56 protein-coding genes (1 of these 56 cut by a window edge) are annotated in these 53,794 nt (G+C 68.8%); 19 read left to right on the top strand and 37 right to left on the bottom strand.

The window, feature by feature from the left end; translation table 11 throughout:
* Nucleotides 1–231, top strand: the 3' portion of a protein-coding gene (locus AC1DF3_RS24100; protein ID WP_478141075.1) for a MarR family winged helix-turn-helix transcriptional regulator. 279 nt of this gene lie to the left of the window's left edge; only the last 231 of its 510 coding nucleotides appear in the window; the start codon falls outside the window, past its left edge; its stop codon occupies nt 229–231.
* Here AC1DF3_RS24100 and AC1DF3_RS24095 read toward each other — a convergent pair.
* Genes AC1DF3_RS24095 through AC1DF3_RS24050 form a run of 10 tightly spaced genes read right to left on the bottom strand, consistent with a single transcriptional unit; the run spans nt 228 to nt 12,830 of the window.
* Nucleotides 228–2,600, bottom strand: a complete 2,373-nt coding sequence (locus AC1DF3_RS24095) for a DNA polymerase II (RefSeq protein WP_478141074.1) — start codon at nt 2,598–2,600, stop codon at nt 228–230. The genes AC1DF3_RS24100 and AC1DF3_RS24095 overlap by 4 nt on opposite strands.
* Before the next feature lie 56 nt (nt 2,601–2,656).
* The gene (locus AC1DF3_RS24090; protein WP_478141073.1) at nt 2,657–3,436 is read right to left on the bottom strand and encodes an enoyl-CoA hydratase-related protein; all 780 of its coding nucleotides are present in this window, start codon (nt 3,434–3,436) and stop codon (nt 2,657–2,659) included.
* On the bottom strand, nt 3,433–4,533 hold the full coding sequence (locus AC1DF3_RS24085; RefSeq protein WP_478141072.1) for an ABC transporter ATP-binding protein: 1,101 nt from the start codon (nt 4,531–4,533) through the stop codon (nt 3,433–3,435). Before AC1DF3_RS24085 ends, AC1DF3_RS24090 begins: the two co-directional genes overlap by 4 nt.
* Nucleotides 4,530–5,552 carry an ABC transporter ATP-binding protein gene (locus tag AC1DF3_RS24080; RefSeq protein WP_478141071.1) on the bottom strand — a complete coding sequence of 341 codons (1,023 nt, stop codon included), beginning with the start codon at nt 5,550–5,552 and terminating at the stop codon, nt 4,530–4,532. Before AC1DF3_RS24080 ends, AC1DF3_RS24085 begins: the two co-directional genes overlap by 4 nt.
* Nucleotides 5,549–6,451, bottom strand: a complete 903-nt coding sequence (locus AC1DF3_RS24075) for an ABC transporter permease (RefSeq protein WP_478141070.1) — start codon at nt 6,449–6,451, stop codon at nt 5,549–5,551. Before AC1DF3_RS24075 ends, AC1DF3_RS24080 begins: the two co-directional genes overlap by 4 nt.
* Nucleotides 6,448–7,368 (bottom strand): ABC transporter permease, encoded by a 921-nt coding sequence (locus tag AC1DF3_RS24070; protein WP_478141069.1) that lies wholly within the window; start codon nt 7,366–7,368, stop codon nt 6,448–6,450. The genes AC1DF3_RS24075 and AC1DF3_RS24070 overlap by 4 nt, the downstream gene beginning before the upstream one ends.
* 12 nt (nt 7,369–7,380) lie before the next feature.
* Entirely contained in the window at nt 7,381–8,910 is a 1,530-nt protein-coding gene (locus AC1DF3_RS24065; RefSeq protein ID WP_478141068.1) for an ABC transporter substrate-binding protein, read from the bottom strand.
* A 43-nt stretch (nt 8,911–8,953) separates the two neighbouring features.
* A complete protein-coding gene (locus AC1DF3_RS24060) occupies nt 8,954–10,078 on the bottom strand; it encodes a serine hydrolase domain-containing protein (RefSeq protein WP_478141067.1) in 1,125 nt (374 codons plus the stop codon).
* The gene (locus AC1DF3_RS24055; RefSeq protein ID WP_478141066.1) at nt 10,075–11,592 is read right to left on the bottom strand and encodes a serine hydrolase domain-containing protein; all 1,518 of its coding nucleotides are present in this window, start codon (nt 11,590–11,592) and stop codon (nt 10,075–10,077) included. The genes AC1DF3_RS24060 and AC1DF3_RS24055 overlap by 4 nt, the downstream gene beginning before the upstream one ends.
* Complete coding sequence (locus AC1DF3_RS24050; RefSeq protein WP_286536061.1) at nt 11,589–12,830, bottom strand: CaiB/BaiF CoA transferase family protein; 1,242 nt, start codon at nt 12,828–12,830, stop codon at nt 11,589–11,591. The genes AC1DF3_RS24055 and AC1DF3_RS24050 overlap by 4 nt, the downstream gene beginning before the upstream one ends.
* Nucleotides 12,831–12,912: 82 nt before the next feature.
* On the opposite strand from AC1DF3_RS24050, the gene AC1DF3_RS24045 reads away from it, so the two are divergent.
* A complete protein-coding gene (locus tag AC1DF3_RS24045) occupies nt 12,913–13,854 on the top strand; it encodes a LysR substrate-binding domain-containing protein (RefSeq protein ID WP_286536062.1) in 942 nt (313 codons plus the stop codon).
* 6 nt (nt 13,855–13,860) lie between these two features.
* Here AC1DF3_RS24045 and AC1DF3_RS24040 read toward each other — a convergent pair whose 3' ends face one another.
* Nucleotides 13,861–14,331, bottom strand: a complete 471-nt coding sequence (locus AC1DF3_RS24040) for a hypothetical protein (protein WP_478141065.1) — start codon at nt 14,329–14,331, stop codon at nt 13,861–13,863.
* 127 nt (nt 14,332–14,458) lie between these two features.
* Here AC1DF3_RS24040 and AC1DF3_RS24035 point away from each other — a divergent pair, with 127 nt between their 5' ends.
* Nucleotides 14,459–15,013, top strand: a complete 555-nt coding sequence (locus tag AC1DF3_RS24035) for a DUF2878 domain-containing protein (RefSeq protein ID WP_286536064.1) — start codon at nt 14,459–14,461, stop codon at nt 15,011–15,013.
* Nucleotides 15,006–15,650: a DUF6134 family protein gene (locus AC1DF3_RS24030; protein WP_478141064.1), complete on the top strand. Its 645-nt coding sequence runs from the start codon at nt 15,006–15,008 to the stop codon at nt 15,648–15,650. The genes AC1DF3_RS24035 and AC1DF3_RS24030 overlap by 8 nt, the downstream gene beginning before the upstream one ends.
* On the opposite strand, the gene AC1DF3_RS24025 is transcribed toward AC1DF3_RS24030, so the two are convergent.
* From AC1DF3_RS24025 to AC1DF3_RS24000, 6 genes are read right to left on the bottom strand one after another with little or no spacing between them, the layout of a single operon-like run.
* The gene (locus tag AC1DF3_RS24025; protein ID WP_478141063.1) at nt 15,615–16,379 is read right to left on the bottom strand and encodes an ABC transporter ATP-binding protein; all 765 of its coding nucleotides are present in this window, start codon (nt 16,377–16,379) and stop codon (nt 15,615–15,617) included. The genes AC1DF3_RS24030 and AC1DF3_RS24025 overlap by 36 nt on opposite strands.
* A complete protein-coding gene (locus AC1DF3_RS24020) occupies nt 16,372–18,198 on the bottom strand; it encodes a branched-chain amino acid ABC transporter ATP-binding protein/permease (RefSeq protein WP_286536067.1) in 1,827 nt (608 codons plus the stop codon). The genes AC1DF3_RS24025 and AC1DF3_RS24020 overlap by 8 nt, the downstream gene beginning before the upstream one ends.
* The gene (locus AC1DF3_RS24015) at nt 18,198–19,058 is read right to left on the bottom strand and encodes a branched-chain amino acid ABC transporter permease (RefSeq protein ID WP_286519452.1); all 861 of its coding nucleotides are present in this window, start codon (nt 19,056–19,058) and stop codon (nt 18,198–18,200) included. Before AC1DF3_RS24015 ends, AC1DF3_RS24020 begins: the two co-directional genes overlap by 1 nt.
* A 4-nt stretch (nt 19,059–19,062) precedes the next feature.
* Nucleotides 19,063–20,277: an amino acid ABC transporter substrate-binding protein gene (locus AC1DF3_RS24010; RefSeq protein WP_286519453.1), complete on the bottom strand. Its 1,215-nt coding sequence runs from the start codon at nt 20,275–20,277 to the stop codon at nt 19,063–19,065.
* 46 nt (nt 20,278–20,323) lie between these two features.
* Nucleotides 20,324–21,178: a fumarylacetoacetate hydrolase family protein gene (locus AC1DF3_RS24005; protein ID WP_478141062.1), complete on the bottom strand. Its 855-nt coding sequence runs from the start codon at nt 21,176–21,178 to the stop codon at nt 20,324–20,326.
* Between the two features lie 7 nt (nt 21,179–21,185).
* A complete protein-coding gene (locus AC1DF3_RS24000) occupies nt 21,186–22,154 on the bottom strand; it encodes a VOC family protein (RefSeq protein WP_286536071.1) in 969 nt (322 codons plus the stop codon).
* Between the two features lie 121 nt (nt 22,155–22,275).
* On the opposite strand from AC1DF3_RS24000, the gene AC1DF3_RS23995 reads away from it, so the two are divergent.
* Nucleotides 22,276–22,992 (top strand): GntR family transcriptional regulator, encoded by a 717-nt coding sequence (locus tag AC1DF3_RS23995; protein WP_286536072.1) that lies wholly within the window; start codon nt 22,276–22,278, stop codon nt 22,990–22,992.
* 2 nt (nt 22,993–22,994) lie between these two features.
* On the opposite strand, the gene AC1DF3_RS23990 is transcribed toward AC1DF3_RS23995, so the two are convergent.
* The 3 genes from AC1DF3_RS23990 to AC1DF3_RS23980 form a co-directional block, all read right to left on the bottom strand.
* Nucleotides 22,995–23,429 (bottom strand): TA system VapC family ribonuclease toxin, encoded by a 435-nt coding sequence (locus AC1DF3_RS23990; protein ID WP_286536075.1) that lies wholly within the window; start codon nt 23,427–23,429, stop codon nt 22,995–22,997.
* Nucleotides 23,419–23,658: a DUF6364 family protein gene (locus tag AC1DF3_RS23985; protein ID WP_286536076.1), complete on the bottom strand. Its 240-nt coding sequence runs from the start codon at nt 23,656–23,658 to the stop codon at nt 23,419–23,421. The genes AC1DF3_RS23990 and AC1DF3_RS23985 overlap by 11 nt, the downstream gene beginning before the upstream one ends.
* A 108-nt stretch (nt 23,659–23,766) precedes the next feature.
* Nucleotides 23,767–24,339: a hypothetical protein gene (locus AC1DF3_RS23980; RefSeq protein WP_478141061.1), complete on the bottom strand. Its 573-nt coding sequence runs from the start codon at nt 24,337–24,339 to the stop codon at nt 23,767–23,769.
* 160 nt (nt 24,340–24,499) lie between these two features.
* Here AC1DF3_RS23980 and AC1DF3_RS23975 point away from each other — a divergent pair, with 160 nt between their 5' ends.
* The gene (locus tag AC1DF3_RS23975) at nt 24,500–24,991 is read left to right on the top strand and encodes a GNAT family N-acetyltransferase (protein ID WP_478141060.1); all 492 of its coding nucleotides are present in this window, start codon (nt 24,500–24,502) and stop codon (nt 24,989–24,991) included.
* Here the strand turns inward: AC1DF3_RS23975 and AC1DF3_RS23970 are convergent.
* Entirely contained in the window at nt 24,979–25,902 is a 924-nt protein-coding gene (locus AC1DF3_RS23970) for a helix-turn-helix domain-containing protein (protein ID WP_286536080.1), read from the bottom strand. The genes AC1DF3_RS23975 and AC1DF3_RS23970 overlap by 13 nt on opposite strands.
* 116 nt (nt 25,903–26,018) lie before the next feature.
* On the opposite strand from AC1DF3_RS23970, the gene AC1DF3_RS23965 reads away from it, so the two are divergent.
* The 3 genes from AC1DF3_RS23965 to AC1DF3_RS23955 are packed head-to-tail and all read left to right on the top strand — an operon-like array spanning nt 26,019 to nt 29,196.
* On the top strand, nt 26,019–27,008 hold the full coding sequence (locus AC1DF3_RS23965; protein ID WP_478141059.1) for a Bug family tripartite tricarboxylate transporter substrate binding protein: 990 nt from the start codon (nt 26,019–26,021) through the stop codon (nt 27,006–27,008).
* Nucleotides 27,009–27,013: 5 nt separating this feature from the next.
* Complete coding sequence (locus AC1DF3_RS23960; RefSeq protein WP_286536082.1) at nt 27,014–28,747, top strand: thiamine pyrophosphate-binding protein; 1,734 nt, start codon at nt 27,014–27,016, stop codon at nt 28,745–28,747.
* Between the two features lie 26 nt (nt 28,748–28,773).
* Nucleotides 28,774–29,196: a GlcG/HbpS family heme-binding protein gene (locus tag AC1DF3_RS23955; protein ID WP_478141058.1), complete on the top strand. Its 423-nt coding sequence runs from the start codon at nt 28,774–28,776 to the stop codon at nt 29,194–29,196.
* Here the strand turns inward: AC1DF3_RS23955 and AC1DF3_RS23950 are convergent, their stop codons facing one another.
* From AC1DF3_RS23950 to AC1DF3_RS23935, 4 genes are read right to left on the bottom strand one after another with little or no spacing between them, the layout of a single operon-like run.
* Nucleotides 29,197–29,622: a DUF1801 domain-containing protein gene (locus AC1DF3_RS23950; protein WP_478141057.1), complete on the bottom strand. Its 426-nt coding sequence runs from the start codon at nt 29,620–29,622 to the stop codon at nt 29,197–29,199. It lies immediately after the preceding gene.
* Entirely contained in the window at nt 29,619–29,966 is a 348-nt protein-coding gene (locus tag AC1DF3_RS23945; protein ID WP_478141056.1) for an NIPSNAP family protein, read from the bottom strand. Before AC1DF3_RS23945 ends, AC1DF3_RS23950 begins: the two co-directional genes overlap by 4 nt.
* 49 nt (nt 29,967–30,015) lie before the next feature.
* Entirely contained in the window at nt 30,016–30,459 is a 444-nt protein-coding gene (locus AC1DF3_RS23940; protein ID WP_478141055.1) for a GFA family protein, read from the bottom strand.
* A gap of 12 nt (nt 30,460–30,471) precedes the next feature.
* On the bottom strand, nt 30,472–31,680 hold the full coding sequence (locus AC1DF3_RS23935) for a hypothetical protein (protein WP_286536089.1): 1,209 nt from the start codon (nt 31,678–31,680) through the stop codon (nt 30,472–30,474).
* Nucleotides 31,681–31,859: 179 nt separating this feature from the next.
* On the opposite strand from AC1DF3_RS23935, the gene AC1DF3_RS23930 reads away from it, so the two are divergent.
* Complete coding sequence (locus AC1DF3_RS23930) at nt 31,860–33,095, top strand: O-antigen ligase family protein (RefSeq protein ID WP_286536091.1); 1,236 nt, start codon at nt 31,860–31,862, stop codon at nt 33,093–33,095.
* Here the strand turns inward: AC1DF3_RS23930 and AC1DF3_RS23925 are convergent.
* Entirely contained in the window at nt 32,995–33,840 is an 846-nt protein-coding gene (locus AC1DF3_RS23925; RefSeq protein WP_478141054.1) for an ABC transporter permease, read from the bottom strand. The two genes, AC1DF3_RS23930 and AC1DF3_RS23925, sit on opposite strands and share 101 nt — an antisense overlap.
* Nucleotides 33,837–34,433 (bottom strand): ABC transporter ATP-binding protein, encoded by a 597-nt coding sequence (locus AC1DF3_RS23920; protein WP_478141053.1) that lies wholly within the window; start codon nt 34,431–34,433, stop codon nt 33,837–33,839. The genes AC1DF3_RS23925 and AC1DF3_RS23920 overlap by 4 nt, the downstream gene beginning before the upstream one ends.
* Nucleotides 34,434–34,678: 245 nt before the next feature.
* Here AC1DF3_RS23920 and AC1DF3_RS23915 point away from each other — a divergent pair, with 245 nt between their 5' ends.
* The 7 genes from AC1DF3_RS23915 to AC1DF3_RS23885 are packed head-to-tail and all read left to right on the top strand — an operon-like array spanning nt 34,679 to nt 41,856.
* On the top strand, nt 34,679–36,373 hold the full coding sequence (locus AC1DF3_RS23915; RefSeq protein WP_478141052.1) for a phospholipid carrier-dependent glycosyltransferase: 1,695 nt from the start codon (nt 34,679–34,681) through the stop codon (nt 36,371–36,373).
* On the top strand, nt 36,370–36,759 hold the full coding sequence (locus tag AC1DF3_RS23910) for a DMT family transporter (RefSeq protein WP_286519476.1): 390 nt from the start codon (nt 36,370–36,372) through the stop codon (nt 36,757–36,759). Before AC1DF3_RS23915 ends, AC1DF3_RS23910 begins: the two co-directional genes overlap by 4 nt.
* Nucleotides 36,756–37,898, top strand: a complete 1,143-nt coding sequence (locus AC1DF3_RS23905; protein WP_286536096.1) for a DegT/DnrJ/EryC1/StrS family aminotransferase — start codon at nt 36,756–36,758, stop codon at nt 37,896–37,898. The genes AC1DF3_RS23910 and AC1DF3_RS23905 overlap by 4 nt, the downstream gene beginning before the upstream one ends.
* Complete coding sequence (locus AC1DF3_RS23900) at nt 37,895–38,929, top strand: glycosyltransferase (protein ID WP_478141051.1); 1,035 nt, start codon at nt 37,895–37,897, stop codon at nt 38,927–38,929. Before AC1DF3_RS23905 ends, AC1DF3_RS23900 begins: the two co-directional genes overlap by 4 nt.
* Nucleotides 38,926–39,855 carry a formyltransferase gene (locus AC1DF3_RS23895; RefSeq protein ID WP_478141050.1) on the top strand — a complete coding sequence of 310 codons (930 nt, stop codon included), beginning with the start codon at nt 38,926–38,928 and terminating at the stop codon, nt 39,853–39,855. The genes AC1DF3_RS23900 and AC1DF3_RS23895 overlap by 4 nt, the downstream gene beginning before the upstream one ends.
* Before the next feature lie 26 nt (nt 39,856–39,881).
* Nucleotides 39,882–40,925: a bifunctional UDP-4-keto-pentose/UDP-xylose synthase gene (locus AC1DF3_RS23890; protein WP_286536100.1), complete on the top strand. Its 1,044-nt coding sequence runs from the start codon at nt 39,882–39,884 to the stop codon at nt 40,923–40,925.
* 4 nt (nt 40,926–40,929) lie between these two features.
* Nucleotides 40,930–41,856, top strand: coding sequence for a polysaccharide deacetylase family protein (locus AC1DF3_RS23885; RefSeq protein WP_478141049.1), 927 nt, complete (start codon nt 40,930–40,932; stop codon nt 41,854–41,856).
* Here AC1DF3_RS23885 and AC1DF3_RS23880 read toward each other — a convergent pair whose 3' ends face one another.
* From AC1DF3_RS23880 to AC1DF3_RS23855, 6 genes are all read right to left on the bottom strand, one after another.
* Nucleotides 41,857–42,906: an alpha/beta fold hydrolase gene (locus AC1DF3_RS23880; protein WP_478141048.1), complete on the bottom strand. Its 1,050-nt coding sequence runs from the start codon at nt 42,904–42,906 to the stop codon at nt 41,857–41,859. It lies immediately after the preceding gene.
* The gene (locus tag AC1DF3_RS23875; protein ID WP_478141047.1) at nt 42,890–43,945 is read right to left on the bottom strand and encodes a hypothetical protein; all 1,056 of its coding nucleotides are present in this window, start codon (nt 43,943–43,945) and stop codon (nt 42,890–42,892) included. Before AC1DF3_RS23875 ends, AC1DF3_RS23880 begins: the two co-directional genes overlap by 17 nt.
* Nucleotides 43,942–46,251: an FAD-binding protein gene (locus AC1DF3_RS23870; protein WP_478141046.1), complete on the bottom strand. Its 2,310-nt coding sequence runs from the start codon at nt 46,249–46,251 to the stop codon at nt 43,942–43,944. The genes AC1DF3_RS23875 and AC1DF3_RS23870 overlap by 4 nt, the downstream gene beginning before the upstream one ends.
* Nucleotides 46,248–46,628 carry a DUF805 domain-containing protein gene (locus AC1DF3_RS23865; protein ID WP_286536106.1) on the bottom strand — a complete coding sequence of 127 codons (381 nt, stop codon included), beginning with the start codon at nt 46,626–46,628 and terminating at the stop codon, nt 46,248–46,250. Before AC1DF3_RS23865 ends, AC1DF3_RS23870 begins: the two co-directional genes overlap by 4 nt.
* A gap of 131 nt (nt 46,629–46,759) precedes the next feature.
* Entirely contained in the window at nt 46,760–47,545 is a 786-nt protein-coding gene (locus AC1DF3_RS23860; RefSeq protein ID WP_286536107.1) for a YoaK family protein, read from the bottom strand.
* A gap of 48 nt (nt 47,546–47,593) precedes the next feature.
* Nucleotides 47,594–48,496: a LysR family transcriptional regulator gene (locus AC1DF3_RS23855; protein WP_478141045.1), complete on the bottom strand. Its 903-nt coding sequence runs from the start codon at nt 48,494–48,496 to the stop codon at nt 47,594–47,596.
* A gap of 233 nt (nt 48,497–48,729) precedes the next feature.
* Between AC1DF3_RS23855 and AC1DF3_RS23850 the strand changes: the two genes are divergently transcribed.
* Entirely contained in the window at nt 48,730–49,314 is a 585-nt protein-coding gene (locus tag AC1DF3_RS23850) for a HipA domain-containing protein (RefSeq protein ID WP_478141044.1), read from the top strand.
* A 3-nt stretch (nt 49,315–49,317) separates the two neighbouring features.
* Here AC1DF3_RS23850 and AC1DF3_RS23845 read toward each other — a convergent pair whose 3' ends face one another.
* From AC1DF3_RS23845 to AC1DF3_RS23835, 3 genes are read right to left on the bottom strand one after another with little or no spacing between them, the layout of a single operon-like run.
* Nucleotides 49,318–49,686, bottom strand: a complete 369-nt coding sequence (locus tag AC1DF3_RS23845) for a hypothetical protein (RefSeq protein ID WP_478141043.1) — start codon at nt 49,684–49,686, stop codon at nt 49,318–49,320.
* Nucleotides 49,598–49,990, bottom strand: a complete 393-nt coding sequence (locus AC1DF3_RS23840) for a PIN domain-containing protein (RefSeq protein WP_478141115.1) — start codon at nt 49,988–49,990, stop codon at nt 49,598–49,600. Before AC1DF3_RS23840 ends, AC1DF3_RS23845 begins: the two co-directional genes overlap by 89 nt.
* Nucleotides 49,991–50,020: 30 nt before the next feature.
* Entirely contained in the window at nt 50,021–50,884 is an 864-nt protein-coding gene (locus AC1DF3_RS23835; protein WP_478141042.1) for a restriction endonuclease, read from the bottom strand.
* 489 nt (nt 50,885–51,373) lie between these two features.
* Here AC1DF3_RS23835 and AC1DF3_RS23830 point away from each other — a divergent pair, with 489 nt between their 5' ends.
* A complete protein-coding gene (locus AC1DF3_RS23830) occupies nt 51,374–52,042 on the top strand; it encodes a M48 family metalloprotease (RefSeq protein ID WP_478141041.1) in 669 nt (222 codons plus the stop codon).
* 340 nt (nt 52,043–52,382) lie between these two features.
* Here AC1DF3_RS23830 and tnpC read toward each other — a convergent pair.
* On the bottom strand, nt 52,383–53,794 hold a 1,412-nt coding region (gene tnpC, locus AC1DF3_RS23825), incomplete at its 5' end, for an IS66 family transposase (RefSeq protein WP_478141040.1).

Genomic DNA, 53,794 nt, shown 5'->3' with positions numbered 1-53,794 from the left:
ATGGCGCCCGACGGCCGAGACCGCCGGTCGCGGCTGGTCTCCATGACGCCTTCAGGCCTGCAGGTGTGGCAGCAGGAGGCGCTGCCGAAGATCCACGATTACTACGAGCAGGTGATCGGCGACTTCTCGGTCAACGACATCACGCACACGCTGCACTACCTGCTGCGGATCCTCGAGAACATGCAGCGGGTGGATGACCTGCAGGGCGGCGTCGAGCCGGAGGAGGCCTAGAACAGACCTCGCTGCAATGTCGTCAACCCCACGAAGCTCTCCCCCATAGGCTGCAGGATGGCATCGCCGATCGGCTGCAGCTGCTTGCTCAGGTAGTGCTCGTAGTCGATGCGCGAGCGGCGCGCTTCCATGGGCTCCGGCCCGTTCAGGGTCATGACGTATTCGATCCAGCCGCCGTCCTGGTATTGCCTGGGGCGGTCGACCCGATCGTTGTGCTCGTCGGCCATCCGGGCAGCGCGGACCTGCGGCGGCACGTTGACCTGGTAGGCATCGAGGCGATGCCGCAGGCGCTTGCGGTAGACGAGCAGGTCGTCCATCCTGCCCGCCAGCATCGACTGTGCATAGCCGGCCACGAACGCCTGATGGGGCTCGCCGTGGAAGATGCGCGAGAGCAGGCCCTCCTGGAACTGGCGCGCCAGCGGGGTCCAGTCGCTGCGGGCCATCTCGAGGCCGCGGTAGACCATCTCCTCCTTGCCCCCGGCGTCCGCGCTGAGGCCGGCATAGCGCTTCTTGCTGCCCACGTCCGAGCCGCGAATGGTGGGCATGAAGAACTTCTTGTAGTGCGTGTCGAACTCGATCTCGAGGAAGTTCTCCAGACCCTGCTCCTCGCGGAGGGTGCGCGTCCACCAGGCGTTGATGTCTCTCGCCAGGTCGGCCGCGATGGCGTGCGCCTCTTCGTTGGTGCGGGTGCGCCGCAGCCAGATGAAGATGGAGTCGGTGTCGCCGTAGATGGCCTCGTAGCCCCGGCCTTCCACGAATTGGCGCGTGAGCTTCATCATCTCGTGCCCGCGCAAGGTCACGGCGGATACGAGCTTGGGATTGAAGAAGCGGCACTCGGCCGCACCCAGCACCCCGGCGAAGGAATTCATGAGCAGCTTCAGGGCCTGCGACAAGGGCTCGTTCCTGGCCCGCTTGGCCTCGTCCCTGGCGCGCCACAGCGTGGTCACGATCTCCGGCAGGCAATGCTGCTCGCGCGAGAAGACGGTCCCTCCCGGTCCCTGGACGACCCGCGTCGGGTCCGAGGCGTTCGACCCCTCGATGAAGCCCACCGGGTCGACGAGAAAGGTCCGGATGATCGAGGGGTAGAGGCTCTTGTAGTCCAGCACCACGACGGAGTCGTAGAACCCCGGCTTCGAGTCCATCACGTAGCCGCCAGGGAAGGCCTTGCTCGGAATCTCGCCCACGCCCGGCGCCACGTAGCCCAGGCGATGCATGCGCGGCAGATAGTGATGGCTGAACGCGGCGATGGAGCCCCCGAACTTGTCGGCCTGCAGGCCGGTCGTGTGGGCCCGTTCCAGCACAAACTGCAGCAGCTTCGCCTTCTCGAAGATGCGCAGCACCAGTTCGCAGTCGCGGATGTTGTAGGTGGCCAGCGCGGGCTTGTCCTCCTGGTAGCGGCGCTCGATCTCGGCCATCTTGTCGTACGCGTCCCCGATGGCCTTGCCCTCGCCCAGCATCGCTTGCGAGACGGTCTCGAGGCTGAAGGACGGAAAGCTCCACACCGCGGCCTTGAGCGCGTCGATGCCGTCGATGACGATGCGACCGGGTGTCGGCGCGAACAGATAGCCCTGTCGGCCCGGATGGGTGCGCCACTCGAAGGGCCGGCGCTCGCGCCCCAGTAGCAGCTGCGCCCCGCAGTCGTCGGCTGTCTTCTGAAGCACGCGGAGATCGAACTGGATGACGTTCCAGCCGATGATGACGTCGGGGTCGTTCCTCTCGAACCAGTCGTTCAAGCGCTCGATCATGTCCTTGCGGGTCGGGCAATAGACGAGCGAGAAGCCATCGGGCTGCGCCGGCTCGGGCGGCGGCTCGCCCAGCATGAAGACGACCCGGTCTGCGGTTGCGTCCAGCGCGATGGAGTAGAGCGCCTCGTGCCGGCTGGTCTCGATGTCCAGCGACACCACCTTCAGCACCGGCCGGAAGTCGGGCGCCGGCCCGAGTCTGCAGTCGACGATGGTGGCTCCGTCCCTGCGCCCTCCTTCCACCCGCACGCCCGCGGTGATGAATCGCTCCATCAGGTAGCGGTCGTGCGGACGCACATCGGCTTCGAGCAGTGGAATGTTCTGCGCCTGGAGCGCCCGTGCCAGCTGGCCGAGCTGGCGGAAGTGCTTGGCATAGACACCGACGACGGGTCCCTGCCCGAAGGTCTTCAACCCGAGTTCGCGCACCTGCAGGCCCGGCATGGCTGCGAGCTGCGCGTCCAGCGCGGGCCGGTGCCGGCTTTCGACGAATGCGACCGAGGTGCGGGCGGTCAGGACCACTTTCATCGGCCCGGCGTCGGTCGCCAGCCAATACTCGATTTCGGTGCCGGCCGGGGCGTCTCGCCAGCGGCGAGTGAGGATGAAGCCCTTGAGTTCGTTGGATGCCACGAGAGCTTGGAAAATCGGAAAGGCGCCGATTTTCGCCCGGCTGCGGCGGATCTTCTCTAGCGCCCCATGAACCGCGGCTTTCGTTTGGCCAGGAACGCGGCCCAGCCGATGCGGAAGTCCTCGGTGTCGAAGCATGCGTAGCACTCGGCTTCCTCGGCTTCGTCGATCGGCCGCGGGTCCTGCAGGCGACGCGCGAACTTCTTGTGCCAGCGCGCCACCAGCGGCGCGCCCTCTGCAATGCGGCTGGCCGAGGCGCGCGCTGCCATGGCCACGTCCGAGTCCGGCACCACCCGGGTGACCAGCCGCTTCTCGCGCGCCTCGGCCGCGCCGAAGATGCGGCCTTCCAGCAGGATCTCGAGCGCGGCGTCGGCGCCGGCCAGGCGCACCAGCGGCGCCATCTCGGCGTAGGCCTCCACCAGCCCGAGATTGCGCACGGGCACGCCGAAGCGGCTGGCCTCGCCGCAGATGCGGATGTCGCACAGGCTCGCGATCAGCAAGCCGCCGCCGACGCACACGCCGTCGATCTGCGCCACCAGCGGCTGCGGGCAGTTCGACATCGCATCGATCGCCGAGCGAATCACGCGGCCGTAGTCGGCGGCCTGCACGGCATTGCTGCGCTCGTGCTCGAACTCGGCGATGTCGGCACCGGGACAGAAGGCCTTCCCGCCGGCGCCGCGCACGACGATGCAGCGCACGGCGTCGTCGCCCGACAGCGTATGCATCGCCTCCGCCAGGCCGGCCCACATCGCCTTGTTCATCGCGTTGAGCTTGTCGGGCTGGTTCAGGACGACGGTGGCGATGGCGCCGTCGCGCTCGACGAGGATGGCAGGGCTCATGCCATCGACTCCGCCTTGCGCGCCGCATACAGCGCCAGCCGCATCGCGGCGAGGCTGCCCTGCGCCTCGCCAGCCAGCGGCTCCCAGTCGGGCAACTCGTCCTTGCGATGGCAGGCCGCTACCCGTCCGGGCCCGGCCGCCTCCAGGGCGGGCTCCTCCACGAGACAGCGTTCGAGGGCGAACGGGCAGCGCGGATGGAAACGGCATCCCGCCGAGACGCCGGCAGCGCCGGCCGACTCGCCCTCCGGCAGGCGCTGGTGGCGCACGGGCTGGCCGGGCTGTGGGCGCGGGATGGCGTCCAGCAGCATGCGCGTGTAGGGATGCCGCGGATTGGCGAACAACGCGTTCTTGGGCGCGAGTTCGACCAGTTGGCCCAGGTACATGACGGCCACGCGATCCGCCATGTGCTTCACCACGGCCAGGTCGTGCGCAATGAAGAGATAGGTCAGGCGCAGCCGCGCCTGCAGGTCCTTGAGCAGGTTGATGACCTGCGCCTGGATCGACACGTCCAGCGCCGACACCGGCTCGTCGCAGACCACCAGGTCCGGGTGCACCATCAGCGCGCGGGCGATGCCGATGCGCTGCCGCTGGCCGCCCGAGAATGCGTGGGTGTGGCGTTCGGCGTAGTGGGCGCCCAGGCCCACCAGCGCCAGCATCTCGTCGACCCGGACCCGGCGTTCGGCGGCGTTGCCAATGCCATGCACGATCAACGGCTCTTCCAGCGTCTGCCGCACGGTCAGTCGCGGGTCGAGCGACGCGAACGGATCCTGGAACACCATCTGCATGCGCTGGCGCAGGGGCCGCAGCGATCGCTGCGACGCGGCGGTGATGTCCTTGCCTTCGAACAGCACCCTCCCCGCGGACGGCTCGATCAGGCGCAGCACCAGGCGCGCGGTCGTGGATTTGCCCGATCCGCTCTCGCCCACCAGCGCCAGCGTCTCGCCAGCCATCACCGTGAAGCTGACACCGTCCACCGCCCGCACCGGCGCGCGCGCCGCGCCGAACTGGCCACGGGCCGCAAACTGCTTGCTCAGGCCCTCGACGGCGAGCAGCGGCGTGCCGCCCTCGCCCGGCGCCGGCACCGACCCGGCGCTCATGCCGCCTCCTCGGTCGTGCGCTGCATGCTGAATCGCTCCACCGGCGCATGGATGCAGGCTGCGCCATGCCGCGGCCCGAAGGCGAGCAGCGGCGGGTCCTGGAGCGTGCAGGCGTGCGTGGCGAAAACGCAGCGCGGGTGGAAGCGGCAGCCTGTCGGCGCCCGTCCCGGCGGCGGCAGGCTGCCTTCGATGACCAGCAGCCGGTCGCGCTCCTCCTCGATGCGAGGCATGCTGCCCAGCAGTCCCAGCGTGTAGGGATGCTGCGGGTCGTTGAAGATATCGGCAACCGGCGCCCGCTCCACCACCCGGCCGGCATACATCACCGCCACCTCGTCGGCCATCCCCGCCACGACCCCGAGGTCGTGCGTGATCAGGACGATGGCCATGCCGGTGTCGCGCTGGATATCCCGCAGCAAGTCCAGCACCTGCGCCTGCACGGTCACGTCCAGCGCCGTGGTCGGCTCGTCGGCGATCAGGAGGTCGGGCGAGCAGGCGAGCGCCATCGCGATCATCACGCGCTGGCGCATGCCGCCCGAGAGCTGATGCGGATAGGCGTCGAAGCGCTGCGCCGGCGCCGCGATGCGCACGCGCTCGAGCGCGGCGATCGCGCGCGATCGCAGTTCCCTGTAGGGCGTGCGGGGATCGTGCACCCGCATCGCCTCGACGATCTGGAAGCCCACCGTGTAGACCGGGTTCAGACTGGTCATCGGTTCCTGGAACACCATGGCGATGCGTTTGCCGCGCAGCGTCCGCAGGCGCTCGGCCGGAAGCCCCGCCAGGTCCTCGCCGTCGAACACGATGCGGCCCGAGGCAATGCGGCCCGGCGCCGGCACGAGGCCCATGACCGACAGCGACAGCATCGACTTGCCGCAGCCGCTCTCGCCCACGATGCCCAGGGTCCGGCCCCGCTGCACCGCGATGTCGACGCCGTCGACCGCGGCCACTTCGCCGTCGTCGGTCGCAAACACCGTGCGCAGGCCTCCGATGGCCAGCAGCGGCGCGGCAAGTGGTGAATTCATGAGCGCCCTCGCGATTTCGGGTCCAGCACGACCTGCAGGCCGTCCTGGAACAGGTTGAGGCCGAACACCAGCAACAGGATCGCCACCCCCGGGAACAGCGCCAGGTGCGGCGCGATCAGCAGCGTGGTCCGGCTGCTGGCCAGCATCGCCCCCCACTCGGGCAGCGGCGCCTGGGCGCCGAGGCCGAGGAAGCTGAGGCTCGCGCAGGTGAGGATGTTGATGCCCACCCGCAGCGTCGCCAGCGCCATCAGGGTGGCGGCGATGTTGGGGAACACGTGGCGCGCCAGCAGACGGAAGTTGCTCATGCCCATGGCGCGGCAGGCCTCGATGTAGGGTTCTTCCTTCACGGCCAGCGTCTGGCCGCGGGCGAAGCGGGCGAAGATCGGCACCGTGTAGATCGCCACCGCCAGGATCGCGTTGGTCAGGCTGGGGCCGAGGATGCTGATGATCACGATGGCCAGCAGCACGCCCGGAAACGCCATCAGGATGTCGACCAGCCGCATGATCGTGGCGTCCACCCGCTTGCCCGCATAGCCGGACAGCAGGCCGACCGGAACACCGATGGCCGCGGCGATCACCACCGACAGCACGCCTTCCACCAGCGAAATGCGGGCGCCGTAGAGGATGCGCGTGAAGATGTCGCGGCCCAGTTCGTCGGTGCCGAACCAATGTGCGGCCGAGGGGGTCGCCATGACGTTGGCAAGGTCGTTGTCGTACGGGCTCCAGGGCGCGAGCACCGGTGCCAGCAACCCGGCCAGCACGAACACCGAGAACAGCAGCAGTCCGGGCAGCGCCATGCGGGAGCGCCGGAACAGCCGCCAATGCGCGCGCCAGCCGTCACGGCGGGACGACGGGCTTTCGGCAGCCACGGAGGCCGAAGGTGCGGGCAGGCTGCTCATTGCGCCGAGATCCTCGGGTCGAGCACGGCGTACAGCAGGTCGGTGGCGATGTTCACCGCGATGAAGGTGACCGCCACCACCAGCACCGAGGCCTGGACCACCGGAAAGTCGCGCGCCAGGATCGACTGCACCAGCAGCCGGCCCAACCCCGGCCAGGCGAACACCGTCTCGGTGACCACCGCCGAGCCGAGCAGGTAGCCCAGTTGCAGGCCGGCGATGGTGACCACCGGGATCAGGGCGTTCCGCACGCCGTGGCGCCAGATCACCAGGTGCTCGCGCAGGCCCTTGGCGCGCGCGGTCCGCACGTACTGCTTGTCCAGCACTTCGACCAGGCTGCTGCGCATGATGCGGCAGATGACGGCGACGCTGGCGGCGGACAGCGTGATGGCCGGCAGGATGATGGCCTGCCAGGAGTCGAAGCCGCTCATCGGCAGCATCCCGTTCCAGACGGCGAAGACCAGGATCAGCAGCAGGCCGAGCGAGAAGGCCGGCGTGGAGATCGCCAGGATGGAGAACACCAGCGCCAGGTTGTCGATCCACGAGAAGCGCTTCACCGCTGCCAGGATGCCCGCCAGGCCGCCGACGACGGCGGCGATGAGCAGCGCCACCGTCCCCAGCAGCAGCGTGTTGCCGTAGCGCGCCAGGATCTCCTCGCTCACCGGGCGGCCGGTCCGGAAGGAGTTGCCGAAGTCGCCGGTGAGCGCCCGGCCCGCGAAGTGCAGGTACTGCTCCAGCAGGGGCCGATCGAGGCCGAGCGCGTGGCGCACGTTCTCCACGTCCTCGCGGGTGGCCATCTGGCCGGCCACCAGTTCGGCCGGGTCGCCCGGGATCAGGTGGACCATCAGGAAGACGGCGACCGACACGCCGACCAGCACCGGCACGGCCTGCAGCAGGCGGTGGATCAGGAAGCGCAGCACCTCAGCCGGCCCTCACGCCTTCCAGGCCTTGCTGAAGTCGACGAACTCGTTGACGTACACCTTGACGTCCTGGACGTTGGAGCGCGTCGCCCACACCTGGTCCTCGTAGTAGAGGGCGATGATCGGCTCCTCGTCGTACACCTTCTTCTGCAGCTCGGCGAGCACGCGCTGGCGCTCCTTCGGTTCGATCGCGACGCGCTGCTGCTGGATCAGCTTGTCCACTTCCGGATTCTTGAAGCCGAAGTAGTTCATCTTTCCCGTGCTGTGCATCAGCAGCTCCTGGGTGAAGTCCATGTCGCCCGTCGGGCTGCCCTTGCCGCTCATGAACATCGGCACCTTGCCCTTGTTCAGCGCCGCCAGATAGGCACCGAACTCCGGCGACTGGATGTTCGCCTTGATGCCGACCGCGGCCAACTGGCCCTGGATCGCCTCGCCCACCTGCCGGTCCATGTTGTAACGGCCCGTGGTGACCATGAAGTCGGTGCTGAAGCCATTCGCGAAACCGGCGTCGGCCAGCAGCTTCTTGGCCTTGGCGGGGTCGTACGGATACGGCTGCAGTTCCTTGGCGGTGCCGTCGATCACCGACGACTCCAGCGACCCGCCCAGCGTGCCGATGCCGCTCAGCACGCCCTGCACCAGCGCCTGCTTGTTGATGGCATGGCCGACCGCCTGCCGCACGCGCAGATCGTTGAACGGCGCGACCGCCAGGTTCATGCCCAGATAGATCGTCCGGTAGCCGGGCTTGCGGATCACGCGCACCGCTTCCAGCGAGGACAGCTTCTTGACCATCACGTAGGGCAGCTCGGAGATGGCGTCGGCCTGGCCGCTCAGCAGCATCAGCGTGCGCGCCGAGTCTTCGGGCACCACGGTGAACACCACCGAATCGAGCAAGGGCTTGTCGCCCCAGTACTTGTCGTTGCGCACCACCACCAGCTTCTCGCCGGGCTGCCAGCTTTGCAGCTTGAAGGGACCGGTTCCGGAGGCGGTCTTGCTGAAGTTGGCGCCCTGCTTCTGCACGTGGGTGGGGCTCAGGATGTAGACGTTGTAGGCGCTCAGCTGCGCCAGCAGCGGCGCGAACGGCTCCTTGGTGGTAAGCCGGAACGTGAGGTCGTCGACCACTTCGGTGGACTCGACCATGGCCAGCGTGCTGCGGCGCGGCGAGCCCGTGGCGGGGTTCAGGATGCGGTCGTAGGTGAACTTCACGGCCTGGGCATTGCAGGGCGAACCGTCGTGGAAGCTCACGCCGGGCCGGAGCTTGAAGGTCCAGCTGCGCTTGTCCGGCGACACCGTCCATGACAGCGCCAGGCCGGGGCCGACCTTGCCGTTCTCGTCCTGTCTCAACAGCGCCTCGTACATCGTGCCGACGGCACGGAAGGTGGTCACGTCGGTGATGAATTGCGGATCGAGCGTCTGGGTGGCGGACCCTGCCGCATAGGTGAGCGTGCCGCCGCTGCGCGGCTTGGGCTGGGCGAGCACCGGGCCTCCCAGCGCCGCTGCCGCGCCTGCCAGCGCCATCCGATGGAAATCTCTTCTGCGGGTCATGGTGGGTCTCCGTTCGTATTGCGTGTTGCGGGCTCCGGCGCGCTCAGCCGCAGGCCGCGGCGATGCGCCCGAGCAGCGCGTCGCAATGGGGTTTGTCGACCCAGCGCATCACGGCGACGAGGTCGAGCGAGGGGGCGCTCCATACGATGTGCTGGCCGCCGCCCAGGGCGAACACGCCGTCCGCGGGCGCCGACGGAAAGAGCTGGCCGCCGGTGTTGAGCCACCACATGAAGCCGTACTGCGGGTTGGCCGCTGATGGCCGCGCGAGCTCGTCCAGATAGCGGCGCGAGATCAGCTGGCGCCCTTCCCACTGGCCGCCGCGCTGCAGCAGCAGGCCGACGCGCGCATGGTCCAGGGCCGAGATGAACAGGCCGCCGCCCCAGTGCCCGCCGCCGGAGACCGATTCCACCGAGCGGCCGTCGAGACACAGCCGCGCATTGTCGTAGCCTCGCCATTCCCAGCCGGACGAGGCGCCGATCGGGTCCATCACCCGTTCGCGCAGCACGTCGTGCAGCGAGCGGCGGAACAGCTGCGTCAGGCACAGTGCAAGCCGGTTCACACGCACGTCGTTGTATTCCCAGCGCGTGCCGGGCGGCTCGAGTTCGCGCAGCGTGCCCTTGTCGCTGTTGTCGGCGGCGTGCGAGCCCGCCTGGCGGTTGTGGTCCACGCTGTCGGGCTTGCCCCAGACGCTGCCCTGCCATTCGCTGGTCTGCTGCAGCAGGTGGCGCCAGCTGACCGCCCGGTTGTGCGCGCTCGCGAAGCCGTCGTCCAGCGCGTAGTCGGCCACGCGATCGTCGAGCGAGCGGATCAGCCCGTCGTCGCAGGCGATGCCCGCCATCAGGCCGATGTAGCTCTTGGCCGCCGAGTACGTGGTATCGGCGCGCGCGATATCGCCCCATCTGGCCACGATGCGGCCGCCGCGGACCACCACCCCGGCCGGGCCTCCACGTGGGCGCACGATACCGATCGGCTGGTCGTGCGGCGGCTTGTCGCCGACGTAGGCGGTGCCGATGTAGCGGCCGTCCTCCAGGAACAGGCTGTAGGGCCAGGTGGAGTCGTGCGCCTGCGCGAAGTCGACCGCTGCGTCGAGCGCCGCGGCCGACATGCCGGTCGCCTCGGGCTGTACGGCATTCCAGTCCCCGCGTGGCGGGAAATGCGCGTTCGTCAAGACGCCCTCCGGCTGTCGTGCGCGAGTGCCTTGGTCACCCCCTGCAGCATCTCGTTGACCTTGTCTTTTGCCTGCTCCCAGCCGCGGGTGTGGCCCATGCGGACTATCACGAGGTCCAGCGACGGCACGACGAACACGTACTGGCCGCCGCCGCCGGCGAAGTAGTAGGTGTCTGCGGGCAGCGCGATCTCCTTCATGCTGTTCAGCCAGATCTGCGCGCCGTACTCGCGGTTCTGCCAGCCGGGGGCCGGCGCGGTCGCGAACTCGACCCAGCCTTCAGGCAGCACACGCTGGCCGTCCCACAAGCCGTCGCGCAGGTACAGCAGCCCCAGCCGCGCCCAGTCGCGGGCCGTGCCGTAGTCGAAGCCGCTGATGATGAAGTGGCCCCAGCGGTCGGTCTCCAGCACGAAGCCCTGCATGCCGATGCGGTCGAACAGTTCGGTCTGCGGCCAGCTGAGCGGATCGGCCCCGAGCCGCAGCACCGTGTCGCGGAAGATCTTCGCCAGGCTGAGCGGATCGCAGTTGCGGTAGCGGCCGACGGTGGCGGGCGCGAACTCCGGTGGCCGCTCGGTGGCCCATTCGGCGACATCGAGCGACTCGGCGTAGGGCAGGAAATGTTCCGGCAAGCCGTAGCGCCAGGTGTCGCGCGTGTCGTCCTGCCCCGTGCAGCGCAGGCCGCTGGCCATGTTCAGCAGGTGGCGCAGCGTGATCTCCCGGCGGGGGTCGCCCGCTGTGTCCCAGGCGGCGATCGGCGCCCGCGCGTCGAGCTGCAGGTGGCCCTGTCCGATCAGCATGCCGATCAGGGTGCCCATGGTGCTCTTGCCCATCGACCAGCTTTCAAGCGGACTGTCCGGGCCGACGCCGGCGCGGTAGCGCTCACCGACGATCTGGCCGCGATGCACGACGAGCACCGCGGCATGGTACGCATCGGGGTCGGCGAAGGCAGCGTCGAGCGTCTTCGCGATCGCGCTGCGGGTGGCTTGCACGGCCGGGTCGGTGGCAGCGGCCTCGCCGCCCGGCCAGCCGGCACTCGAGGCCGGCCCGCGCCGGACCTCGCGCGGCTCGAAGTGAAGCCGCAGTTCGCCGTCGCGCGGCAGGATGATGCTGCCCTGTCCGCCCGTGAAGACGGCCGAGCGCGTGACGCTGCGCAGGGCGGCGAGGCGCCTGCCTTCGGCCGCCCAGTCGGCCTCGAAGCCCGGATGCGCCGCGCGGTGCCCCGCGATCAGGTCGTCCACCGTGGCGGGGTCGAGTTCGATGGACACATCGACCCGGGTGCGCTCGCGATCGACCTGCCAGCGGGCGTGCTTCTGCAGCACTTCGGGCAGCAGCTGCGCCTTCAGCGACCACAGGCAGCTGTGGCCGATGGCCTCCTCCGGCGTGCGCCCGGACACGAACACCGCCGAACAGAGGGTCTTGGCGACCGTCGCCAGCATCATCTCGATGGGGACAACCGCATCGTGCAGCAAGGGAAGGGTTTTTTCTTCGGGCTGGGTCATCGTCTTGCCTGGTGTCATGGGCCGGCCGCGCCGGATTGCAATATGCATCGTTGTTCTAACAGTGCCCGGATCTCCGCGGCAGAGAAGCCGAACTCCTCCAGCACGCGACCGGAGTGCTCACCGAGCCGCGGCGCGGCAGTCGTGGCCGGCGCGTTGCGGCCGCTGAAGTGAAGCGGAAGGCCGATCATCGGTCGTTGTCCGCCGTCGGCTGTCTGCGCGTCCACCACCATGTCCATGGCGCGCGCCTGCGGGTGGGACAGCGCTTCGCCGACCGTCTGGACCGGGCCGACGGGCACCCCGGCGGCGCTGAGCAGCGCTTCCCAGTGCGCCCGGCTGTGGCCGGCCAGCGCCGCGTTCAGGCACTCGGTAAGCGCCTCGCGGTTCTGGAGGCGGGCGCGCGCGGTGCTGAAGCGCGGGTCGTCGCACCACTCCGGGTGGCCCACCACGTCGGTGATGCGAGCCCAGTTGGTGTCGTTGGCGCCGCCGATCGCGATCTCGCCGTCGGCGCAGCCGAAGGTCTGGTAGGGCGCCGCCACCGGATGGGCCGTGCCCAGTCGCTGCGGCAGCGGCTCGCCCGAGAAGAACAGGGCGGCATACCAGTACAGCTGCTGCATGGAGGCTTGCAGCAGCGAGGTTTCCACGTGCTGGCCGATCCCGGTGCGCAGCACGTGCACGTAGGCGCCCAGCACGCCCATCGCGCCCAGGATGCCGGCATTGACGTCGGCGATGGACACACCGGGCTTCACGCCGGGGCGCCCGGGCTCGCCGGTCACGCTGATGAGGCCGCAGAAGGCCTGCAGGATCAGGTCGAAGCCGCCTCGCTCGGCCAGCGGTCCCCGGCTGCCGTAGCCGGTGATGCTGCAGTAGATCAGCCGGGGATTGATGGCGTGCAGTTCGGCGACGCCCAGCCCCAGCGATTCCATGGTGCCGGGGCGGAAGTTCTCCGTGAGCACGTCGGCCTGCGCGACCATGCGTCGCAGCGATTCGCGCCCCTGGGGCGTCTTCAGGTTGATCGCGATCGAGCGCTTGCCGCGGTTCAGGACCTCGAACGAGGCCGGCATGTCGGCCGCGCCCTTGCTGTTGAAGCTGCGCGCGTCGTCGCCGCCAGGGAACTTCTCCACCTTGATCACGTCGGCGCCCAGGTCCGCAAGCATCAGGCCCGCCACCGGACCCGCCATGATCTGCGCGAGTTCGAGTACCCGCATGCCTTTCAGGGGCTGCCAGCCCGGGCTCGTCTCCGCATCCGTGTCTTTCATCGCACTGCATGCTAGTGAGCGAGCCGGCCAGGGGGAAATACGGGTTCAAGCTAGGGCTATCGCGAATTACGATAGCGCTCCCATGGATGCGCGCCGCCTGAAGAATTTCCTCTCTGTCATCGAGGTCGGCAGCATCGCGCGTGCAGCCGAGATCCTGCACGTCGCGCAGCCTGCGCTCAGCGTGCAGATGCGGCAGCTGGAAGACCTGGCGGGCTGCCAGTTGCTGGCCCGCAGTTCGCGCGGCGTGGTGCCGACCGCGATCGGCCTGGAGTTCGGCCGCCGCGCCCGCGAAACGCTCAAGATGCTCGAGGGCCTGCGCGGCATCGGCCAGGAGCAGGCCGCGATGCCGTCCGGCCGCGTCGTGATCGGCACTGCCGCCAGTGCCGCGACCATGATCGCCGTGCCGCTCCTGAACCAGATCCGTGAGCGCTACCCGGCCATCACCCTCGAACTGCTGGAGCCGCCGGGGGCAGACATCGGCGCCATGCTCCTGCGCGGGCGCATCGACGTCGCGGTGCTGCTCGGCGACTACTCGGCGGCCGGCATGCAGCTGGTGCAGGTGCTGCAGGAAGACCTGTTCGTGGTGGGCCTGCCGGGCGCTTCCGGCGACGTCGACCTCGAACGGATGGACGGTGCGCGGCTGATCATGCCGGCCCGGCCCAACAGCCTGCGCACCTTGTTCGACCGCGCCTGTGCCAACCGCGGCGTGGTACCGCAGGTGGTCACGGAGGTGTCCTCGCCCTACACCATGGTGCATCTGATGCGCGCCGGGCTGGGCGCCACGATCCTGCCGCTGTCCATGCTGGGGGGCTCGCGACCTCAGGAACTGCCGGTGGGGCGGCTGGTCAACCCGACGCTGACCCGTCCGATCACGGTGGCCACCGCCGTCGACGCGCCTCAATCTCCGCAGTTGCTGGCGACCAAGAACCTGCTGCTGGCCACGCTGGTCCAGCAGGCGGACAGCGGACACTGGGAGGGCGTTCGGCCCTGGCCGGCCAGCGGGCTGGGCGCGCTCGCCGCCTGATCGACTTCAGCCGACGCAGGCCCGCCGTGCGGCCTGGCACACATAGTGCGCGAACTCCGGCCCGTCCATCGCCTTCACGAGCACGCCCAGTTCACGCTGCTCGGCGTCATGCGAGAGTGATTCCTGCAGCTGCGAGCGCCGCAACGGCTGCCATTCGGACGCACATTTCCAAGCGGCCAGCCGCACGCCAGCGCTGGCAAGGAGCAGGCGCAGGAACAGCGCCCGCTCCAGGCGGAGGCAGGCCAGGTCTTCGGCGGTGGCCCCGACGGTCAGGCGGCGGAGTTCTCGCTTGCAGGCCTCGATGCGCGATTCGAACGGGCCGCCGGTTTCCATCACCTGGCCCGCCGGAGCAAAGACGAGCTCGACGTCGCGCAACACGTGGAGATGCGAGATCTCCTGAAGGACACGCAACACGGGGGACAACTTCGAAGTCATCGCCCAATAGACGCCCGCCCGCCCGCTCGCGGGGTAGGACATTGGGCCGATCCAGCGCACTCTTCGCCTACGCCGGCCTGCGAAGGAGATCCAATCGCGGGTCCCATGCGTAAAGACGAGGCGGCAATGCTCCCCAGCACCCTTGTCTGCGGCCGCCAAGGAAAGCCCCATGAAGCCGCGTCCAACACCCGCCATTCGATTCGCGAACATCGCCGTGTCCCAGCTGGCCTGGTTCGCCGCGGTGCTGGGCGCCGCGCGCCACACGCCGCTTTGGGGCACGGTCTGCGTTCTCGCCGGCATCGGCTGGCACCTGGCGGTGTCGGCCCGGCCGAAACGCGAAGCCTGCCTGGTGGGGCTCGCGATGCTGATCGGCTTCGCCACCGAGTCGCTGCACACCGCCGCAGGCCAGGTGACCTATCCGTCGGGACAGTTCGATCCGCGCCTGGCGCCTTACTGGATCGTCGCCCTCTGGGGCCTGCTCGCGATCGCCTTGAACGTCACGCTGCGCTGGCTCCGGCATCGGCTCTGGCTGGCCGCACTGCTGGGCGCGTTCGCCGGCCCCCTGGCCTTTGCCTCCGGCGTGCGGCTTGGCGCAGCGCAGTTCGTCGATGCCCCGCCGGCCCTGTTCGCGCTGGCCCTCGGCTGGGCCGTCGCCTTGCCGACCCTGGTCTGGCTGTCGATCCGGTTCGACGGCGTCACGGTTCCGGAGCCGGCGCATGGCTGAGCGCTCCATCTCCTTCGCCTCGGCGCTGCTGTTCGGCCTGCTGGCCACGAACGCGCCGCCAGCGTGGTCGGACACCCGTCGCCAATGGGACTTCCAGGTCACGCTCGACGGCCAGCCGATCGGCGAGCACCGCTTCATGAGCACGGCATCGGGGGACGACAGGCAGATCAGCAGCGACGCCAGCTTCGTCGTCAAGATGCTCGGGCTCGCGGTCTACCGCTACCGTCACCAGGCGATCGAGCAGTGGCGCGGCGACTGCCTGACCGGCCTTGCCTCCACCACCGAAGAAAACGGCAAGACCACCCGCGTGCGCGCCGAGGCCGAAGGCCCGGCCCCGGTGCCGGGCGACACCGCACAGTCGCTGGTCGGCTGCGTGATGAGCTTCGCCTACTGGAATCCGGCGATCCTCACGCAGACCCGCCTGTTCAACGCCCAGACCGGCCGCGCCGAGACCGTGCAGGTCAAGCCGCAAGGCAGCGACACCGTCGAGGTGCGCGGCGTGCCTGTCGCGGCTTCGCGATGGCGCATCACCGGGACTGCGCAGCCGATCGACCTCTGGTATGCGGCGGACGGCGAGTGGATCGGTCTCGACTCGACCGTCTCAGGGGGCCGCAGGCTGAGCTACCGCCTGAAATGAGGCGGCCGCCGGCGCAGTGTCAGGCTCGAGCCCCAGGTAGGCCCGGCGCAGCTCGGGCCTCGCCATCAGTTGATCGGGCCGCCCGATCGCGACGATGCGGCCCTCCTCCAGCACCGCGGCGCGCTGCGCGACCTCCAGTGCCATGCTGACGTTCTGCTCCACCAGCAGCACCGCGATGCCGTCGGCATGGATGCGCCGGATGGCCTCGAACATGTCGAGCACGATGCTCGGCGCAAGGCCCAGCGAGGGTTCGTCGAGCAGCAGCAGGCGCGGCTTCGCCATCATCGCGCGGCCGATCGCCACCATCTGCTGCTGCCCGCCCGACAGCGAGCCGGCCGGCTGCGCCAGCTTCTCGACCAGCGCCGGGAACAGCGCGCACACGCGTTCCAGCGAGAGTGCCCGCTCGCGGCGCGCAGCGCCCAGGTAGCTGCCGATCTCGAGGTTCTCGCGCACCGTCATCTCGGTGAAGAGGCGCCGCCCCTCGGGCACCAGCGCGATGCCCTGGCCGCAGAAGCGATGCGGTGCCAGACGCGAGATGTCCTGGCCGTCGAACACGAGGCGCCCGGCGCTCACGCGATGGAGCCCGGCGATCGCATTGATCAACGTGCTCTTGCCGGCGCTGTTGGGCCCGACGACGCAGAGCAGCTCGCCCTTGCCGATCGAGAGCGACACGTCCCACAGCGCGGTCGCCTGGCCGTAGGCGACGCGGATCTCCTGCACCTCAAGCATGGCTCAGCTCCGCGACGCCGACGGGCATCGGCGCTTCGAAGGCGGCCTCGGCGCACGCCGGCGCCATCGCCTGCCCCAGGTAGGCCGAGACCACCGCCGGCCGCTGCATGACCTCGCGCGGCTCGCCCTCGGCCAGCACCTCGCCGCGATGGAAGATCACGACCCGGTCGCACAGAGCCATCACGGCCCGCATCACGTGCTCGACGAAGACGATGGTCGCGCCCTGGTCGCGGATGCGCCGGATCAGCGCCACGGCCTCGTCGATCTCCGACGGCGTCAGGCCCGACAGCACCTCGTCGAGCATCAGCACCTGGGGCCGCGAGGCCAGCGCGCGCGCGAACTCGAGGAACTTGCGCTGGTGCAGGTTGAGCTCTCCGGGCAGTGCCCCGGCGCGCTCGGTGAGGCCGGTAAAGGCCAGCCACTGCCAGGCCTCGGCCTCGGCACTGCGGCGGTCGAGCGAGGCGGCACCGAACATCGCCGGCAGCGCGACGTTCTCGAGCACCGTGAGATGGGCGAAAGGCCTCGGGATCTGGTAGGTGCGCGCCATGCCGCCGTGCGCGATGCGGTGGGCCGGAATGCCCGAGATGCGCCGGCCGTCGAACTCGATCACCCCCGCCGTCACCGCATAGTGGCCGCTCGCGACATTGATGAAGGTCGACTTGCCCGAGCCGTTGGGGCCGAGCAGCCCGAGGATCTCGCCGCGCCGCAGTTCGAGATCGACGCCGCGCAGCGCCTGCACGCCCTTGAAGGACTTGCGCACGCCCCGGGCGCGCAGCAGCACCTCGCCGGCGCCGGCCTCCGGCCGTGGCGACACGGCCGGCCCGCCCGTCGCCAGGGCCGGCGCACGTGCAGGCGCGGGCGCTGCGATCGCCCCGGCGCCGCGCCGCGCGTGCCACCACTTCAGGGCCTGGCCGAGCAGCCCTTCGGGCATGAAGAGGATCACCACGATCAGCACCAGCCCGGTCAGGCCCTTGCCGATGATCGCGGTGTCGCCGCCCGTGAAGGCATAGAGCAGCAGCGTGATCGCGGTGGCGCCGACGATCGGGCCGGCCCAGTGCCGCGTGCCGCCGAGCACCGCCATCAGCACCACCGTGAGCGGCAGCGCGATCGTGAAGGTGTCGCCGGTGGTCACATAGGATATGAAAAGCGCCTGCACGCCGCCGACCACGCCCGCCAGGCCGCAGGACAGCGCGAAGGCGCCGAGCTTGTAGCGGAAGGTCGGCACGCCCATCACCTCGGCGACGTCCTCGTCGTCGTGGATCGCGAACAGGCCGGTGCCGAAGCGCGAGTGGTAGACCACCAGCGCGGCCACCACCGTCGCCAGCGCGACGGCCAGCGCCAGCAGATAGAAGGTGCCCGAGGCGGTGGGACCGATCGCGGGCACCGGCACCGCGCTCATGTAGACGCCCGGGCCGCCGTCGATCGGCGTGTTGAGGATGAGCGTCGCGACCACGAAGGTGGCGGCCAGGGTCAGCAGCGAGAACAGCTCGGCCCGCACCGCCTGGACCCGGAAGGCCACCGCGCCCAGCAGGGTGCCGAACAGCGCGGCCACCAGGCCGGCGGCCGGCAAGGTCCACAGGAACGGGATGTCGAAGCGGGTCGCCAAGGTCGCCGTGGTGTACATGCCGATGCCGAAGAAGGCGCCGTGGCCGAACGAGAAATAGCCAGAGTAGCCCGACAACAGGTTCCACGAGGTGGCGAGCGCGATCCAGTGCAGCACCAGGTAGAGGATCGACTCGTAGAAGGCCGGCAGCCCGAGCCACGGCACCGTGGCCAGGCCCGCGCCGGCCGCCAGGATCACGAGCAGCGAGCGCTTCATCAGGCCACCCTCCCCGGCCGCGCCAGCAGCACCAGCATCAGCAGCGAGAAAGACACCAGCGGCGCCCACGAGGGCGCGGTGACCGCCATCGTCACGGCTTCGGTGACGCCGATGACGCAGCCGGCGATCAGCGGCCCGAGCGGCCGGCCCAGCCCGCCGAGCATCACGGCGGCGAAGACCACGCCGATCCAGGCGTAGATCTGCGACGGCGACAGCGTGTAGGCCAGCGCGATGCATACGCCCGCCACGCCGGCCAGCGCGGCGTTCAGGCCGGACAGCATCAGCGCCAGTGCGTTCTGGTTGACGCCGAAGGCGGCGGCGATCGGGGCGTCCTCGGCGGCGGCGCGCATCGCCTTGCCGAGGTCGGTGCGGCGCAGCGCCACCCACACGGCGAGCGAGATGCCGACGCCCAGCCCCAGCGTGATCAGCTCCGGCAGCGGCAGGAACAGCGGCCCGAGGCGCAGCTTGTGCTCGGCATAGCTCGACTCCAGCTTGCGGTAGTCGGCGGTCCAGATCCATTGCAGCAGCGCCTCGATGATCACGGTGACGCCGAAGGTCACCAGCAGCGAGTTGAACGGGCTGACGCGAAAGCGCGTCAGCACCCAGTGCAAGGCCGTGCCGAGCGCGAAGAACAGCGGCACGATGAAGACCAGCGAGAGCAGCGGGTCGACACCGCGCCGGCTCGACAGCTCGTAGGTCAGATAGGCGCCGAGGAAGGCGAGCGCGAAATGCGCCAGGTTGATCTGCCGCAGCATGCCCCACGAGAGGCTCAGGCCCAGGCCCAGCAGGCCGTAGAGCGCTCCGGTGAAGAGGCCCGCGAGGATGGCCTGGGCGAGAAGGGTGGCGCTCGGCAGTGCCATCGGCTCAGGCGCCGCGGGTCTGAAGCTTGGCGCCGGGGGCCGCCCATTCGGCCGGCCAGACCGTGACCCACTTGCCGTTCTGCACCTGCTTGACCCGGCTCAGGTCGGCGCCGAAGTTGCCGCGCTCGTTGAAGCGCAGCTTGCCCTGGATGGTGTCGACCTGGTTGGCGCGCAGCCAGGCGGCCATGGCCTTGTCGTCCAGGCCCTTGGTGGCGATCACCGCGGCCTCGATGATCTGCCAGGCCGTGAACGAGGCCGCGGCCTGGGTCTCGACCGCGGTGTCGGGCATGCCGGCGCCGGCTGCGCGCTCGCGGTAGACCTTCACGAACTCGGCCGCCACCGGGTTGTTGGTGAAGGGCGGATGGTCCTCGAAGATGGTCATCGACAACGCCCCGTTGGCCTCGGGCGCCTTCAGCATCGGCGCCGGCGCGGGCACGTGATAGAAGTGGTGCAGCGGCGCATAGTCGATCTTCTTCATCGCGTCGAGCAGCTGGTTGCCCTCGAGGCCGATGGCGCCGGTCCAGATGAAGTCCGGGTTGGCTTCCTTCACGCGGCCGGCGATCGGGCCGAAGTCGCGATTGCCGAAGTCCCACTCGAGGAACAGCACCTCCTTGATGCCGCGCTGCTTGGCCACTTCGCGCGCGCCGAGCGCCACGAAGTGCACCGACGGGAACTTGCTGGTCACGACCGCGATGGTCTTGGGCGGCGCCGACGACGAGGCCAGAGCGGTCAGCACCAGCGCCGGCAGGGTCTTCTCGGGTTCGGGGCCGATCGACCAGGCCGGGAACTGCTGGTCGTACTTGGCCAGGTTCGGGATGCCGAAGGTGTGGTGCACCAGGGTCTTGTTGTAGCGCTGCGCCACGCCCATCGCCGACAGGATGTTGCCGGTGGCGTAGGGCCCGATCAGCAGGTCGACCTTGTCGGCCGTCACCAGCTGCTCGTACAGCGTGCGGGCCAGGTCGGGCTTGGACTGGTCGTCCTTCAGCACCCACTCCACCGGCCGGCCGAGCAGGCCGCCGCGCTTGTTGAGCGAGTCGACATAGATCTCGCCGGTGAGCTTGTGCACCAGCCCGGTGGACGACAGCGGGCCGGTCAGCGCCAGCGTGCCGCCGACCTTGATCGGCGCCCCGCTGGGCTGGGCGCCGGCCTGCGAACTCCACAGTGCGCTGGCGCCGAGGGCGCCGGCCGCTGCCACGAAGGAACGACGGTCCATGTTCATGCTCTGTCTCCTGTAGTTGTTCGGGGAAGCGGTCGGCGGGTGCTTGTCAGTCGCCGTCGACGACCGGGTTCGACAGCAGGCCGACCCCTTCGATCTCGACCTCGCAGACATCGCCGGCCTTCATGAAGATCGGCGGCTTGCGCGCGAAGCCGACACCCGCGGGCGTGCCGGCGATGATGATGTCGCCCGGCTGCAGCGCGAAGGGTTCCGAGCACACCGACACCAGGGTGGCGACGTCGAAGATCATGTCGCGCGTATCGGCCTCCTGGAGCACCTGGCCGTTGAGGCGGGTCTGGAGCTTCAGGCCGGTGGCGCCCGGGGGCAGTTCGTCGGCCGTGACCAGTTCCGGGCCGAAGGCGCCGGAGCGGTCGAAGTTCTTGCCCATCATCCACTGGGCCGACTTGAACTGGTAGTCGCGGATCGAGCCGTCGTTGAAGAGCGAATAGCCGGCCACGTGCTCGAGCGCCTTCGCCTTGTCGATGTAGCGGCCGCCCTTGCCGATCACGACCACCAGTTCGCCTTCGTAGTCGAACTGGCTCGACACGTGCGGGCGCACCAGCGGCTGGCCGTGGCCGACCCACGACGAGGGGAAGCGATGGAACAGCACCGGGTACTTGGGCGGCTCGAAGTTGCCTTCGGCCGCATGGTCGACGTAGTTGAGGCCGACCGCGATCGCCTTGGCGGGGGACTGCAGCGGCGGCAGCCAGGCGATGTCCGCCAGCGGAAGCCGCGTCCGCGCCGAGGCGCCGGCGCGCTGCGCCGCGGCCAGGCCTTCGGGCCCGGCGCGCAGCAGCGCGTCGAGGGTGGCGGGCAGGCCTTCGGCCGTGAGGTCGACGACCTCCTGGCCCAGGCGCAGGCCGATGGCGGACTGGCCCTTGTTCTGAAAAGCGATGAGACGCATGGTGCGGTCAACCGTTCCGGATTTCAAAGTTGGTGATGAAGTCCTCGGGCACCGCGGGGCCCCAGGCGTAGAAGGAATCCTCGGGCGGGTGGTCGCCGGAGCGCCACTCGAAATCGCCCGGCACGTAGTCGATGTCGAACGAAAACTCGCTGTAGCTGCCCCACGGGTCCCGCGCGTAGTAGAAGTAGTTCGAGCCCAGCACATGGCGCCCGACGCCCCAGCCGCGCGTGAAGCCGGCCGCGTACATCTGCTCCATGCCGCGCCCGACCTCGTCGATGCTGGCCACGTCCCAGCTCAGGTGATGCAGGCCGGGCCCATCGGACTTCGCCATGGCGATCAGGTGGTGGTCGCTGCCGTGCACGCCGTGCATGAACACCACCAGGTCGGCCGAGCGGTCGGTCAGGCGCAGGCCGAGCGCATCCTCGTAGAAATGGATGGCGCGCGAGACGTCGGGACAGTGCAGCAGCACGTGCGACAGGCGGCGCGGCCGGACCTTCGGAATGCGCGAGCGCGCCAGCGAAGCGCCGGTGCCCAGCGGCACGGGCGGCTCCGGCTGCTTCTCGCTGCGCAGGTCCGGCGTGCTCTTGGCGGCCACCACGACCTGCACCGGGAAGCCGTCCGGATGCTTGACCCACAGGCCTTCGCCGCTGCCCAGGGGATGCGGTGCGCAGCGCTCGACGCCCAGCGTCTCGATGCGCGCGGCAATCGCATCGAAGTCTTCGGCGAAGCAGCCGAAGCGCAGGTACTGGAGCTTCTTCGGCCCCGGCGCCGCATGGACGGACGCCCAGGCATGCGGATGGCCGAGCGTGTGCAGGTCGAGCCGATCGCCGACGCGCTTCGTCTCCAGCCCGAAGGCCTCGTAGAAGCGCACTGCATCGTCGAGGTCGGGGACCGTGAAGACGATGCCGTCCAGCGAATGCACGCCATGAACGGCGGCCCGATACGGGTCCTTCCGGGTACGAAGCTCGATGGCCATGGTCTGTCTCCGGTACTTCTCGCGAAGCTCGAAATAATATATTCTTCAAGACAAACTATATCGACAGACGCTTTATCTATACCTAGGGTTAACAAGGAAGTTCATTCCTTTCGGACCACACATGACAGCGACGAGCGAGCGCCCCCGGGGAATGAGCCAGACACGGCTGGTGTTCGAGCGGCTGCGCACGGCGATCGTCGAGGGGCGGCTGCTGCCGAGCTCGAAGCTCAACATCGCTGCCTTGGCGGAAGAGCTCTCGGTCAGTGCCGGCGCGGTGCGCGAAGGCCTGGCGATGCTCGAGGCCGAGGCGCTGGTGGTGTCGGAGCCGGCCCGCGGATACCGCGTCAGTCCGGTCTCGGCGCTCGACCTGCGCAACCTGGTCGAGGCCCGCATCCAGGTCGAGCAACTCTGCCTCGCCGAAGCCATCCGGCACGGCGACCTGGCCTGGGAGGGGCGCATCGTCTCGGCCCTGCACCGGCTGACGCGCATCGCCGAGCGCGAAGCCGGGCAGCCGCGCCATCTCAATCGCGAATGGGCCGCGAACCACGGCGAGTTCCATCACGCGCTGGTGTCCGGCTGCCCCAACGAATGGCTGCTGAAGATGCACCAGATGCTCTATCAGCAGAGCGAGCGCTACCGCTTCCTTACGGCCCCGCTGGCCGCCACCGAGCGCGACGTCAAGGCCGAGCACCAGGCGATCGTCGACGCGGTGCTCGGCCGCGACATCCCGACCGCCCAGGCTCTGATCGCGCGCCACCTGGACCACACGGCGCAGCTGCTGCTGGACTCGCCGGACCTGAACCAGGCACGGGAAGCGCAGGCTGGCGTCGCCGGGTGATGTCAGGCTTGCAGGCGGGTGAACTGCGCCCTGGACAGAAGCCGCCTGAAGTCGCTGTCGAAACTGACCAGATGCTCGCCTTGATGGATGACTGCGGCAGCCAGCCACGCATCGGGTACATCGTTCGCGGCGAGCGCATTGTCGGCACACAACTGGCGGAACGCCGGCCACTCGGCCCCTAGCGCCGGTCGCTCCACGCCCGGCGCCGCCAGCAACGCATCGACGAAGCGCAGGGCTTCCGGCGTTGGCGTGGGGTTCAGGAATATCTTCGGATTCGTCACCAGCCGCAGGAAGCTCGCCACCACCATGGGCTGCAGCTGAAGTGGCCTTGCGTGGGTCGCGTCCGCGAGGGCTTGTTCCAGCCAGTTGCGGGCGACCGCATGGTGCGGATGGTCGCTGCGCGACGCAGCAACGAGGACGTTGACGTCAGGCGTCACTGTCGGCGGCGTCCAGCATCGCCTTGTTGCTGAGCCCGTCGAGTCCCGGTGCCAGTCCACCCTTGCCCCGATAGACCGGCAGGCGCGCGGACTTCAGCTGCGGCGGCCGCCCGCGCAATCGCAGTTGCAGACCTTCTTCGATAAGGCGCGTCAGAGTGGTGCGCTGTTGCGCCGCCAAGGCCTTGGCTTCAGCAAGCAGGTTGTCGTTGAGGTTGAGCGTGGTCTTCATGGCTTTCTCTGACCGCCGATACAGATTTCTGTATTTTAGATGCCTCGCACGGAAGAGCAAGAGTCGCCGGCTGATGTCAGGTCGACAGGCGGCCGGCCTGCGCCCTGCCTACGGCCGTGACCGCCGATTGCGACGCTCGGCCTCGGCCGCCTCGTGGTCCTTGACGATGGCTGCGATGACGCTGGCGTCGCGCTGGCGCCGTGAAAGGGCCGGCTGGTCGTCGTCGCCTTCAGCGGCCGTGACGACGACGATCTCGTCCACGCAGACCGGCGGGACATCCTCCACCGCGCCGCGCAGCGGCTCCATCAGGTGCGCGGTGCCATGCGGGGACTGCAGGTCGACGAGGATGCGGCGCGCGCCGAAGGTGCGCGCATTGACGTGGAAGAAATCCGCAAGATGGGCGCGCAGCTCCGCCCAGTGGCGCCTGTCCCAGATCACCTTGCGGGGCACCGCGCTCAGCGGCAGCGGAAAGAAGGTCGCGGCCTCGTCGCGCTGGTTGATGCGGCTGACGATGGCTTCCACCTGGTCGCGCGGAACGCGACGCCGGGTGTAGTGCGGCAAGGGCCCGAAGCCGGAGTCGGCGTAGGTGAGCACGTGGTAGTCGGAAATCGGGCCCTCGATCTTGTTCGACGGGATCCGCACGATTCGCATGGCGCGCGTTTCGCGGCTGTTGCTTCCCATCTCGTCTCCTCTGACATTGCGACGTGCCGGAGTCTGCATGCAGGTGCGGCGCTTGAACATCCGCCATTCGGGGGATGCATCGAGGCCTTCGATGGACCGAGGGCGCAGGCGAACCGATACTGTCGCCCTTGCCCATCACCCGCACCCGCATCTCTTCGCAATGACCCAGACCACCCTTCGCGATGCAGTCCCCGGCGACGCCGTGCGTTGCTTCGAGATCGAAAGCACCGCCTACGAAGGCGACGAAGCCGCCACGCTGGCAAAGATCGCCAAGCGCATCGACGTGTATCCGCAGGGGTTCCTGGTGTTGGAGGTCGACGATGAGATCGTCGGCTTCATCAACAGCGGATGCGCCGACGAGGTCGCGATGTCCGACTCGGCGTTCAAGGAACTCGTGGGGCACGATCCTGCTGCACCCAAGGTCGTCATCATGTCGGTGGCCGTGGCGCCGACCCGGCAGGGACGGGGCTTCTCGAAGCTTCTGATGGCCGAGTTCCTGCGGAGGATGCGGGCTGCAGGCAAGCGCGAGGTCCACCTGATGTGCAAGCAACGCCACATCGAACTCTACAGACGCATGGGCTACGACTACGTCAAGCCATCCGCCTCGAACCACGGCGGCGTGTCCTGGCATGAAATGATTCAGCGGCTCTGAGAGAGCGTCCGCCCGGGCGCAGGCACCGCCTGCGCACCCGAAGCGATGCGCAGGCGGAACTCCGACGGCGCACAGCCGACCTCGGCCTTGAAGAAGCGGCTGAAATAGGCGGCATCCTCGAAGCCGAGCTGCAAGGCGGCCTCCGAGACCGTCATGGGCGTATGGGCCAGGATGCGCTTGGCTTCCAGCACCACGCGCTCGTGCAGCAGCGCCAGCGCGCTGGTGCTGGCCACCGCCCTGCAGACGCGGCTCAGGTGGTCGGCCGTGACATCCAGGGCCTGCGCATAGAAGGCCAGCGGCCGGTGCTCGTGGAAGTGCCGCTCCAGCAGGGCCCGGTAGCGCTGCACCAGAGTGTCGCGCAGGGCCTGGCGCCGGCCGATGCCGGTGGCCGCGATCTCCTGGCGCAGGAACCACAGGGCCAGCAGCACGACCTGGGACTGCAGCGCCTCGGCGCGGCCGATGCGCTGGGACTGGAACTCCTCGGCCAGCGCGGAGAAATGCCGGGCGCAGGCCGCCGCGTTGTCACCCAGGTGCGTGGCATCGAGCACCAGCGTCTGCGCCAGCCGCTGCGCCACCACCGGCGAGTGCGCGCACAGGGAAGCCAGTGCGCTGCTCGGCACCGTCACCTGCGTGCCGACGCTGTCGGGCTCGTAGTCGAAACCGTGCACCACCCCGGGCGCCACCATCAGCGCCACGGGCGCCCGCAGCGCATGACGCTCGCCGTCGAAGGTGCCGACCAGCGCCCCGGCGGTCAGGAGCTGGAACTGGTGCAGTTCCTCGTGCCGGTGGGCCGGAATTCTCCAATGGTGCTGCTGGGCGCGGACACCGATCGCCTCGACGTGCAGGCTGTCCTCCGGCATGAAGTGGCGCACTTCGCGGAACGGGACGACGAGGAGGTTGCTGGGCCGCATGGTTGTGTCCCCTTGGAGGCCGGAAATCTACAAGAACCCCTCCTGTTCGTCCATGGTGGAAAGTCCGCCGTCTCCCTAAGCTGGACCCCGTTCATCAAGAAACACCGGAGACAAGCATGTGGAATCGACGTGAGCTGCTGCAACGCAGCGCGGCCCTGTCCGGCCTGGCCAGCCTGGGCCTCGGGCGCCCGGCATGGGCCCAACTCAACGGCAACGCCGTCATCGTCTCGGGCTTTCCGGCCGGCGGCATGGGCGACAACGTGGCGCGGCCGGTGGCCGAGCGGCTGCGCGGGCGCTACGCGACCAGCCTGATGGTCGAGGCCCGCACCGGCGCCGGCGGCCGCATCGCGGTCGAATACGTGAAACGGGCCGCGCCCGACGGCCTGACCATCCTGCAGATCCCGAGCTCGCCCATGACGCTCTATCCGCACACCTACAAGAAGCTCAACTACGACCCCCTGACCGACTTCGCGCCGGTCTGCTCGACCGTGACCTACGCCTTTTCGTTCACCGCCGGGCCGGGCCTGCCGGCCGAGATCAAGACGGTGGCCGACTACGTCGCCTGGGCCCGCGCCAATCCCAAGCTGGCGACCTACGGCATCCCGGCCGCGGGCTCGGCCCTGCACTTCGCCGGCATGCTGCTGCAGAAGGCGGCCGGCATCGAGATGACCAGCGTCGCCTACCGCGGCGGCGCGCCGCTGCTGAACGACCTGCTCGGCGGCCAGGTGCCGGTGAGCTTCAACGTGGTCGGCGAGGTGATGCCGCACGTGCGCTCGGGCAAGCTGCGCTCGCTGGCCATCACCAGCGCCCAGCGTTCGCCCTTCCTGCCCGAGGTGCCGACCCTGATCGAGCAGGGCTACAAGAACATCGCGGTACAGGAGTGGCTCGGCTGGTTCCTGCCGGCCAAAACGCCGGCCGACGTGGTGCTGCGCCTGAACACCCTGGTCGGCGAGGCGCTGCAGGTGCCCGATTTCGTGGCCGCGCTCGCCACCTACGGCCTGCAGCCGATCCACCAGTCGCCCCAGGAGTTCGCGCAGATGGTCAAGGCCGACTACGAGAAATGGGGCCCGATCGTGCGCTCCACCGGCTTCACCGCGGAGGACTGAGCACCGTGCCTCGCCTCACTGCAGCCCAGGCGCTGGTGCGCCTGCTGGCGATCGAGCAAGTCCCTTTCGCCTTCGGCATCGTCGGCGGCAAGCTGGCGCCGCTGATGCACGCCCTGTCGCAACAACAGGCGGTGCGCTTCGTCGGCGTGCGCCACGAGGCGAGCGCGCCGATGATGGCCGCCGCCGTCCACGCGGGCTCGGGCCGCATGGCCGTGGCGGTCGGCGAGATGGGGCCCGGCGGCCTCAACCTCGCATCCGGCATGGGCGTGGCGCTCAACAACAACCTGCCGCTGCTGGCCGTCACCACCAACCAGCACCGGGCGGCCGCCTATCCGCACAGCGGCATGTTCATGGACCTGGACACGAAGGCGGTGTTCGCCCCGCTGACCAAGTGGAATGCGGTCGTTCATGACCCGCGCCGCCTGCCCGAACTGGTGCGCCGCGCCTTCCGCGAAGCCCTGTCGGGCCGGCCCGGCCCGGTCCACCTGGACATTCCGCAAGACGTGCTGGCGGCCACGACCGACTACCCCGACGACGAGTTCGCACTGCCGCCGGAGCGCTACCGCGCCACCCTCGGCCCCCGCCCGGCGGCCGAGTCGGTCGCCCGCGCGGCGGCCCTGCTGCGCGCTGCGCGGCGTCCGCTGGTGGTCGCCGGCGGCGGCGTGGTGACCAGCGGCGCCGTCGACGCCGTGCGCACCCTCGCCGGCCTGCTCGGCGCGCCCGTGGTGCCGACCCAGATGGCCCTCGGCGTGGTCGCCAGCGACAGCCCGCACTTCATCGGCCATGGCGGCCTGATCTCGGGCGACGCGCTGCGCGCGGCCTTCGAGCAGGCCGACGTGGTGCTCGCCGTCGGCTGCCGCTTCTCGTCCTGGATGTGGGATGCCCGCGGGCCCCTGGCGCGCCGCCACCACCGCACCATCAGCATCAACACCGACCCGTCCGCGCTGGGCCATCCGGTGCTCCACGAAGTGGCGATGCAGGCCGATGCGCGGCTGGCGCTGCAAGACCTGCTGGCCGCCCTCGCGGCCGAGGGCCCGGAGCGAACGCCGGACGTCGGCTGGCTCGCCGGACTGCGCGAGGTCCGCGCCCGCTACGTCGAAGGCCTGGCCGCGATGGCGCGCGACCCGGACCCGACGATGCATCCCGCGGCCCTCGCCAAGGCCATTGCCGATGCGCTTCCGGGCGATGCGCTGGCGGTGTTCGACGGCGGCCACACCACCTTCTGGAGCAACGATTTCACGCCGGTCGATGCGGTGCGCACGCGCTTCCACGAGCCCGGCATGAGCCACCTCGGCTTCGGGCTGCCGTACGCGCTGTCGCTGCAGCTGCAGCATCCGGACCGGCCGGTGTTCAACATCACGGGCGACGGCTCCTTCGGCTTCACGCTGAACGAACTCGACACCGCGCGCCGCGCCGGGCTGCCGGTGGTCTGCATCATCCACAACAACGCCGCCTGGGGCATCATCCGTTCGGGCCAGCGGGCACAGCTCGATTTCGAATTCGCGACCAGCCTCGAAGGCACCGACCATGCGGCGATCGCGCGCGGCTTCGGCTGCTTCGGCGAAACCGTGACCCGTGCGGAGCAGTTCGCGCCGGCCCTGGGCCGGGCGCTGGCCTCGGGCCTGCCGTCGGTGCTGGACTGCCGCACGCGTTTCGTGTCGCATCCCGCCGCGCCGGCCTTCGGCAGCATGAACCGCTTCGGCTTCGAGGCGTTCATGCCGGTGCCCGCCCCGGGCTGACTTCTTCCACCTTGCACCTTCTCACCATGACCTCACTGACCCTCGCCCAAGCCAACCAGATCATCGCCGCCGCGCTCGCGCATTCGAAGCAGGCCGGCTACCAGCCGATGGGCATCGCGGTCCTCGACGACGCCGGCCACCTCAAGGCCTTCGCGCGCGAGGACGGCGCCAGCATGTTCCGCTTCGACGTCGCCCAGGCGAAGGCCTGGGGCGCCGTCGGCATGGGCGTATCGAGCCGCCAGCTCGGCGAGCGGGCCAAGGGCAACCCGAACTTCTTCGTCTCGCTGGCCGCGACGTCGGCCGGCCGGTTCCTGCCGCAGACGGGCGCGGTGCTGATCAAGGACGCCCAGGGCCGGGTGCTGGGCGCGGTGGGTGCGAGCGGAGGCAGCGGCGACGAAGACGAGGCGATCTGCATCGCGGGGGTTCAGGCAGCGGGTTTCGCCGTGTGATCAGGAAGCCGCCCGCCGCGGCTTCGCCTTCGCCTTGACGCCCGCCGCATTGAGGGCGACCGCGGCCCGCACGAGCGCCTTGAACGCCTCGGCGTCGACCTGCTCGCCCTCGCCGATGTCGATCGCGCGCCGCACGTTGCCGTCCAGGCTGGCGTTGAAGAGCTTGGCGGGGTCTTCCAGCGAAGCCCCCTTGGCGAAGGTCAACTTCACTTTCGCCTGGTAGGACTCGCCGGTGCAGAGGATGCCTTCGTGCGACCAGGTCGGCGTGCCCATCCACTTCCATTCCTCGACGACCTCCGGTTCGGCTTCCTTGATCAGCTGGCGCATCCTGCCCAAGGTCTGGCCGCGCCAGTCGCCGAGCTCGGCGATCCGCTGGTCGATCAGCTCGGAGGCCGACGGGCCTGCGGTCGCTTCCGATTTCTTCATGCCAGGGGGAGTTCTCGCAAGAGGTTGCTGCGGACCCAGGTGAAGGCCCCGGCGCGGAGATTGCCCGCCTGCCACTGGCGGAACTCGGGATCGGCCGACAGCGGGTCCGTGACCTTGGCGTAGGCCGCCGCGTTGTCGAACTCCACGGTCAGCACATAGTTGCCCAGTTCGCCCGCCGCCACCGTCCACAGCCGGGGCTGGGGTGCACCGTGCTTCTTCCAGAGCGCCGCACCCACCTTCATCGCATCGATGACGGCCGCGAGATCGGCCCCGGGGCTGGGTCGCAACACGTAGCGCGCTTCGTAGGCCATGGATGTCTCCTTCATCGCAGAAAGGACGCTCATTGGAGCACCTGGGCGCCCGCGGGGCAACCGGCGCGGGCCAGCGGCAGGCTCAGTCGGAGACGGCAGCGCAGCCCTCGACGAAGCGGACGTCGGCGATCCAGTTGCGCCGCCTGCGCGCCAGCCGCGTCTCGACGTCCTCGCCTTCGAACGACACCGGCTGCGGGCGAAGAAGCGACGGCGACACGTTGTCGAACGCGTTGACGTTCACGACGGCATAGAGGTGCTCGTCGAGCAGGCTGGTGACCAGGGGAACGACACCGCATCGCGCGCAGACATGAAACCGGGCCGTGCGCGTGCCGAAAAAGTAGCTGGAGACGAGCGACGGATCGTCCACGGTCACCCGCAGCACCCCGCCGGGGTTGGAGGTCCAGACCCCGCGGTGCTTGGCACAGAACGAGCAGCCGCACGCCCGCGCCGGGATCTCGGTCGGCTCCGGCTCCCAGCCGAGTTCGAAAGTTGTGTTGCCGCAGTGGCAACCGCCTGTGATGACCATGATCGCCTCCTGTCACATGAGAACCTTCAGCAGCCGGGCGAGCAGCTCCTGCGCCGAGAACATCGTGAGCGTCAGCGGCAGCAGGGGCAGCAGCGTGGTGACTGCCAGGTGCAGCACGGTCTTCAGGGTGAACGGCGCCCAGCGCATGTCCTCGACGATCGCGAAGCTGTTGCCCATGTCGGCCAGCGCCTGGATGTCCGGACTGCCGATCAGCGCCTCGTCGGGCCGCGCCCCGCCGCGCAGCCATTTGTGGTCGAACTCGCGCGCATAGCGCTGCGCCAGCGTGCCGTACTCGCGGCGGCCCCTGTTTTCGGTCGCCTCGAGCTGGGCACTGAAGGCGCACAACGGCCCGAGGATCACGCACACCATCAGGGCGACCACCCCGGCGATCTCGACCTCGAACTCGAGCAGGCTGGCGCCACCGAAGAAGATCCGGTCGGCGATCATGCCGGCCAGCAGCACGCCCTGGGCGAACAGGAAGGGCGCGAAGGCCACCCGCACCAGCGAGAGAAAGCCGAGTCCCCCGCAGCGGTCGGGATGGGTCGGCATCAGGTCCAGCCGGATGCGCGACACCTGCCAGAGAAAGCGGGCCCAGATGAACAGGCGGAAGTACCACCGCAACAGCAGGAACTGGAACAACGGCAGGCTCACGCAGGCCAGCCACCAGCCCGCGGCCGTCAGCCTGAGCTGCCCGTCGGCGACGACGCCATACCAGCTCGAGACGTCGAGCGTCAATCGCGTTCGCCAGACCACGAACACGCCGATGCCGTAGACCAGCAGCACGAGGAGAGCTTCCGCCCAGACCGAATTGCGAAGGCGCAGGGCGGACGCGACGGCCAGGTGGAAGCGCCCGCGCGAATCGTCCGGCACCAGGCCGTCTTCCAGGAACTGCCGCGCGACCAGGCGCATGCGCCGATGAACCACCAGCTCGGCCAGAATCAGCAAGGGCAATGCGACCAGCAGGCGGGCATGGAGTTCGAGATCGCGCAGGAACGGCAGTTCGATGCTGCCCCAGGCCCGTCCTTCGACCACGGATATCAGCAGCAGCGGGGCCCAGGCGAGGAGCACCGCGGCCAGCGCGCGGCGGTGCGGCATGTTGCCGACCGCGTCCGACAGGTGCGCGCGCCGCCAGAGTTGGAACAGGGGCCCCCCCAGGACCAGGGAAAAGTCGTCCGATTCGAGCTGGCGCAGCTCGTCGATGCTCGGCGTCGCAGGGGGCATGGCTCGGAACCTCCGCAATCGGTGCAGCATCCTACACGGCGCCCATGGCGGGGTCCCGGGCATTCACATTCACGATCCGTTCACCCTCATCGCCAAGAATCGCGCAACTTTTTTTGCCCGCACCCACGCCCGCGCCCGGCGCCGATCGCCGGGCGGCCGCTTTCCCCTTTCTGCATCCAATGTCCAGGCACACCTGGGTTCGCACCTGCGCCTTTCTCTGGGGCGCCGTCGTCTTCATGCCCGTCGGGCTCAACTACGCCGGCGCTGTCTTCCTCATCATCGCGATGCTGGCCGGCGGCCCGCTGCCCGAGCGCCTCGACCGCCTGCGCACGCACCCGCTGCGCTGGCCGATCGCGGCCTTCCTGCTGTGGACCCTGGCCGTGCTGGCGTTCGGCCCGCGCTATCCCGGGACGCCGGTCGAGCTGGGGCACGGCTTGCGGATCGCGACCACCATGGTGCTGCCGATCCTGCTGTCCGATGAAGAAGCCGCCTGGGGCCTGCGCGGTTTCTTCGCCGGAGCCCTGCTGGCGCTCACGGTGATGCTGCTGACCTGCGCCTTCGGCCTGCCCGACCTGCCGCTGTGGCACAACCTGACGACGATGAAGGGCAACAAGTCGATCAACGACGCCCTGCTGTTCGCGCTGCTCGGCGCGTCGGCGGCGACCTGGGCGCTGGCGCTGCCGCGCACCACGCCGAAACGGCTCGCCTGGCTGGCGGCCGCTTTCGCCGCGACCCTGGGCTGCGCGGTCATCGTGACGCTGGCGCTGCCATCGCGGACCTCGCTGATCGCCCTGTTCGTCGCCGTGCTCGGCGCCTGCGTGCATCAATGGCGCCTTCGGCTGCGCGCGCTCGCCGTGTCGCTCTGCGTCGTCATGATCGCCGCCGGCGGGCTGATCTCGCAGGCGCCATCGGCGCAGGAGAAGTTCAAGCTCGGCGTGCAGGAAATCGAGGCCGCCCAGGCCGGCGCGGTGTCGGAGGGCAGCTGGGTGGTGCGCTTCTACATGTACCGCGAGACCTCGCGCATGATGATCGAGCGCCCCTGGGCCGGCTGGGGCGTCGGCAGCTGGACCAGCGAATGGCACCGCCGCGCGCCGAGCCTGCTGCACGACTACAACATGCCGCACAACGACTTCCTGTGGATGGGCTCGCAGACCGGCGTGCCGGGGCTGCTGGCGCTGGCACTGGTCTTCGCGACCGGCCTGGGCATGGCCTGGCGGCGCGCCGACCTCGCCGGGCGGCTGGCCTTCGTCGCGATGCTGGTGCTGCTGGTGGCGACCAGCGTCAACTCGGCCAACCGCGACGCGGCGATCGGACTCAGCCTGCCCTGGATCGTGTTCCTCTACCTTCGGCGCGCACACGGCGCTTCGCCGGCGCTTGCAGGCGATCGACCCGCAGGCGATCCCGTTCGTCGGTGACGCTGCGCGCGGCCAGCCACACCGCCCCGGCGGCGGCCAGCCCGCCGGCACCGCTCAGCAGGAACAGCAACAGGATCTGGTACTTGGCCGCTTCCAGCGGGTCCATGCCGGCCAGCAGCTGGCCGGTCATGATGCCCGGGAGCGTGATGATGCCGGCCGCCGACATCTGGTTGACGAGGGGGATCATGCCGCGGCGTATGGCGGCCTGCACCGTCACGGCCAGGGCCTGCCGGGCGCTGTCGCCGAGCGCCAGCCGGGCCTCGATCGCCGAGCGCCGCGCCCGCACGTCCTCGAAGAAGCTGTCGAGCCCGAGGCTGGCCGAATTCAGCACGCTGCCGAGCACGATGCCCATCAGCGGAATGGCATAGCGCGGGTCGTGCCAGGGCACCGGCCTGATCGCGGTCGTGAGCGCCAGCGCCACGGTCACGATGCCCGACACGGTCACCACCAGCGCACCGATGCGAAAGTTGCCGCCGTTCGCCAGCCGCTGCCGGGGCCGCACCGCGACCTCTCGGGCCGCGGCGAGGATCATCAGCGCGACGATGCCCAGCGTGGCGGGCACCGAGGAGGCCGCGAAGACCGCGCGCAGAACCAGGCCCACCAGCAGCAGCTGGACGACCATCCGGAACGCCGACCACAGCAATTGCCGATGCACCTGCAGGCCGAGCGCGAGCGACGCCGCCGCATTGACCAGCACCAGCAGGGCGGCCACGCCGACGTCGAGCGTGTCGAGGTGGATCGTCATGCCGGGTGCAGCGCGCCGTCGATCATGTCGAACGCGCGCTGCCCCATGCGCGCCGCCTGCTCGCGCGAATGCGTGACCAGCAGCACCGCCAGGCCGCTGTCCATGCGCTCGCGCAGCAGGGCCTCCACCGCCGCGGTCGACGCCGCATCCAGCGAAGCGGTCGGCTCGTCCAGCAGCAGCACGTCGGGGCCGACCGCGAGCGAGCGTACCAGCGCCAGACGCTGGCGCTCGCCGGTCGACAGGCGCGCGATGTCGACGTCCATCAGATCGAGCGAAAGGCCCAGCATTGGCAGCAGGGCATGGACCTGCGCGAGGTCGCCGGGCCGGAAATGCGCGGCGGCATCGGGTGCCCACCAGGCCGGTTCGGCCGCCTGGTAGACGACGCGCCGCCGCCATTGCGGGCCGCTGGTGCGGTCGCGGTCGAGGCCGTCGAGCGTGACCGCTCCGGTGCCGACGTCCATGTCGGCGATCAGCCGCAGCAGCACGCTCTTGCCGGCGCCGGACGCGCCCAGCACGGCCACGCATTCGCCGCGCGCCAGGTCCAGATCGAACGGGCCGCCGAAGTCATTGGCCAGTTGCCTGACGCGGAGCATGGCGGCAATGTAGGGCCAGAGGATGAAAGGCGGCTGAACACCGCCTGACCCGCGGACGGGGTCCGGCCGTTCAGGTTTCGTGCAGGTGGCGGACATAGCATCCAAGGCGCCACTTCCAGTGTCATCCTTCTGACCTAGCGGTCGGCCGCGGAGGCCGAGCCACTGCGCCGCATATCATCGACATGCGCCGCCGAGGCGACGATGTTGCGATGCAGCACCGGCCCGGATGTACATCCAATGTATTCATGAATCACCCGATCGATCGAGGTACGTACCACCCCGCACCGCCCCTCGCGGACCAGCGACCGCTTTCTCGCGGCATGCTGGCCCTGCTGCTCGCCCCGTTGGCGGTGATCTGGTTCGGCTCGCTCGGCATGCGCTCGCTCATCAGCCCCGACGAGGGCCGCTACGCCAGCATCGCCTGGGAGATGATGCGCAGCGGCGACTGGATCACACCGCGCCTGAACGGGCTGCTCTATTTCGAGAAGCCGCCGATGCAGTACTGGCTCAGCGCGCTGTTCCTGCACCTGTTCGGCCTGAACGAGTTCGCCGCCCGCCTGTGGCCGGCGCTCGCCGGTTTCCTCACGGTGCTCGCTGTCGGCGCGACGGCCTCGCGGCTGTGGGGCCGGGAGACCGGCATCCGCACCCTGGCGATCGCGGCGTCGATGACCTGGGTCTTCGGCAACGCTCATTTCCTGACCCTCGACGCCGGCCTGACGCTGTTCCTCACGATCGCGCTGTGCGCCGTCCTGATCGCCGAGAACGTTCCCGCGACACCCGCGGTGCGCCGCAACTGGATCTGGCTCGCATGGGCCGCGATGGCCGGCGCGGTGCTCAGCAAGGGGCTGGTCGGGATCCTGATCCCCGGCGCGACGCTGGTCCTGACCTGCCTCTGGCGCCGGGACTTCGGTCCCTGGCGCCGGATGCACTGGTGGTCCGGACTGCTGATCTTCCTGGCGCTGGCGGCGCCATGGTTCGTGCTGGTGTCGATGCGCAATCCGACCTTCGCCCAATTCTTCTTCATCCACGAGCATTTCGCGCGCTACCTCACCAAGGTCCACCAGCGTGAAGGCGCCTGGTGGTACTACCTGCCGCTGCTGCTAGGCGGGATGCTGCCCTGGACCAGCGCGCTGCCATGGCTCGGTCCCCGGCGCGCGGGCGACGCGCCGCCGCGCGGCGTCGCGCCGGCCGACTTCCTGTTCGTGCACTCGGTCTTCATCCTGCTGTTCTTCAGTGCCAGCGGTTCGAAGCTGCCCTCCTACATCCTGCCGATGTTCCCGGCACTGGCCCTGCTGATCGGCCTGCGGCTGCAGCAGGCCAGCCCGCGTGCGCTGCGCGGCCACCTGCTGGTCCCGATCCTGGTCTGGTCGATCGCGCTGGTCGCCTCGACGCAGAGCGCCCGGGTGGCCTCCCATTCGACGCCGGCCGAGATCTTCGCCCAGCTCGGCGTTGGCATCCGCTGGGGCGCCGCGGTCTTCCTCGCGTTCGCGGCGTTCGCCTGGTGGGCCCTGCGGCGGCGCGGCGTCACGCTGGCCATCGTCAGCCTGGCGCTCGGCCATCTGATCGGGATGACGATGGTGATGGCGGCCCACAACGCCTACGGACAACTCAAGAGCGCGGCGCCCATCGTGTCGGCATTGGAGCCGGTGCTGCGGTCCGGGGCGCCGATGTTCGCGGTCGGGATCTACGACCAGACGCTGCCCTTCTACCTGCGGCGGGACGTCGTTCTGGTCGACTACCAGGACGAATTCGCCATGGGCCAGGTGCTGGAGCCGGGCCGCTCGCTGGACTCGCTCGACGCCTTCGCCAGCCGCTGGGAGGCACTGCCGCAGGCCGCGGCCTACATGGACTTCCCGAGCTTCAGCGCGTTGCGCCAGCGCGGCCTTCCGATGCGGGTCATCTTTCAGGATCAACGACGCGTGGTGGTAGCCAGACAATGAAGATCATCGATTTTGCATGGGTGCTGACCGGCGTCCTGCTCAACGCCGCAGCCCAGCTGCTGCTCAAGGCCGGGGCGCGCAGCGTCGGCGAGATTTCCATGAGCGACGGCAGTGCCGCGCTCTGGCGCAGCGCCACCGGCCTGGCCCAGCATCCCGGCATCCTCGGCGGCCTGACCTGCTACGCGATCAGCGTGGTGGTCTGGATCGTCGCCCTGTCGCGGGTCGAAGTGAGCATCGCCTACCCGATGCTCTCGATCGGCTACATCGTCAACGCGGCGCTGGCCTGGTGGCTGTTCGGCGAACAGGTCAACGCCCAGCGCTGGCTCGGCATCGCAGTCATCGTCGTCGGCGTCATCCTGGTGGCGCGCAGCGGGAGCACGAATTGAACGACATCCCCTTCCTGCCTTTCACGCGCCCCTCGATCGACGAGCGCACCATCGCCGAAGTGTCCGAGGTGCTGCGCTCCGGGTGGCTCACCACGGGCCCGAAGTGCCAGGCGCTCGAGGCCGCCTTGTCCAAGCGCTTCGACGGACGGCCGGTGCGGCTGGTGAACTCCGGCACCGCCTCGCTCGAGCTGGCGCTTCGGCTGTGCGACATCGGCCCGGGCGACGAGGTCATCACCACGCCGATGAGCTGGGTCGCCACCGCCAACGTGGTGCTGGCGGTCGGCGCCACGCCGGTGTTCGTCGACGCCGATGCCGCCACCCGCAACATCGACCTCGACCGCATCGAGGCCGCCATCACGCCGCGCACGCGGGCCCTGCTGCCGGTCGACCTGGCCGGCCTGCCGGTCGACCGGGACCGGCTCAACCGGCTGGCCGCGGCCCATGGCTTGCGCGTGGTCGAGGACGCGGCGCAGTCCTTCGGTGCCCAATGGGGCGGGCGGCCGATCGGCAGCTTCGGCGACCTGGTGTCGTTCAGCTTCCACGCCAACAAGAACATGACCTTCGGCGAAGGCGGCTGCCTGGTGATGAACGACGAGGCCGAAGCGCGGCGCTTCGAGCTGCTGCGGCTGCAGGGGGTCCAGCGGCTGCCCGGCGGCGGCATGGAGGTCGAGGCCTGGGGCGCCAAGGCCAACATGACCGACATCGCGGCGGCGATCGGCCTGGGACAACTGCGCAGCATCGACGACTTCAATCTGCGCCGACGCCAGCTGGCCCGGCGCTACTTCGAACGCTGGGACCGCTCGCTCGGCTTCGAGCTGCCGCCCGAAGACACGGAACTGCATGGCAACTGGCACATGTTCCAGCCGCTGCTGCCGCGCGCGTTCGCCGCGGCGCGCCCCGACTTCGTCGCCGGCATGAAGGCGCTGGGCTTCGGCGTCGGCGTGCACTACCCCGCGATGCACCTGTTCTCGATGTTCAGGGCCATGGGCCACGCCCGCGGCGATTTCCCGGTCGCCGAGGACATCGGCGAACGCACGGTCACGCTGCCGTTGTTCCCGGCCATGACGGACGCCGACGTCGATCGCGTGTGTGCTGCCGTCACCACCGTGATGGCGGACCTCCAGGAGGCGCGGCCATGACGCCGCTGCAGTCGGTTCCCGGCCACGAGGCCGACCACGACCACGACCACGACCACGACCACGACCACGACAACGACGACGACATCGACGACGACACGCCCGAGCTCAGCGTCGTGATTCCGGTCTACAACGAGGAGCAGGGCCTGGCGGCGCTGTTCGAGCGGCTCTACCCGGCGCTCGATGCGCTCGGGGTCTCCTACGAGCTGATCTTCATCAACGACGGCAGCCGCGACCGTTCGGCCGCGCTGCTGGCGGCGCAGTTCGAGCGTCGGCCCGACGTGACGCGGGTCATTCTCTTCAACGGCAACTTCGGCCAGCACCGGGCGATCCTGGCGGGCTTCGAGCACTGCCGGGGCGACCGCATCGTCACCCTCGATGCCGACCTGCAGAACCCGCCCGAGGACATCCGCCTGCTGCTGGACGCCATGGACCGCGGCCACGACTGCGTCGGCTCGATCCGCCGCGACCGCCAGGACCAGGCCTGGCGACGCTGGGCGTCCCGGGCCATGAACCGGATGCGCCATCGGCTCACCGGCATCGTGATGACCGACCACGGCTCGATGCTGCGCGCCTACAGCCGCAACGTGGTGCAGCTGATCAACCAGTGCAACGAGATGAACACCTTCATCCCGGCGCTGGCACTGCAGTTCTCGCGCAACCCGGCCGAGGTGGTGGTCGGCCACGAGGAGCGGCACGCGGGTGAATCGAAGTACTCGTTCTACAGCCTGGTGCGGCTCAACTTCGACCTGGTGACCGGCTTCTCGCTGGTGCCGCTGCAGGCGTTCTCGCTGCTCGGGATCGTGGTGTCGATGCTGTCGGCGCTGCTGTTCCTGATCCTGGCGACGCGCCGGGTCGTGCTGGGGCCCGAGGAAGGCGGCGTCTTCACGCTCTTCGCCCTGCTGTTCCTGCTGGTCGGGCTGGCGCTGTTCGGCATCGGCCTGCTGGGCGAGTACATCGGGCGCATCTACCAGGAGGTGCGCGCCCGGCCGCGCTACGTCATCAACGCCGTGCTGGAGCGCAAGCGCCCATGAAGGCCATCGTCTTCGCCTACCACGACGTCGGCGTGCGCTGCCTGCGGGTGCTGCTCGATGCCGGCGTCGAGGTGCCGCTGGTCGTCACGCATGCCGACGCCGCCGGCGAGGCCATCTGGTTCTCCAGCGTGGCCGGCGTGGCGGCGGCGCACGGCCTGCGCTGCGTGACGCCCGCCGACCCGCACCTGCCGGAACTGCTGGCCCAGGCGGCCGCATCGACGCCCGACTTCCTGTTTTCGTTCTACTACCGCCACATGCTCAAGGCGCCCTGGCTGCAGCTGCCGAGCCGCGGTGCCTTCAACATGCACGGCTCGCTGCTGCCGCAGTACCGCGGCCGGGCGCCGGTGAACTGGGCCGTGATCGAGGGCGCGACGCAGACCGGCGCCACCCTGCACCGCATGAACGAGAAGCCCGACAACGGCGCCATCGTCGACCAGTGCGCGGTGCCGATCCTGATCGACGACACCGCCCACGAGGTGTTCGGCAAAGTCGTCGTCGCGGCCGAGATCGTGCTGGCGCGAAGCCTGCCGCTGATGCTCGCCGGGACCGCCGTCGAGCGCCCGCAGGACCTCTCGCAGGGCCGCTACTTCGGCGGCCGCAAGCCGGAAGACGGCCTGATCCCGGGCAGCGCCAACGCCCTGCAGATCCACAACCTGGTGCGCGCCCTCGCGCCCCCCCACTACCCGGGCGCCTTCTGCCACATCGGCGGCGAGCGCATCCGCATCGACAGCACCCGCTTCGCCGAACGGCCGCGGCGGGCACCCGGCGCCGGCCTTCGGCTGGCGAGCGAGGCCGGCGCGCTCTGGCTGCTGGCCGCCGACGGCAGCACGCTCGAAGTGCTGGCCGCGCAAGGCCCTGCCGGCGCGATCGACGCGGCCGGCTTCGAACGCCGCTTCGGTGCGCCCTGCGTGCCGGTCGACCATTGAATCATCCCCAACCCACGGATCGCCCCATGCTCAAAGTCCTCATCCTCGGCGTCAATGGCTTCATTGGCCACCATCTCACCCGCCACATCCTCGAAACCACCGACTGGCACGTCTACGGCATGGACATGCAGACCGACCGGGTCCGGCCGTGGCTGGGCGACCCGCGCTTCCATTTCTTCGAAGGCGACATCACGATCAACAAGGAGTGGATCGAATACCACGTCAAGAAGTGCGACGTCGTGCTGCCGCTGGTGGCGATCGCCACGCCGGCCACCTACGTGAAGCAGCCGCTGCGCGTCTTCGAGCTCGACTTCGAGGCCAACCTGCCGATCGTGCGGCAGTGCCTCAAGTACGGCAAGCGGGTGGTTTTCCCCTCGACCAGCGAGGTCTACGGCATGTGCGAAGACGAAGCCTTCGACCCCGAATCGTCGAACATGGTCTACGGCCCGATCAACAAGCCGCGCTGGATCTATGCCGCCGCCAAGCAGCTGATGGACCGCGTCATCCACGCCTACGGCATGCAGGAAGGGCTGCGCTACACGCTGTTCCGCCCGTTCAACTGGATCGGGCCGGGCCTGGACAGCCTGCACACGCCCAAGGAGGGCTCGAGCCGCGTGATCACCCAGTTCCTGGGCCACATCGTGCGCGGCGAGCCGATCCGGCTGGTGGACGGCGGCAGCCAGCAGCGCGCCTTCACCTATGTCGACGACGGCATCGCGGCACTGGTCAAGATCATCGCCAACGAAGGCGGCGTGGCCGACCAGAAGATCTACAACATCGGCAACCCGGCCAACAACCACTCGATCCGCGCGCTGGCCGAGATGATGCTGGCCCTGGCGCGCACGCTGCCCGAATACGCCGAGGCGGCCGCGGCGGTGCGGCTGACCGACGTGTCGTCGGCCGAGTACTACGGCCGCGGCTACCAGGACGTCGCCCACCGCGTGCCCGACATCAGCGCGACCATGAAGGACCTCGACTGGAAGCCGCAGGTCGGCATGCAGGAGGCGCTCGCCAGCCTCTTCGCGTACTACCGGGACGAGGCCGAGGCGGCCGCCGACCTGGCGCTCTGAGACGATGGCGCGCATCGCACTGAAGATCGACGTCGACACCCTGCGCGGCACCCGCGAAGGCGTGCCCCGGCTGCAGGCGCTGCTGCAGCGCGTCGGCGCCGGCGCCACCTTCCTGTTCAGCCTCGGACCCGACCACACCGGACGGGCCATCCTGCGCGTGTTCCGGCCCGGCTTCCTGAGCAAGGTGGCGCGCACCTCGGTGGTCGAGCACTACGGCGTGCGCACGCTGCTCTACGGCAGCCTGCTGCCGGGGCCCGATATCGGGAAGCGCGAAGCCTCGACCCTGCGCGCGGTGCGCGACGCCGGCTTCGAGGTCGGCGTGCACTGCTGGGACCACATCGACTGGCAGGACCACCTGACGCAGCGCGATGCGGCATGGACGCTGCGCCAGATGGCGCGCGCGATCGAGCGGCACACGCAGATCTTCGGCAGCGCCCCGCGCCTGCACGGCGCCGCCGGATGGCAGTTCAACGCGGCGGCCGCGCAGGCCGAGACCACGCTCGGCATCGCGCTGGCGTCGGACACGCGCGGCGAGGGGCCGTTCATCCCGGTGGCCGACGACGGGCGCGTCATCGGCCCGCCGCAGTTCCCGACCACGCTGCCCACCCTCGACGAGCTGATCGGCATCGACGGCCTCGATGCGCAGAACGTCCACGCCCACCTGCTGGGCCTCACGGCCGCTTCCGACCGCGACCAGGTCTACACGCTGCACGCCGAACTCGAGGGCATGAAGCTCATGCCGGTGTTCGAGCGCCTGCTGCAGGGCTGGCAGGCCCAGGGGCACCAGCTGGTCACGCTCGGCGATCTCGCCGCGGCGGTCGATCGCTCCACCCTGCCGCGGCACCGGCTGCAGCAGGGCGAGGTGGCGGGGCGCTCGGGGCTGCTGGCGGTGCAGGGTGCGGCCTGGACGCCGGCTGGCGCTGCGGCCTGACTAAGGCGCCGCGGCCGACGGCAGCCGGCCCAGTAACGCATCGGCAAAGGCCTCGGGACTCTCGATGTGCGGTATGTGCCCCACCTGAGGCAGGACCGTCAGCGTCGCCTGCGGAATCCAGCCTTGCAGCGCACGCGCCTGCGGCAGCGGCGTGATGCTGTCCTGCTCGCCCCACAGGAGGGCCACCGGCAGGCCGCCGGCGGCCCAGCCGCGCAGCTTCGCGGGGTCGAGGCTGGCGGCGTTCTCGCAGGCCGACACCGCGAAGGCCTGCGCCCAGTCGCCGAGGCTCGCCGTGAAGCCCTGGCGTTCGAAAGGCACCCGGTAGGCGGGGACGAGCGCGTCGGTCACCGCGTCCTTCCGAAAAACGAACTGCTTCAGCAGCGTGCCCGTCAGTCCGGGCCAGGTCGCGGTCGCGCCGACCAGGGCGGTTCGAAGATCGCGGTGCGCCAGCAAGCCGGGGCCGCCGGCCTCGCAGACCGGCGCTTCGCCCATCGGGCCCAGCCCCAGCGCCGGATCGACCAGCACCAGCTGGCGCACCCGCCCCTGCGCCTGCAGCGCCGCCTCGAGCGCGGGCCCGGCGCCGAACGAATGGCCGACCAGGACCACCGGCGCCCCGAGGCTGTCGATCAGGCCGAGGACACGCCGCGCCTGCGCCGCGCGCGAGTAGTCCGGGCCGGCACCCGTCAGCGCCGGCTTCGACAGCCCGAACGGCGGCAGGTCGACGGCCACGACGCGCCACCCGGCCTCGCTCAACGTCCGGGGCAGCCCGAACCAGGTGCCGCTCCAGGCACCGGTGCCGTGCAGCAGCAGGAGCGTCGGGGCCTTGGCCTCCCCCCACTCCTGCACATACAGCGCGGCATCGCCGGCAGGCACCCAGCGGCCCTGCCCGCCGGCCAGCTGCTCGACCGATTTCGTCTCCCGCGCTGCGCGTGCGCCGTGGGCGTAGGCGATCCATCCCGCGGCCGCGACGAGGACGGCACCGACGAGCAGCAGCGCGAGCGCCGCGCAGCGCAGGACCGTCGAGGCGACCGTTCTAGAAGTCGTAGACATGCTCGATGGCACTGCCGCCCAGCCCCGACTCGACCTGCCGCAGCAGGCCGCCGAGCCGGTCGATCGGCGTGGCCAGCACCACTCTCACGGTGCCCGGCCGCGTGAGGATCGGCTGCACGAACAGCACCCGCGCCGTCGCGCCGGGCGGCGGCGACCATTGCGCCGGCACCAGCAGGCTGGCGACGACCTCGCCGCGGTTGCCGGCGATCTCCCTGAAGTCGATCCCCTGGCCCGCGAGCCAGCGGCTGTAGGCCGTGAAGCCCTCGTAGCGCGGGATCGTCGCCAACACGCCTGCGGCGCCGGTTTCGAGCAGCGCGTAGTCGGGGTGCGCGGCATCCCTGGCCGGCGCCCCGCTGAGGACCACGGCCGTGACCGGCAGCGGCGCGTCATAGATGGCGTGGGTACCGAGCTTGATCGCCTGCGCATAGCCGGCCTTCACCAGCAGCTCGGTCGTCAGCGCGAACCGGCGCTCCCAGCGCCGGATCAGGTTCGGCCCCGACAGCGGCAGGCCCGCCGCCCACATTCGGCGAAGCTCGGCGCCGAAGTCGAACAGGTACCAGGGGTCGACCCGGATGAAGTCCACATAGGCCTGCGCATAGCGCGCCGCGAAGACTTCCTCGGGCACTGGCGCCGGGCCCGACCGCGTGGCCTCCGCGAGCCTGCCGACCGTGTGCTCGTAGGCGCCCTTGACCGCGTACTCGACCGTGGTGCTGGTGCCGATCACCATCACCATCAGGTGATAGCCGCCATTGAACGGATAGTTGCCGAGCTCGCGGCCGACCGCCCGGTAGCCCTGCCAGAACTGGCCGATGTGCGAGAACAGCGGAAAAGCACTGGGCGGCCGTCCGCTGGCCAGGTAGGCAGCGTACTCGGCCGGGCTGTGCACCAGGTACCACTCGGGGAAGGTCAGGAAGGTCTGGTCGGGGGTCCGCTGGTGGACCGGCGGCGTGGCGGCTTCCGCCGCGGCGGCCCCGCCGTGGAACGACGCGAGCGCGAGGCCCGCGAACACCAGTGCGAGCAGTGGCCGGACGCTCTTCATCGTGCCGCCGCGAGCGCTTCGGGACGCACGGACGGCAGCGGCGCTGCCGCAGCGTCGTTCGCCACGCTGCCGGTCAGCGCCCGGCCTTCCTTGGTGAAGCACAGCAGCACGTTGTCGGTCGGGTCGTTGTCCTGCAGGATGCGGGCGCCGGAGTCCTTGAAGCCCGCCTGCGCCAGCCGCTCGACCCAGGTCGCCACCGGCTCGAAGAAACGAAGCTCGGCCCGGTTGGTCTCCCAGGTCTCGCCGAGTCCCGCATTGAAGACGGTGTGCGCCAGCGACACCAGCACCCGCAGCGCCTCCGAGCGCACATCGTGGTCGCGGACGATGAAGACGCCGCCGGGGCGCAGCACGCGGTTGACCGACGCCAGGAAGCCCAGCAGCCGCTCCACCGTCATGTGGTGGAGCCCGACGTAGCAGGCGACCAGGTCGAGCGATGCGTCGGCGATCGGGTCGGCCGGCAGCGGCGCGTAGTCGGCGAGCGGCAGGTGCCGGCCCTCGAGCTTGCGAAGCTGCCCGCGCTCCATGATGTCGACCGGCGAGAAGGTCGGCGCCTTCTCGTCGATGAAGTAGCAGGGGCCGCCGATGTCGAGCGCCGACGCGAGTCCGCGGAAGTAGCGTCCCTTGGAGCCGATCTCGGCATAGCCCGAGAAGCGTTTGCGCTCGCCCAGCAGTTGCAGCGTCTGCCGGGTCATCTCGGCCTTCTGCTTGACCAGCGACGGCAGCGCATGCGTCAGGTCGGCCAGCATCGGCTTGATGCCCTTCAGCTCGCTCTGCAGGTAGCGGTAGACGCTCTCTTCGTCCTTGTGCAGCTTGCAGGCATCGCGGATCAGCTGGTGGAAGCGGTCTTCCGGCAAGGTGCGGAACACGCTCTGGAGAAAGCGATAGAAGGCATCGGACAGCCGCACATCGCCGAAGACCTGGTGGAACTCCGAACTCGGCGCATCGGTGGCGGCGGGCACCGGCTGCCCCGGCTTGTGGTACTTGTTCCAGAGCACGTTGGTGAAGCGGAAGTCGGGGTCGAGCCGTTCTTTCAGGGCCAGGTACTCCCTGGCGCGCGGATAGGCGCGATGGAACTGCGCCTCGGTGCCGTGCGGCTGGTACGGCAGGTAATAGGTGCCGCCGACCGACAGCACCGCATCGATCAGTTCGCGGGTCCAGACGCCGACCCGGCTCCTGGCGTTCTCCCGGGTCCGCTGCTTGTGGTACAGCACGAAGGCGAAGGTCTCCCGCGGCGCCCAGCTCAGCAAGGTGTGGGGGTCGGGCATGGCGTGGCGGATCGACACGTTCAGCGCGTTCACGCGATGGCGCCGGAGGACCGCGGCCATCAGGGGCACGAAGGCCTCCAGCTGCTCCACCGGGACGAAGTATTCCTGCAGCACGTAGGTCCGGTCCTTGCGCGACGGCGGCTCGAGTTCCGCGACGTCGTAGCCGGCCTCGTAGTTTCGCCAGTGCACCTTCTTGCGCAGGTACAGCAGCGGGTCGACCAGCTTCTCGCGCCGCTCCTTGCCGAAGGGCGTCTCGGACACGGCCCACAGGAAGTACTGATGCAGCGGGTAGCGGCTCGCGAGCGGCTGCAGCCTCGCCGAGGTGGTGGCCGGGCGATCGGTCTCGACCCAGGTGACCGAGCGCACGCTCGCGTAGTGCGGCGCGTAGAGGTCGGCGTTGTGGAAGACCGCCTTCGGGTTGTTGCGGACCTCGTTCTTGAAGTGGGTCCAGTACTGCGACAGCGGCATCACCTTGTCGACCCGCAGCACGCGCTTGTTCTCGGCCAGGTCGAGCTCGATCTCGACCACCACGCCGAGTCCGCCGTAGCCGCCGATGACGCCGTAGAACAGCTCGGGGTTGTGCGTCCGGCTGGCGCGCTCGAGCCGGCCGTCGTGCAGCGCCACCTCGATGCTGCGGATCGACAGCACCAAGGGGCCGAGCCCCACGTAGCGGCCGTGGCAGTTCACGCTCAAGGCCCCGCCGACCGTGAAGTTGGCGTAGGTCTGCATGATCTTCACCGCCAGGCCGTGCGGGTCGACGAAGCGCTGGATGTCGCACCAGCGAACGCCGGGCTGGACCCTGATCGTCTTCTCGTCGGGCGAGAACGCGAGGATGCGGTTCATCGAGCGCATGTCGAAATGCAGGCTGCCCGGACTGGCCGTCTGCCCGCCCATGCTGAAGCGCCCGCCCCCGATCGAGACCGGCCCGGAGGTGCGGCGCAATGCTTCGACGACGTCCTCGGTGCAGGCCGGCGCGACGATGGCCATCACCCGCACCGGGTTCAGTTGCGTGACGTCGTTGACGATGTGGTGGTTGGTCATGGCAGGGCGGGGTCGGTGGCGGGGTTCGTCACCCGCAGATAGTCGCTGCGGACGCCCGCCGGCGCGCCGTAGCGTTCGGCGTTCGCCGCCGGGCCGCGGAATCCGCATTCGATCAGCAGCGCGATCGCGCCGGCCACCGGCACGGCCGCCAGCAGCAGCCAGGCGGCCGAGCGCCCCCGGTCGTGAAGCCGGCGGCCCCAGACCGAGACCAGGTGCCCCACGAGGGCCAGCACGGGGATCAGGTCGAAGGGCGCGCCCAGCCGCTGCTGCACCGCCGTGCACAGCCAGAGCGCCACCGGAACCACCACGCCCATGCGCAGCCAGAAGCCGGTGCGGCTCAGTCGACCCTGCAGGGAAAATTCTTGAATCCAGGACATCTTCGAATGCTTGTTGTCTGCCCGTGCCGGCGCGATGCCGAGCCCCGCTATGCTAATCGCGATGTATCGAGATGTGTACCCAGCTGAACGGCCAGTTCAGCCGGGTGCTTCGGCCGCATCGGCGGCAACGCCTAGCGCCCGGCTCGCCACCCAAGGAAGCCGGCCAAGCGCCGCAGCACCCGCGAGCGGGGCAGATCGCGCGCCAGCGGCGGCAGCGACAGCGCCAGCAGCAGCGCCGCCAGCGGCAGCGTGCAGATGAAGCCCACGTACTTGAAACCCAGCGCGCCGACGACGCCGCCGAGCACGAACATGCCCACCAGGCCGCTGGTCATGCGGATGCGCCGCGGATCGTGGCGCACCGGTGCCGCCGTGGCGTGGTCGGCGCGGTTCCAGTAGAAGAGCTTGCCGAGCTCCATGCCCAGGTCGGTGATGTTGCCGGTCATGTGGGTGGTGCGGATGCTGCCGCCCGAGGTCTTCGATGCCACCGCGTTCTGCAGCCCCATGATGAACGACAGGAGCAGCACCGTCAGCGGCACTGCGAAGGGCGTGTTCCAGGTCAACGTGATCGCGCCCATCAGCCCGAAGGGAAGCATCAACATCGCCTCCAGCAGCAGCGGCAGCGCGTAGACGCCATGCAGGCGATTCTGGCGGCCCCAGTTGACCAGCATCGCGCAGACCGCCGCGCCGCTCAGGAAGGCCAGCACCGCACCCAGCGCGTTGAGCAGCAGCTTCGCGTTGCCCAGCACCAGGCCATCCGCGAGCTGGGAGGCGAAGCCGGTCATGTGCGAGGTGTACATGTGCAGCACCAGGAAGCCGCCCGCGTTGACGGCACCCGCGTTGAAGGCCAGCAGCAGCCCCAGGGCCCTGTTGGTCGAGGGCGCGCGATGGCGGTTGGTGAGGAAGCGCAGACGTCGCATGGCTGTCTCGATGGTTCGACGGCGCTATCTTGGCATGCCGCGGCCGCCCTAATGGCGAAGCAGCGCGTGCACCACCCCGCGCAGCCAGACGACCGCCTGGTCCTTGTGAAAGCGACGGTGCCAGAACTGGTGAACCTCGATCGGAGGCGGCTTCCATGGCGCGTCCACGATCCTCACGCTCGCGTGCCGGGCGATCACCTCGGCGATTTCGCGCGGCACGGTGGCCACGAGTTCGCTGCCCGGCACGATCGCCACCAGGCTCATGAAATGCGAGACGTCGATGAACACGTCGCGCCGGATGTTCTTCTCCTTGAGCCAGCGCTCGAGCAAGTGCTCCCGCCCGTCCGGGCTGACGACGGCATGGCGCGCCTGCTGGAACTGCTTCATCGTGATCTTGTCCGCAATGCCCGGATGGCCGCTGCTCACGATGCAGACATACGAGGTCTTGAACAGCCGCTGCTGGAAGAAATTCCCTTTCTGGAGGTCCGGGAAATAGCCGATCGCAAGTTCGGCCGCGCCCGATTCGAGGGCCTCCGCGGCCGCGTTGCGCGGCAGGGCAAGCGATCGAATGCGCACCGATGGCGCCTGCAGCGCAAGCCGATCGAGGATCGGCGGAATGAAGGCCACCTCGCCGATGTCCGGCGTCAGGACCGTGAAGGTTCTCGCGGCCAGCGCCGGATCGAACGCGCTGTCCTGGAGGATCTCGTCGCGCACGGTGTCCATCACGCGAAGCACGCTCGGCGCCAGCGCGGCCGCGCGCGGCGTCGGCTTCATCTCGGCGCCGATCTTCACGAAGAGTTGATCGTCGAACAGCGCGCGCAGCCGTGCCACGGCGGCGCTGGTGGCCGGCTGGCTCAGGCCGATGGCCTCCGACGCCCGCGTCACGCTGCGGTGCCTGAGCATGGCGTCGAAGACGACCAGCAGGTTGAGATCGAGCGACCTTAAATCCATCGCATGGATTCCCCGTATTCATGACATTGAGTTGATGGATTCTGATGCTTTTCCTAGGATCGCTCCGATGAACACCTGGTGGCGGCCAATAGAAATCGGAAAAGAGCAATAGTGTTTGAAAATTTTGGCCGCGCGAACAATCGCCCTTGGCAATAGAGACTGGAACGTTTCCACTCGCGTGCGCTTACAAAACCTTCGTCCCCGAGCCAGGAAGACCCCAGACTGCAGGCGACATGCGGCTCATCCGACTTCCTCAGGAGGATATGTGTCAGGCGAAGGGGGTGTCGCCGTATGCAAAGTACGAGGCGGACGGCGGCCCCGGGATTGACAGCATCGTGGAGGTGCTGGATGGGTCGATGTCCCGCGAAGAGGACAAGCGGACCTTTTTCCAGGCGCAAGTGGTCTTCTGGATGCTCTGCGCGACCGATGGGCATGCGAAGAACTTCAGCCTGTTTCTGCGGCCCAAGGGCCGATACCAGCTCACGCCGCTGTACGACGTTCTGTCGGCCTATCCCATCCTCGGCGATGGACCGGGGAAGCTATCGCCTTTCAAGGCCAAGATGGCCATGGCGATCCGCTCCAAGAATACGTGGAAGATGCGGGAAATCCTGCGCCGACACTGGCTGGCTGTAGGTGAGCGGCACGGGGTGACCACCCTAGACGGGCGCGGCTCGGGCTTGGTGATCGACGACCTGGTGAACCGCACGCCGCAGGTGATTCTGCAGGTGCGAGCGCAGTTGCCGAGCGACTTTCCGGAATCCTTGGCCGAACCAATCCTCAGCGGGCTTCACGAAGCCGCCAGCAAGATCTCGAACTGATGGTCAGCTCTTCGGTCGGGGCCTGATCGCTTTCGGTTGATCGCCGCCGAAGGCCTGGGCTTCCAACGGCAGGCTGGCGCGGGCGATGCGCAATGGCTCGCCCGTGATCGTGACTACCACCCGTGTCAAGCCGCCGTTCGTGGTTGCGAAGACCGCCGTCCCTTCGACGCCTGGTGTGCGCACTGCGCGCAGGATGCGAGCGTCGTTGACCTCGAAGTCTTCCGGCCCGTAGACGAACGGGATAGTTTCGGTGGCGCTCATGCGCAATCGTACCGTCCGGTCGTCAGGGAGGCGCGCCGATCGACGCCGACTTGGCGAAGCGATGGCCGAGGCTGCGGTGCCGAGCTTGGTCGCGGCCGGCAGCGAGCTCATGCGGCGCACGGAAAACGCAAGCGTGCGCGCATGGGCAATCGGAGGGTCGTACCCGGTGTCCTTGGCCAGAGCGACAAATCGGCACGATGGATTTGGCCGCCAAGTAGCCGAGGTAGAACACAAGGTGAAAATCCAGCGAGTTCGAGCCAGTGCGTGAGATCGGAATGAGCGTCGATCGGGGGCTCTCGACTTCGAAGCCCGCCTTGCGCTTAAGCTGGGTCGGGTCATAGAAGACCCACGCTTCTCCGGCATCACCGAGCCAGGCCTCAACCTCCTTTGGGGAAGGCTGGACGTTTTGGCAGATCTACCAGCAAGTGGATGCCGGTCGCCATGCCTATGCCGTGCCGCGACAGCGGGGGTAATCCGAACAACCCCAGAATTCCTGTCCGGCGTTGGCGCCCTTCTTCGCGGTACGCCGAACCATCGATTGGGCGCACCTTGGGCACGTCGGAGCGACTGGCTTCGCCACGCTGGGCCCCGGGTCGACAGGTCGTATCGTGAGGTGGCCCTCAGATTGACCTGCGACACCTCCACCCTTGGCCTGCCTGAGCAACTGGTGCAGCTTGGGGCCATCGATGAGTCGAACGTTGCGCCCGCTCGCAAACTCCTCCGCCTCGGCGGTGAACCGGCCTGAGGTAACGACGAACCCACCTGCGGCACCCTTCGCGGCCATGACGCCATACAACTCCCGCACCACGGGCACACCGACCTTGAAGGCGCGCCATTGCTTGCACTGCACGAGGTACTGCTCGCCACTTTTGCGCAGGATCAGATCGATGCCCTCGTCCGGGCCTGGCTTGTGGTTTTCCGAAACGGTGTAGCCCTGCAGGCGGAACCCTTCGCCCACGAGCATCTCGAACTCGCGCCAACTCATCCCATCCAAGCCGCCTGCGGAGTCGGAACGCGTGGCGCTGTCCATCAAAGATCGACGTTTACCACGCCGCCAGATCGAAACCGCAGAACCTGCGATGCAGATGAGCGGCAAGATGTATTGCCCGGCCGAGGCGAGGCCACGCCAAAGGGCTCCGGCCATCGCACCGCTCACGTCACCCGGCTTGAGCGCAACCAATGGCGCTGCCGCTATGTGGCGAAGCAGTATGTAGCTGGCGATAGCCAGGATCACCCCGGCGTACCAAGGCATCAGCGCGACTAGGTCGATCAGGTTTTCAGCGGGGCCGGCTTTTCTTCGACGGGGCATCTGCAATTCTTTGAGCCATTCGGCCCGCAAGCTGTGGGGAGACCTAGCCGGCTCCACAATTTTGAGGAGGACTGCACAGTTGGCTGTTGGCTATTTGCCACGACACATACTTTCGCCTTAGTCGGAAATCCGATGCATGGAGGCTGGCGTTCAACCATTGAGCACGGCTTGATCGACGCGCATGACCGCAAGCTGGCGCGCTGCGGCATTCCCTCTGCCCTACACCGGTGCCAGTGCCCGATGCCGAGTAGGTTCTATCAGTCGACGTTCGGTTCGCGCCGAGCGGACAACGTCATCCTCGGTGCGCTCCCAAGCCGCGGACTGCTTCGAGTCGCGCTTGGGGGCGCAAATCTCGGATGAGCGGAGGTCAAAGGCAACACAGATGCGATACAGATATGCCCAATACAGACAGCACAGTTCCCGACGGCAACAGGGAAAATTGGCCTAGCACAGCACCTAGCATTAGGAATCAAAATCTGGAGGAACTTCTTGACCCACCAACTTGCCTTGCCAACCGACCTTTTCAAGGGCTTGAGTCATGCCGAAGCGCTGAACTTGGCTTCGATGCAGCGAACAGTCAACGCATACACCGAAAGGCTAAAAGCGAAGGCAGTCCGAGTAAAAGTGCACGCCAGTCGCCAGAACGGGCACACCGCTGAAACTTGGGGCGGTGACATATACGTCACCCGTGATCTATTGGGCGATTCGACCGTCATCACTGACTACATACTTGCGCACGAGATGGGTCATATCAAGAATCACGACTCCGCTTGGTTCCGGTTGACGGCCTGCATTTTTGCGCTTGGACTCCTCGCGTCCGCAGCGCTTTTCGTGTCCATGTTGTTGTCCCCGTTCGGCTGGAAAGCAATGCTCAATGAGACGATGCCGTTGCCCTTTTCCCCCCTGGCTTGCGTTCCCTTCTTATTGCTCTTAGTCTTGAAAGAAGCAACCATGACACTTGAATGGAGAGCTGATACCGTAGGTGCGACCCTGATTGGGGCAACCGGGATGATAGAGGGCGTTCGAGCGACAGCGCCGTTCCGGACCGATGTCAACTCCCGTGTTCGCAACGCGAGCAAAGTGGCGAAACTCCGAAACAAAAGGGCCAAGTGGTTTGTGGGCCGCCCTGAAGCCCGCGGCAAGACACTTCAGCAGTGACAAGAAGAGGCCCGGCGGCTCTCCTTTATCTGCTCAGAGCGCACGCCCATACTCAGCGTAAGCCAACCTGCAGCTTCTCGCTTCTGGGCGCCCACACTGGGGCGCATGCCAGACGCTCGGACTGGAGGAAGCGGCCTTTCCTCGCGACTGGCACTTCTGCGCGTTTGCGCAATCGCTGGCTAATGTAGTCGCCTACTGCGCATTGAGCGCTCGCGACCAACTGTCATTCGACGGTGGCCGCATCGCGGTGACACTCACAGCGAACATGCTAACGAGGTAAGCGGCTGGCCGTCCCATAGTTGACGGGCAGGCGAGCATCGTCGCGGTAGCGGCGGCGCGCTCAGCGTGCGGGCTGCCAGTTGTGGGGAAGCAGTTCTTCGATGCGGCTGTTCAACTGTGTGGGCAACCGGGTCAGGACATCATTGAGGTAGGCCCACGGATCGTGCCCGTGCAGCTTGGCCGACTGCACCAAGCTCATCACGCTCGCGGCACGCTGACCGGCGAGCGCGCTGCCGGCGAACAGCCATGCTCGGCGCCCCACCGCCCACGGGCGGATCAGGTTCTCCAGGCTGTTGTTGTCGACGTTCACGTCGCCGTCGCGCAGGTTGTGCGTCAGGGCTTCCCAGTGGTTGAGGCTGTAGTTCAGGGCCTTCGCCGTGGCGCTCCCTTCAGGAACTCGGCCTCGCTCCAGCCGCAGCCATGCATGCATGTCTGCCCACAGTGGCTTCGCATCGCTGCTTCTTCTCGACAGCCGCTCATCGCTCGTCAGCGTCGACAGCTCTCGCTCGAGGCGGTAGATCTCCGCGATGCGACGCAGCGCCTCCTCAGCGACAGCGCTCTTGCCCGAGTCGAGCAGCAGTTCATCGAACTTGCGTCTGGCATGAGCAAGGCATCCCGCGGCCGTGCGTCCGGGCTCCGCGCTCATCACGCTGTCGTAGGCCTTGTATTCGTCTCGCACCAGCGTACCGCGCCAACTTCGCTCGTCCTGACCACCCTGCCCAGCACCCAGGAACGCGATCGGGTACTGCGCGCCACGCCCCACGCAGAAGTCGTAGATCACGCCCGGCACCGGATCGAAGGCTCCGCGCGCATAGGCCCAGACGTAGGCCTTCTTGGTCTTGCCCCGACCCGGGTCGAGTAGGGCCACCGGCGTTTCGTCGGCATGCAGTACCCGCGCCGAGAGCACGAAGCGCTTGTGCGCGTCGTACAGCGGCTCCAGCGCCGCGCCGCCTCGGCCGGACCAGGCCGCCAGCGTCGAGCGCGGCGTGTGCACGCCCGAGCGCGCGTTGATGGCCTCCTGACGGTAGTACGGCAGGTGATCCACGAAGCGGCTGATCAGGGTGTGCGCCACCAGGCCTGCTGCGGGCATGCCGCCGTCGATGATCTGCGGCTCGACGGCTTCTTGCACCAGGCGCTGGCAGCAGCGGCAGGCCCACTTGCCGTAGACGTGCCGATGCACGAAGAACTCCGCCGGCACGATGTCCAGCTTCTCGCTGATGTCCTCGCCCACGCGCACCATCGGCTTGCCGCAGCCCGGGTTTGGGCAGGCGGTGTCCTCGGGCTCGTGGTCATGCTGCACGCGACGCAGATGGTCGGGCAGAGGCTGGCGTCGCGGCTTGCGCTTGGACGACACCGCTGTGTCATCCGGCGGCGTGCCCTGCGCCTGCTTCAGCAGGGCCTCCAGAGCGGCCTCGTCTTCGGTCAGCGTCTCCTCGAACAGCCGGCGCTGCTCGGCGCTCATCGCCTCGGACT

This window comes from Variovorax sp. 10N432, from assembly GCF_056394465.1.
Note: the sequence above shows the minus strand (reverse complement) of the source record. Positions and strands in the feature narration are given on the sequence as shown.

What these genes read in the sequence shown, in the direction of transcription:
- AC1DF3_RS23850 (WP_478141044.1), top strand. Translation starts at nt 48,730, where the DNA reads ATGCGGCTCATCCGACTTCCTCAGGAGGATATGTGTCAGGCGAAGGGG.
- AC1DF3_RS23950 (WP_478141057.1), bottom strand. Translation starts at nt 29,622, where the DNA reads ATGAAGAAATCGGAAGCGACCGCAGGCCCGTCGGCCTCCGAGCTGATC.
- AC1DF3_RS23985 (WP_286536076.1), bottom strand. Translation starts at nt 23,658, where the DNA reads ATGAAGACCACGCTCAACCTCAACGACAACCTGCTTGCTGAAGCCAAG.
- AC1DF3_RS23870 (WP_478141046.1), bottom strand. Translation starts at nt 46,251, where the DNA reads ATGACCAACCACCACATCGTCAACGACGTCACGCAACTGAACCCGGTG.
- AC1DF3_RS23945 (WP_478141056.1), bottom strand. Translation starts at nt 29,966, where the DNA reads ATGAGCGTCCTTTCTGCGATGAAGGAGACATCCATGGCCTACGAAGCG.
- AC1DF3_RS24085 (WP_478141072.1), bottom strand. Translation starts at nt 4,533, where the DNA reads ATGAGCGCCGGGTCGGTGCCGGCGCCGGGCGAGGGCGGCACGCCGCTG.
- AC1DF3_RS23955 (WP_478141058.1), top strand. Translation starts at nt 28,774, where the DNA reads ATGACCTCACTGACCCTCGCCCAAGCCAACCAGATCATCGCCGCCGCG.
- AC1DF3_RS24065 (WP_478141068.1), bottom strand. Translation starts at nt 8,910, where the DNA reads ATGACCCGCAGAAGAGATTTCCATCGGATGGCGCTGGCAGGCGCGGCA.
- AC1DF3_RS24030 (WP_478141064.1), top strand. Translation starts at nt 15,006, where the DNA reads ATGGCTGAGCGCTCCATCTCCTTCGCCTCGGCGCTGCTGTTCGGCCTG.
- AC1DF3_RS23915 (WP_478141052.1), top strand. Translation starts at nt 34,679, where the DNA reads ATGAATCACCCGATCGATCGAGGTACGTACCACCCCGCACCGCCCCTC.
- AC1DF3_RS23845 (WP_478141043.1), bottom strand. Translation starts at nt 49,686, where the DNA reads ATGAGCTCGCTGCCGGCCGCGACCAAGCTCGGCACCGCAGCCTCGGCC.
- AC1DF3_RS23880 (WP_478141048.1), bottom strand. Translation starts at nt 42,906, where the DNA reads ATGTCTACGACTTCTAGAACGGTCGCCTCGACGGTCCTGCGCTGCGCG.
- AC1DF3_RS24010 (WP_286519453.1), bottom strand. Translation starts at nt 20,277, where the DNA reads ATGAACATGGACCGTCGTTCCTTCGTGGCAGCGGCCGGCGCCCTCGGC.
- AC1DF3_RS23980 (WP_478141061.1), bottom strand. Translation starts at nt 24,339, where the DNA reads ATGGGAAGCAACAGCCGCGAAACGCGCGCCATGCGAATCGTGCGGATC.
- AC1DF3_RS24045 (WP_286536062.1), top strand. Translation starts at nt 12,913, where the DNA reads ATGGATGCGCGCCGCCTGAAGAATTTCCTCTCTGTCATCGAGGTCGGC.
- AC1DF3_RS24080 (WP_478141071.1), bottom strand. Translation starts at nt 5,552, where the DNA reads ATGAATTCACCACTTGCCGCGCCGCTGCTGGCCATCGGAGGCCTGCGC.
- AC1DF3_RS24055 (WP_478141066.1), bottom strand. Translation starts at nt 11,592, where the DNA reads ATGACACCAGGCAAGACGATGACCCAGCCCGAAGAAAAAACCCTTCCC.
- AC1DF3_RS23860 (WP_286536107.1), bottom strand. Translation starts at nt 47,545, where the DNA reads ATGCGACGTCTGCGCTTCCTCACCAACCGCCATCGCGCGCCCTCGACC.
- AC1DF3_RS23875 (WP_478141047.1), bottom strand. Translation starts at nt 43,945, where the DNA reads ATGAAGAGCGTCCGGCCACTGCTCGCACTGGTGTTCGCGGGCCTCGCG.
- AC1DF3_RS23855 (WP_478141045.1), bottom strand. Translation starts at nt 48,496, where the DNA reads ATGGATTTAAGGTCGCTCGATCTCAACCTGCTGGTCGTCTTCGACGCC.
- AC1DF3_RS23910 (WP_286519476.1), top strand. Translation starts at nt 36,370, where the DNA reads ATGAAGATCATCGATTTTGCATGGGTGCTGACCGGCGTCCTGCTCAAC.
- AC1DF3_RS24090 (WP_478141073.1), bottom strand. Translation starts at nt 3,436, where the DNA reads ATGAGCCCTGCCATCCTCGTCGAGCGCGACGGCGCCATCGCCACCGTC.
- AC1DF3_RS23925 (WP_478141054.1), bottom strand. Translation starts at nt 33,840, where the DNA reads ATGACGATCCACCTCGACACGCTCGACGTCGGCGTGGCCGCCCTGCTG.
- AC1DF3_RS23890 (WP_286536100.1), top strand. Translation starts at nt 39,882, where the DNA reads ATGCTCAAAGTCCTCATCCTCGGCGTCAATGGCTTCATTGGCCACCAT.
- AC1DF3_RS24040 (WP_478141065.1), bottom strand. Translation starts at nt 14,331, where the DNA reads ATGTCCTACCCCGCGAGCGGGCGGGCGGGCGTCTATTGGGCGATGACT.
- AC1DF3_RS24005 (WP_478141062.1), bottom strand. Translation starts at nt 21,178, where the DNA reads ATGCGTCTCATCGCTTTTCAGAACAAGGGCCAGTCCGCCATCGGCCTG.
- AC1DF3_RS23935 (WP_286536089.1), bottom strand. Translation starts at nt 31,680, where the DNA reads ATGCCCCCTGCGACGCCGAGCATCGACGAGCTGCGCCAGCTCGAATCG.
- AC1DF3_RS23930 (WP_286536091.1), top strand. Translation starts at nt 31,860, where the DNA reads ATGTCCAGGCACACCTGGGTTCGCACCTGCGCCTTTCTCTGGGGCGCC.
- AC1DF3_RS23940 (WP_478141055.1), bottom strand. Translation starts at nt 30,459, where the DNA reads ATGGTCATCACAGGCGGTTGCCACTGCGGCAACACAACTTTCGAACTC.
- AC1DF3_RS23995 (WP_286536072.1), top strand. Translation starts at nt 22,276, where the DNA reads ATGACAGCGACGAGCGAGCGCCCCCGGGGAATGAGCCAGACACGGCTG.
- AC1DF3_RS23920 (WP_478141053.1), bottom strand. Translation starts at nt 34,433, where the DNA reads ATGCTCCGCGTCAGGCAACTGGCCAATGACTTCGGCGGCCCGTTCGAT.
- AC1DF3_RS24000 (WP_286536071.1), bottom strand. Translation starts at nt 22,154, where the DNA reads ATGGCCATCGAGCTTCGTACCCGGAAGGACCCGTATCGGGCCGCCGTT.
- AC1DF3_RS24015 (WP_286519452.1), bottom strand. Translation starts at nt 19,058, where the DNA reads ATGGCACTGCCGAGCGCCACCCTTCTCGCCCAGGCCATCCTCGCGGGC.
- AC1DF3_RS24075 (WP_478141070.1), bottom strand. Translation starts at nt 6,451, where the DNA reads ATGAGCAGCCTGCCCGCACCTTCGGCCTCCGTGGCTGCCGAAAGCCCG.
- AC1DF3_RS23865 (WP_286536106.1), bottom strand. Translation starts at nt 46,628, where the DNA reads ATGTCCTGGATTCAAGAATTTTCCCTGCAGGGTCGACTGAGCCGCACC.
- AC1DF3_RS23895 (WP_478141050.1), top strand. Translation starts at nt 38,926, where the DNA reads ATGAAGGCCATCGTCTTCGCCTACCACGACGTCGGCGTGCGCTGCCTG.
- AC1DF3_RS24025 (WP_478141063.1), bottom strand. Translation starts at nt 16,379, where the DNA reads ATGCTTGAGGTGCAGGAGATCCGCGTCGCCTACGGCCAGGCGACCGCG.
- AC1DF3_RS23835 (WP_478141042.1), bottom strand. Translation starts at nt 50,884, where the DNA reads ATGCCCCGTCGAAGAAAAGCCGGCCCCGCTGAAAACCTGATCGACCTA.
- AC1DF3_RS23885 (WP_478141049.1), top strand. Translation starts at nt 40,930, where the DNA reads ATGGCGCGCATCGCACTGAAGATCGACGTCGACACCCTGCGCGGCACC.
- AC1DF3_RS24020 (WP_286536067.1), bottom strand. Translation starts at nt 18,198, where the DNA reads ATGAAGCGCTCGCTGCTCGTGATCCTGGCGGCCGGCGCGGGCCTGGCC.
- AC1DF3_RS23900 (WP_478141051.1), top strand. Translation starts at nt 37,895, where the DNA reads ATGACGCCGCTGCAGTCGGTTCCCGGCCACGAGGCCGACCACGACCAC.
- AC1DF3_RS23965 (WP_478141059.1), top strand. Translation starts at nt 26,019, where the DNA reads ATGTGGAATCGACGTGAGCTGCTGCAACGCAGCGCGGCCCTGTCCGGC.
- AC1DF3_RS24050 (WP_286536061.1), bottom strand. Translation starts at nt 12,830, where the DNA reads ATGAAAGACACGGATGCGGAGACGAGCCCGGGCTGGCAGCCCCTGAAA.
- AC1DF3_RS23975 (WP_478141060.1), top strand. Translation starts at nt 24,500, where the DNA reads ATGACCCAGACCACCCTTCGCGATGCAGTCCCCGGCGACGCCGTGCGT.
- AC1DF3_RS23970 (WP_286536080.1), bottom strand. Translation starts at nt 25,902, where the DNA reads ATGCGGCCCAGCAACCTCCTCGTCGTCCCGTTCCGCGAAGTGCGCCAC.
- AC1DF3_RS24035 (WP_286536064.1), top strand. Translation starts at nt 14,459, where the DNA reads ATGAAGCCGCGTCCAACACCCGCCATTCGATTCGCGAACATCGCCGTG.